Annotated in this window: 57 protein-coding genes (1 of these 57 running past the window's edge); 20 read left to right on the top strand and 37 right to left on the bottom strand. The window is 73.1% G+C overall.

What is annotated here, in order from left to right; translation table 11 throughout:
* The 5 genes from ACQKQD_RS08625 to ACQKQD_RS08645 all read right to left on the bottom strand — a co-directional run.
* On the bottom strand, positions 1–1358 hold a 1358-nt coding region (locus ACQKQD_RS08625), incomplete at its 3' end, for a HAMP domain-containing protein (protein ID WP_427508103.1).
* Between the two features lie 304 nt (positions 1359–1662).
* Positions 1663–2886 (bottom strand): bifunctional phosphopantothenoylcysteine decarboxylase/phosphopantothenate--cysteine ligase CoaBC, encoded by a 1224-nt coding sequence (gene coaBC, locus ACQKQD_RS08630; protein WP_427508104.1) that lies wholly within the window; start codon positions 2884–2886, stop codon positions 1663–1665.
* Positions 2887–2929: 43 nt separating this feature from the next.
* Positions 2930–3652: a di-trans,poly-cis-decaprenylcistransferase gene (locus tag ACQKQD_RS08635; RefSeq protein WP_020093610.1), complete on the bottom strand. Its 723-nt coding sequence runs from the start codon at positions 3650–3652 to the stop codon at positions 2930–2932.
* 76 nt (positions 3653–3728) lie between these two features.
* Entirely contained in the window at positions 3729–4118 is a 390-nt protein-coding gene (locus ACQKQD_RS08640; protein ID WP_427508105.1) for a transcriptional regulator, read from the bottom strand.
* Positions 4105–4722 (bottom strand): hypothetical protein, encoded by a 618-nt coding sequence (locus ACQKQD_RS08645; protein WP_020093612.1) that lies wholly within the window; start codon positions 4720–4722, stop codon positions 4105–4107. The genes ACQKQD_RS08640 and ACQKQD_RS08645 overlap by 14 nt, the downstream gene beginning before the upstream one ends.
* Before the next feature lie 301 nt (positions 4723–5023).
* Here ACQKQD_RS08645 and uvrB point away from each other — a divergent pair, with 301 nt between their 5' ends.
* Positions 5024–7783 (top strand): excinuclease ABC subunit UvrB, encoded by a 2760-nt coding sequence (uvrB, locus tag ACQKQD_RS08650; RefSeq protein WP_427508106.1) that lies wholly within the window; start codon positions 5024–5026, stop codon positions 7781–7783.
* Positions 7784–7799: 16 nt separating this feature from the next.
* Here the strand turns inward: uvrB and ACQKQD_RS08655 are convergent, their stop codons facing one another.
* On the bottom strand, positions 7800–8018 hold the full coding sequence (locus tag ACQKQD_RS08655; RefSeq protein ID WP_427508107.1) for a hypothetical protein: 219 nt from the start codon (positions 8016–8018) through the stop codon (positions 7800–7802).
* Positions 8019–8152: 134 nt separating this feature from the next.
* On the opposite strand from ACQKQD_RS08655, the gene ACQKQD_RS08660 reads away from it, so the two are divergent.
* On the top strand, positions 8153–8686 hold the full coding sequence (locus tag ACQKQD_RS08660) for an ankyrin repeat domain-containing protein (RefSeq protein WP_020093615.1): 534 nt from the start codon (positions 8153–8155) through the stop codon (positions 8684–8686).
* 59 nt (positions 8687–8745) lie between these two features.
* Positions 8746–10503 carry a pyrroloquinoline quinone-dependent dehydrogenase gene (locus tag ACQKQD_RS08665; RefSeq protein ID WP_427508108.1) on the top strand — a complete coding sequence of 586 codons (1758 nt, stop codon included), beginning with the start codon at positions 8746–8748 and terminating at the stop codon, positions 10501–10503.
* Positions 10504–10865: 362 nt separating this feature from the next.
* On the opposite strand, the gene ACQKQD_RS08670 is transcribed toward ACQKQD_RS08665, so the two are convergent.
* The 3 genes from ACQKQD_RS08670 to ACQKQD_RS08680 form a co-directional block, all read right to left on the bottom strand.
* Positions 10866–12191: an O-antigen ligase family protein gene (locus tag ACQKQD_RS08670; RefSeq protein WP_427508109.1), complete on the bottom strand. Its 1326-nt coding sequence runs from the start codon at positions 12189–12191 to the stop codon at positions 10866–10868.
* Positions 12192–12317: 126 nt separating this feature from the next.
* Positions 12318–13220, bottom strand: a complete 903-nt coding sequence (locus ACQKQD_RS08675) for an alpha/beta hydrolase (protein WP_042674716.1) — start codon at positions 13218–13220, stop codon at positions 12318–12320.
* Between the two features lie 83 nt (positions 13221–13303).
* Positions 13304–14317 carry a lytic transglycosylase domain-containing protein gene (locus ACQKQD_RS08680; protein WP_427508110.1) on the bottom strand — a complete coding sequence of 338 codons (1014 nt, stop codon included), beginning with the start codon at positions 14315–14317 and terminating at the stop codon, positions 13304–13306.
* A 171-nt stretch (positions 14318–14488) separates the two neighbouring features.
* Between ACQKQD_RS08680 and ACQKQD_RS08685 the strand changes: the two genes are divergently transcribed.
* Complete coding sequence (locus tag ACQKQD_RS08685) at positions 14489–15088, top strand: cysteine hydrolase family protein (RefSeq protein WP_427508111.1); 600 nt, start codon at positions 14489–14491, stop codon at positions 15086–15088.
* A gap of 39 nt (positions 15089–15127) precedes the next feature.
* On the opposite strand, the gene ACQKQD_RS08690 is transcribed toward ACQKQD_RS08685, so the two are convergent.
* From ACQKQD_RS08690 to fliL, 8 genes are all read right to left on the bottom strand, one after another.
* Positions 15128–16426, bottom strand: a complete 1299-nt coding sequence (locus tag ACQKQD_RS08690) for a leucine-rich repeat-containing protein kinase family protein (protein ID WP_427508112.1) — start codon at positions 16424–16426, stop codon at positions 15128–15130.
* Positions 16427–16429: 3 nt separating this feature from the next.
* Positions 16430–16621: a DUF1192 domain-containing protein gene (locus tag ACQKQD_RS08695; protein ID WP_012317818.1), complete on the bottom strand. Its 192-nt coding sequence runs from the start codon at positions 16619–16621 to the stop codon at positions 16430–16432.
* 12 nt (positions 16622–16633) lie between these two features.
* Positions 16634–17854 carry a phosphopentomutase gene (locus tag ACQKQD_RS08700; protein WP_427508113.1) on the bottom strand — a complete coding sequence of 407 codons (1221 nt, stop codon included), beginning with the start codon at positions 17852–17854 and terminating at the stop codon, positions 16634–16636.
* Positions 17855–17856: 2 nt separating this feature from the next.
* Positions 17857–19494: an ABC transporter ATP-binding protein gene (locus ACQKQD_RS08705; RefSeq protein ID WP_427508114.1), complete on the bottom strand. Its 1638-nt coding sequence runs from the start codon at positions 19492–19494 to the stop codon at positions 17857–17859.
* A gap of 134 nt (positions 19495–19628) precedes the next feature.
* On the bottom strand, positions 19629–20495 hold the full coding sequence (locus ACQKQD_RS08710; RefSeq protein WP_427508115.1) for a MotE family protein: 867 nt from the start codon (positions 20493–20495) through the stop codon (positions 19629–19631).
* A complete protein-coding gene (locus ACQKQD_RS08715) occupies positions 20492–21022 on the bottom strand; it encodes a DUF6468 domain-containing protein (protein ID WP_427508116.1) in 531 nt (176 codons plus the stop codon). Before ACQKQD_RS08715 ends, ACQKQD_RS08710 begins: the two co-directional genes overlap by 4 nt.
* Before the next feature lie 19 nt (positions 21023–21041).
* Positions 21042–22259 carry a flagellar motor switch protein FliM gene (fliM, locus tag ACQKQD_RS08720; RefSeq protein WP_091681367.1) on the bottom strand — a complete coding sequence of 406 codons (1218 nt, stop codon included), beginning with the start codon at positions 22257–22259 and terminating at the stop codon, positions 21042–21044.
* A 64-nt stretch (positions 22260–22323) separates the two neighbouring features.
* Complete coding sequence (fliL, locus tag ACQKQD_RS08725) at positions 22324–22878, bottom strand: flagellar basal body-associated protein FliL (protein WP_020093627.1); 555 nt, start codon at positions 22876–22878, stop codon at positions 22324–22326.
* Positions 22879–23133: 255 nt separating this feature from the next.
* Between fliL and flgF the strand changes: the two genes are divergently transcribed.
* Genes flgF through flgH form a run of 4 tightly spaced genes read left to right on the top strand, consistent with a single transcriptional unit; the run spans position 23134 to position 26643 of the window.
* The gene (gene flgF / locus ACQKQD_RS08730; RefSeq protein WP_427508117.1) at positions 23134–23874 is read left to right on the top strand and encodes a flagellar basal-body rod protein FlgF; all 741 of its coding nucleotides are present in this window, start codon (positions 23134–23136) and stop codon (positions 23872–23874) included.
* 13 nt (positions 23875–23887) lie between these two features.
* On the top strand, positions 23888–24679 hold the full coding sequence (gene flgG, locus ACQKQD_RS08735) for a flagellar basal-body rod protein FlgG (protein WP_020093629.1): 792 nt from the start codon (positions 23888–23890) through the stop codon (positions 24677–24679).
* Positions 24680–24714: 35 nt separating this feature from the next.
* Positions 24715–25857, top strand: coding sequence for a flagellar basal body P-ring formation chaperone FlgA (gene flgA, locus ACQKQD_RS08740; RefSeq protein WP_427508118.1), 1143 nt, complete (start codon positions 24715–24717; stop codon positions 25855–25857).
* A 36-nt stretch (positions 25858–25893) separates the two neighbouring features.
* Positions 25894–26643 carry a flagellar basal body L-ring protein FlgH gene (gene flgH, locus ACQKQD_RS08745; RefSeq protein ID WP_020093631.1) on the top strand — a complete coding sequence of 250 codons (750 nt, stop codon included), beginning with the start codon at positions 25894–25896 and terminating at the stop codon, positions 26641–26643.
* A 6-nt stretch (positions 26644–26649) separates the two neighbouring features.
* On the opposite strand, the gene ACQKQD_RS08750 is transcribed toward flgH, so the two are convergent.
* The 5 genes from ACQKQD_RS08750 to ACQKQD_RS08770 form a co-directional block, all read right to left on the bottom strand.
* Positions 26650–27960 carry a Gfo/Idh/MocA family protein gene (locus ACQKQD_RS08750; protein ID WP_427508119.1) on the bottom strand — a complete coding sequence of 437 codons (1311 nt, stop codon included), beginning with the start codon at positions 27958–27960 and terminating at the stop codon, positions 26650–26652.
* Between the two features lie 84 nt (positions 27961–28044).
* Positions 28045–28413 (bottom strand): PilZ domain-containing protein, encoded by a 369-nt coding sequence (locus tag ACQKQD_RS08755; RefSeq protein ID WP_205833389.1) that lies wholly within the window; start codon positions 28411–28413, stop codon positions 28045–28047.
* Between the two features lie 102 nt (positions 28414–28515).
* Positions 28516–29274 carry a phosphatase PAP2 family protein gene (locus ACQKQD_RS08760; RefSeq protein WP_020093634.1) on the bottom strand — a complete coding sequence of 253 codons (759 nt, stop codon included), beginning with the start codon at positions 29272–29274 and terminating at the stop codon, positions 28516–28518.
* A 31-nt stretch (positions 29275–29305) separates the two neighbouring features.
* Entirely contained in the window at positions 29306–29824 is a 519-nt protein-coding gene (locus tag ACQKQD_RS08765) for a 2'-5' RNA ligase family protein (protein ID WP_091681352.1), read from the bottom strand.
* A 26-nt stretch (positions 29825–29850) separates the two neighbouring features.
* Positions 29851–30873 carry a radical SAM protein gene (locus ACQKQD_RS08770; protein ID WP_427508291.1) on the bottom strand — a complete coding sequence of 341 codons (1023 nt, stop codon included), beginning with the start codon at positions 30871–30873 and terminating at the stop codon, positions 29851–29853.
* Positions 30874–31071: 198 nt separating this feature from the next.
* Here ACQKQD_RS08770 and ACQKQD_RS08775 point away from each other — a divergent pair, with 198 nt between their 5' ends.
* Positions 31072–32040, top strand: a complete 969-nt coding sequence (locus ACQKQD_RS08775; protein WP_100252661.1) for an alginate O-acetyltransferase AlgX-related protein — start codon at positions 31072–31074, stop codon at positions 32038–32040.
* On the opposite strand, the gene ACQKQD_RS08780 is transcribed toward ACQKQD_RS08775, so the two are convergent.
* On the bottom strand, positions 32034–32258 hold the full coding sequence (locus tag ACQKQD_RS08780) for a hypothetical protein (protein WP_042671783.1): 225 nt from the start codon (positions 32256–32258) through the stop codon (positions 32034–32036). The two genes, ACQKQD_RS08775 and ACQKQD_RS08780, sit on opposite strands and share 7 nt — an antisense overlap.
* Positions 32259–32471: 213 nt before the next feature.
* Here ACQKQD_RS08780 and ACQKQD_RS08785 point away from each other — a divergent pair, with 213 nt between their 5' ends.
* The 6 genes from ACQKQD_RS08785 to ACQKQD_RS08810 all read left to right on the top strand — a co-directional run bounded on the left by ACQKQD_RS08785 (position 32472) and on the right by ACQKQD_RS08810 (position 36903).
* A complete protein-coding gene (locus ACQKQD_RS08785) occupies positions 32472–33449 on the top strand; it encodes a glutathione S-transferase family protein (protein ID WP_427508120.1) in 978 nt (325 codons plus the stop codon).
* A 164-nt stretch (positions 33450–33613) separates the two neighbouring features.
* The gene (locus ACQKQD_RS08790) at positions 33614–34081 is read left to right on the top strand and encodes a hypothetical protein (protein WP_020093640.1); all 468 of its coding nucleotides are present in this window, start codon (positions 33614–33616) and stop codon (positions 34079–34081) included.
* Between the two features lie 82 nt (positions 34082–34163).
* A complete protein-coding gene (gene trxA / locus ACQKQD_RS08795) occupies positions 34164–35078 on the top strand; it encodes a thioredoxin (RefSeq protein ID WP_056525487.1) in 915 nt (304 codons plus the stop codon).
* Between the two features lie 49 nt (positions 35079–35127).
* Complete coding sequence (locus ACQKQD_RS08800; protein WP_020093642.1) at positions 35128–35793, top strand: LON peptidase substrate-binding domain-containing protein; 666 nt, start codon at positions 35128–35130, stop codon at positions 35791–35793.
* 12 nt (positions 35794–35805) lie between these two features.
* Positions 35806–36012: a Trm112 family protein gene (locus tag ACQKQD_RS08805; protein ID WP_042671780.1), complete on the top strand. Its 207-nt coding sequence runs from the start codon at positions 35806–35808 to the stop codon at positions 36010–36012.
* Positions 36013–36513: 501 nt separating this feature from the next.
* Positions 36514–36903 (top strand): hypothetical protein, encoded by a 390-nt coding sequence (locus ACQKQD_RS08810; protein ID WP_020093644.1) that lies wholly within the window; start codon positions 36514–36516, stop codon positions 36901–36903.
* Between the two features lie 6 nt (positions 36904–36909).
* Here ACQKQD_RS08810 and ACQKQD_RS08815 read toward each other — a convergent pair whose 3' ends face one another.
* The 7 genes from ACQKQD_RS08815 to ACQKQD_RS08845 all read right to left on the bottom strand — a co-directional run bounded on the left by ACQKQD_RS08815 (position 36910) and on the right by ACQKQD_RS08845 (position 44286).
* Positions 36910–37272 (bottom strand): STAS/SEC14 domain-containing protein, encoded by a 363-nt coding sequence (locus ACQKQD_RS08815; protein WP_020093645.1) that lies wholly within the window; start codon positions 37270–37272, stop codon positions 36910–36912.
* A gap of 177 nt (positions 37273–37449) precedes the next feature.
* The gene (locus ACQKQD_RS08820) at positions 37450–39639 is read right to left on the bottom strand and encodes a primosomal protein N' (RefSeq protein WP_427508121.1); all 2190 of its coding nucleotides are present in this window, start codon (positions 39637–39639) and stop codon (positions 37450–37452) included.
* A 65-nt stretch (positions 39640–39704) separates the two neighbouring features.
* On the bottom strand, positions 39705–40874 hold the full coding sequence (locus tag ACQKQD_RS08825) for an MFS transporter (RefSeq protein WP_427508122.1): 1170 nt from the start codon (positions 40872–40874) through the stop codon (positions 39705–39707).
* 55 nt (positions 40875–40929) lie between these two features.
* Positions 40930–41187: a hypothetical protein gene (locus ACQKQD_RS08830; protein WP_020093648.1), complete on the bottom strand. Its 258-nt coding sequence runs from the start codon at positions 41185–41187 to the stop codon at positions 40930–40932.
* A gap of 149 nt (positions 41188–41336) precedes the next feature.
* Positions 41337–42449, bottom strand: coding sequence for an alpha/beta hydrolase fold domain-containing protein (locus tag ACQKQD_RS08835; protein WP_427508123.1), 1113 nt, complete (start codon positions 42447–42449; stop codon positions 41337–41339).
* A 124-nt stretch (positions 42450–42573) separates the two neighbouring features.
* A complete protein-coding gene (locus tag ACQKQD_RS08840; protein ID WP_427508124.1) occupies positions 42574–43863 on the bottom strand; it encodes an App1 family protein in 1290 nt (429 codons plus the stop codon).
* Between the two features lie 24 nt (positions 43864–43887).
* Positions 43888–44286: a DUF3775 domain-containing protein gene (locus ACQKQD_RS08845; RefSeq protein WP_056525497.1), complete on the bottom strand. Its 399-nt coding sequence runs from the start codon at positions 44284–44286 to the stop codon at positions 43888–43890.
* Between the two features lie 192 nt (positions 44287–44478).
* Between ACQKQD_RS08845 and ACQKQD_RS08850 the strand changes: the two genes are divergently transcribed.
* Positions 44479–46068 (top strand): hypothetical protein, encoded by a 1590-nt coding sequence (locus tag ACQKQD_RS08850; RefSeq protein WP_427508125.1) that lies wholly within the window; start codon positions 44479–44481, stop codon positions 46066–46068.
* A gap of 60 nt (positions 46069–46128) precedes the next feature.
* A complete protein-coding gene (locus ACQKQD_RS08855; RefSeq protein ID WP_427508126.1) occupies positions 46129–47451 on the top strand; it encodes an HlyC/CorC family transporter in 1323 nt (440 codons plus the stop codon).
* A 63-nt stretch (positions 47452–47514) separates the two neighbouring features.
* Here ACQKQD_RS08855 and ACQKQD_RS08860 read toward each other — a convergent pair whose 3' ends face one another.
* Positions 47515–48903, bottom strand: coding sequence for an aminotransferase (locus ACQKQD_RS08860; RefSeq protein ID WP_091979452.1), 1389 nt, complete (start codon positions 48901–48903; stop codon positions 47515–47517).
* A 146-nt stretch (positions 48904–49049) separates the two neighbouring features.
* Between ACQKQD_RS08860 and ACQKQD_RS08865 the strand changes: the two genes are divergently transcribed.
* Positions 49050–49583 carry a hypothetical protein gene (locus tag ACQKQD_RS08865; protein ID WP_042671766.1) on the top strand — a complete coding sequence of 178 codons (534 nt, stop codon included), beginning with the start codon at positions 49050–49052 and terminating at the stop codon, positions 49581–49583.
* 30 nt (positions 49584–49613) lie between these two features.
* On the opposite strand, the gene ACQKQD_RS08870 is transcribed toward ACQKQD_RS08865, so the two are convergent.
* Entirely contained in the window at positions 49614–49874 is a 261-nt protein-coding gene (locus ACQKQD_RS08870) for a DUF6894 family protein (RefSeq protein ID WP_042671770.1), read from the bottom strand.
* 224 nt (positions 49875–50098) lie between these two features.
* Here ACQKQD_RS08870 and ACQKQD_RS08875 point away from each other — a divergent pair, with 224 nt between their 5' ends.
* On the top strand, positions 50099–50590 hold the full coding sequence (locus ACQKQD_RS08875; protein ID WP_091681331.1) for a glutathione peroxidase: 492 nt from the start codon (positions 50099–50101) through the stop codon (positions 50588–50590).
* Between the two features lie 12 nt (positions 50591–50602).
* On the opposite strand, the gene ACQKQD_RS08880 is transcribed toward ACQKQD_RS08875, so the two are convergent.
* The 4 genes from ACQKQD_RS08880 to ACQKQD_RS08895 all read right to left on the bottom strand — a co-directional run bounded on the left by ACQKQD_RS08880 (position 50603) and on the right by ACQKQD_RS08895 (position 53040).
* The gene (locus tag ACQKQD_RS08880) at positions 50603–50923 is read right to left on the bottom strand and encodes a hypothetical protein (RefSeq protein WP_331298521.1); all 321 of its coding nucleotides are present in this window, start codon (positions 50921–50923) and stop codon (positions 50603–50605) included.
* Between the two features lie 138 nt (positions 50924–51061).
* Positions 51062–51853, bottom strand: coding sequence for an ATP12 family chaperone protein (locus tag ACQKQD_RS08885; protein WP_427508127.1), 792 nt, complete (start codon positions 51851–51853; stop codon positions 51062–51064).
* Positions 51854–51899: 46 nt separating this feature from the next.
* The gene (locus tag ACQKQD_RS08890; protein WP_020093660.1) at positions 51900–52565 is read right to left on the bottom strand and encodes an HAD-IA family hydrolase; all 666 of its coding nucleotides are present in this window, start codon (positions 52563–52565) and stop codon (positions 51900–51902) included.
* Between the two features lie 94 nt (positions 52566–52659).
* Positions 52660–53040: a hypothetical protein gene (locus ACQKQD_RS08895; protein ID WP_427508128.1), complete on the bottom strand. Its 381-nt coding sequence runs from the start codon at positions 53038–53040 to the stop codon at positions 52660–52662.
* A gap of 202 nt (positions 53041–53242) precedes the next feature.
* On the opposite strand from ACQKQD_RS08895, the gene ACQKQD_RS08900 reads away from it, so the two are divergent.
* Entirely contained in the window at positions 53243–53956 is a 714-nt protein-coding gene (locus ACQKQD_RS08900) for an alpha/beta fold hydrolase (protein ID WP_427508129.1), read from the top strand.
* Here the strand turns inward: ACQKQD_RS08900 and ACQKQD_RS08905 are convergent.
* Positions 53923–54509 carry the 3' end of an RluA family pseudouridine synthase gene (locus tag ACQKQD_RS08905; protein ID WP_427508130.1) on the bottom strand. Its footprint extends 814 nt past the window's final position, so the window shows 587 of its 1401 coding nt (coding positions 815–1401); the start codon falls outside the window, past its right edge; its stop codon occupies positions 53923–53925. The genes ACQKQD_RS08900 and ACQKQD_RS08905 overlap by 34 nt on opposite strands.

The raw sequence follows: 54509 nt of genomic DNA on the forward strand, positions 1-54509 counted from the left end.
ATGCCGCGGGCCGTGGCCTGCAGGCCGGCCGCCGCGGTCGAGACCTGCGCGACGATCCCGCCGACGGCGTCGGCGAAGCGGTCGGCGACCTGCCGCATCGCGAGGCCGCGCTGGCGCTCCGCGTCCTGCCGGGCCGCCTCGGCCTCGGCCTCGAGCTGCCGGGTGCGGATCAGGTTGTCCTTGAACACCTGCACGGCGCGGGCCATGGCGCCGATCTCGTTGCGCCGCCGGAGGCCCGGGACGGCAACGGCGGAATCCCCGGCCGCGAGGGCCTCCATGGCCGCGGTGATCCGCCGGATCGGCCGGAGCACGCCGCGGAACAGGGCGAGCAGCCCGAGGGCGACGAGCAGCAGGGTCGCGACCAGGGCCGCCCCGTCGCGCCACAGGGTGCTCCGCGCCGCCCCCGACAGGGCCTCGGCCCGCGCGACCATCTCGTCGAGGCAGACGAAGGCGAGGTCGACGAGGGTCACCTGCTCGGGCGTGTCGAGCTTGCGCGCCTGGGCGAGCGTCAGGCCCGGCGGCGCGCCGCGAGCCAGGGCCTGCGCCACGGCGCGCCGGCGGGCGAGGGGGGCGCCCTCGAAATTGTTCTCCCGGGCTCGCTGGAACGCGGCCTGGACCGTCCCGGACGCCTCGGCCGCGGCCTCGATCGCCGCGTTCCAGGCCGCGTCGAGCCGTCCCCGCTCCTCGGCGGCCGCGACGGTCTCGTCGAGCGACCAGGACGCCCCGGCGGCCAGGGACGTCTGCACGCGCAGCGCGACGGCGCCGTTGGCCATGCGCGTCGCCCACGCCGCCCGTTTCAGGGCGAGGTCGCGCCGGAGGAGCCCGTCGGACAGCGGGATTGCGGCGTCCACGGCGTCGCTCGTGGCGATCAGGGCATCGAGCATGGCCTGGAGGGCGGCCCGGGCCTCCGCCGTCACCGCGCCGTCGCGACGCGCACCCGGCACGTCCAGGGCGGCGTCGACCCGCGGCCGGAGGCGGTCGAGGCGGCCGCTCGCCTCGTGCAGCCGGCCGAGGGTCGCCGCCACGGCGGGGAGTTCGAGGCCGTCGAAGAGCGGCTGGGCCGCGGCGAGCCCCGCGATGGCCCGCTGCCGGTCGGCGTAGAGCGACGCGCGGGTCTCGGCCTCGACGGGCTCGGCGGCGGCGAGGAACTGCAGCGTCGCGCCCCGCTCGAACCGGGTCACGTTCAGCGTCTGGAGGAGGGCGCGGCTCGCCCGCACCAGCGCGATGACCCGCTCGGCCTCGGCGGCGTGCTGCCGCGCCTCCCGCACGGTGCCCGTCGCGAAGCCGAGCATGATCGTGGCCATGACGACGAGGACGAGGCTCATGGTCGTCCGGATGGACAGGTCCCCTACGCGCATCGTGCCTCGGCTCCGGTCGCCCAATCGGTCGGGCATACCAGATCATAGCAAGATTTTCTCCGCACATCCGTGACAATTCGGGCAGACTCAGGCACAAAATTGTCTTAAAATTTCCCCTTCCGAATTATTTATCTGCAAAACGACCGGATAATGGTCGGGCACAAGCGCATATATTCTCAGTCACCAATCGATCGGACGCGGATTTTTTGCAGAAACACTTTTATCTTCCCTGTGCGCAACGACACTCACGCTCGGAACGGCGCGCCGTCCGAGGGGTCTCGCGTCCCTCTCAGGGGGCGCCGCGTCAGCCGGCCAGAAGCGCGGCGAAATGGGCGACGAGCCGCCGGGCGACCTCGTCCTTGCCGAGGCGCGGCCAGGTCTCCACGGCGCCGTCCCGCCGGATCAGGTGCACCGTGTTGTCGACGCCGCCCATGACGCCGCCCTCGGCCGACACGTCGTTGGCCACGATGAGGTCGCAGCCCTTCCGGGCGATCTTCGCCCGGGCGTGCTCGACCACCGTGTCGGTCTCGGCCGCGAACCCGACCACGAGGGGCGGGCGCCCGGCCGGCCGGCGCGCGATCGTGGCGAGGATGTCGGGGTTCTCGACCAGCGGCATCGGCGCCGGCCCGGTGCCGTCCTTCTTGATCTTCTTGCTGCCCGCCTCCTGCTCCGGGCGCCAGTCGGCGACCGCGGCGGCGAAGACCGCGATGTCGGCCGGCAGCGCTTCCTCGACGGCGGCCAGCATCTGCCGGGCGGTCTCGACCCGCACGACGGCGACGCCCGGCGGGTCGGGGAGCGCCACCGGCCCGGAGACCAGGGTCACGGCGGCGCCGGCCGCGGCGGCGGCGGCCGCGATGGCGTGGCCCTGGCGGCCCGAGGAGCGGTTGGCGATGTAGCGGACGGGGTCGATCGGCTCGTGGGTGGGGCCCGAGGTCACGAGCACGCGCCGGCCGGTCAGGGGCCTGTCCCCGCTCGGGGTGCCGAGCATCCGCTCCAGCGCGTCGGCGATCTCGTTGGGCTCGGCCATCCGGCCGGGTCCGGATTCGGGCTCGGCCATCCGGCCGGCATTCGGCCCGACGATCAGGACGCCGTCGCCCTCCAGGACCGCGCGGTTCCGGCGGGTGGCGGGATGCGCCCACATCTGGACGTTCATGGCCGGCGCGATCAGGATCGGCAGGGTTGTGGCCAGCAGGACCGTGGTCGCGAGGTCGGCCGCGTGGCCGCCGGCCATGCGGGCCATCAGGTTGGCGGTCGCGGGCGCCACCACCACGGCATCCGCCTGACGGGCGAGCTTGATGTGACCGATCTCGGCCTCGGAGGCGCGGTCGAACAGGTCGGTATGCGCCCGCTCACCGGCGAGCGCGGCCGCCGCCAGCGGCGTCACGAATTCCTGCGCCCCCGCGGTCAGCACCGGGCAGACGCTGGCGCCCCGCTCGCGCAGCCGCCGGATCAGGTCGAGGGCCTTGTAGGCCGCGATGCCGCCGCCGATGACGAGGAGGACGCGGCGATGGGCGAGGGTCTCGGTCATACCGCCGACCCTCTGCGCGCCGGCGCGCGCGCGTCAAGCCGCCTCAGGCGGCGGCCGGGACGGCGGGCGCCTTCAGGCCGCCGAACCGGCGCTCCCGGCGGCCGAACTCGGCCACGGCCTCGGCGAGGTCGTCGGGTCCGAAATCGGGCCACATCCGCTCGGTGAACAGCAACTCGGCGTAGGCCGCCTCCCACAGCATGAAGTCGGAGAGGCGGCGCTCGCCGCCGGTGCGGATCAGCAGGTCGACATCCACCGGGGAGCCGTGCATCGGGCCGGCCACCAGCTTGCCGAAGCTCTCGCGCGTCGGCTCCTCGCCGGCGAGGCGCTGCGCCGCCGCGATGATCGCGTCGCGGGCCGAGTAGTCGACGCAGATCCGCAGATGCAGCCGGGTCCCCGCCGCCGTGGCGGCCTCGGCGGCCGCGATCGCCTGTGGGATGCCGTCGGGCAGACGGTCGCGCCGACCGACGACGCTGAGACGGGTGCCGGTGCGGGCGAGGCGCTGGGTCTCGTTGCGCAGGTACGAGCGCAGGAGCCGCATCAGGCCGCCGACTTCCTCGGCCGGCCGCTGCCAGTTATCCGCCGAGAAGGCGTACAGCGTGAGCGTGCCGATGCCGTGATCCGGGCACGCCTCGGCGGTGCGGCGGATCGCCTCGACGCCCCGGTGGTGGCCGGCCAGCCGCGGCAGGCCGCGCTGCGTCGCCCAGCGCCCGTTGCCGTCCATGATGATCGCGGCGTGCAGGGCTCCCGGCACCGCTTCGCTTTGCATCGTAAAGTCTCCCGGCATGGGCGTGGCGTAGAGGTCTATCGAAACGGGATTAACATTCCCGGCGGGACGGGCGGTCTCACGCCGTTTTCGTGGCCGGATCGAGGCCGCGGACACCGGATTCGGGGCCGCGCTCGGCCGCCTCCGCGGCGTCGCGCACCACCTGCTCCAGCACGCCGAGATAGCCGATGAAGCGCCGACGCCCGACCGCCGTGAGGCGGCAGATCGTCTGCGACCGGTTCTGCGCGAAGCGCTTCTCGAGGCTCACCAGATCCGCCTCGCTCAGAACGGCCAGATGGCGGCTGAGATTGCCGTCGGTCAGCCTGCACAGCCGCTTGAGATCCGGGAAGGGCAGCCCCTTCGGGTGCGCCACCAGGGATGTCAGCACGCTCAGGCGCGCCCGCTCGTGGATGATCCTGTCGAGCCCCTCGTAGGAGAAGCGCCCCTCGGAACGGTCAGCGGTCGTCATCGAAGGCCCGGGCCCCGTGATGGATGATCCCGGCCAGCCACGCCTGGCCGAACAGGAAGGGCAGGCCCATCGTCCAGGGCGACAGGGCCCGCGTCTCGGCCGAGACCGCCAGCACGGCGAGCCCGGCGAGCAGGTACCAGGCCCCGACGCCCTGGACCGCCCGGGGCAGGATCCGCGCCGAGGCGAAGAGGCCGAGGCCGACCAGAACCTGCCAGAGACCCGGCAGCATCCAGACCTCGCCGGGCGCGAAGCGGGCGATGACCAGGGCGAGGCAGGCCCCCGCGCCCGCGGCCGGCAGGAACACCTCGATGGCGTTCCACACCATCGCGTCGGCGAGGCCGGAATGCAGGCGCCGGCTGCGCCGGACCGCCTCGACGCCGATCATCGCGAAGGCCGCGAGGGCCGCCGCGATCCAGAGGCCGAAGAACAGGCCCGGCCGCGCCGCGGGATCGCCGAGCCACAGGGCCTGCCCCGCCGCGCAGGCGAGCGCGAGGCCGCCGGTGCCGGCGACCGTCGCCGCGCCCAAGCCGCGGAACGCCGTATCGCGGGCGATCTGCGAGCGGATGGCCACGATGTCGGCCAGCGCCTTGTCCAGGTCCTGCATGTGCCTCAAGCCCCCGGCCGCAGCATGCCGCACACCCCACTTTGCACCGCAAAGTATCGACGGGGTCGGCCCACCGCAAGCCGATTTCCGCGCGCGCATGCCGATCTTCTCAGCATCCGGGACCGCGGTCGAGTTCGCCCCCGGGTGAATTCTACCTATCGGTTGTATTCGCCACACCGTCTTTAGTGGAACGCCACGGCGCTCCGTGGCCGGTCATCGGCATGGCCGGCGGCGGACGAAAGCCGTCAAACCGCACCCGCGCAGGGTTTCTCGGAGCGCGATCCGGGCCCATATTGTTCTCATGCCCGCACCGAAGAAACCGCGCGCCGCCTCCGTGACGGCCACGTCCGCCAAGGCGTCGAAGCCCGAGCTGAAGCCCCTGGACACCTATCTGGCGGAGCTTCTGAACCCGGCGCTCAACCGGAACCGTCCGGCCACCGTCGAGCCGCCCCCCGAGGCGCCGGCACGGCCGGGCCGCAAGGCGGGGGGCAGGAAGGGCAACCCGAAGGACGGGGTGCCCGCGGCCGCGACCCGGAGGGCCGAGATCGCCCGCGACGGCTTCGCGGAGGCACCCCAGGCGGGCTACGCGCTCGGCGACGCGGCCGATGTCGACCCCCGTCTGGCGCAGGCGCTCGGCCTGACGCCGCCCGAGGACGGCCCCGCGCCGGAGGGCGCCGAGCTGCCGGATCCCGGCGGCGACGGCGGCGCCTCGGCGACGGTGAGCGCGCTGGAGCGGCTGCTCACCGAGGGCAACCCGCTGTTCAAGGACGGCAAGACCTGGACGCCCCACCGGCCGGAGCGGCCGCAGAAATCCGAGGGCGGCGTCCGGTTCACGCTCAAGTCGGAATTCACGCCGGCCGGCGACCAGCCCCGGGCGATCGCCGAGCTCGTCGGCGGCGTGCAGGCGCTGGAGCGCGACCAGGTGCTGCTCGGCGTCACCGGCTCGGGCAAGACCTTCACGATGGCCAAGATCATCGAGGAGACGCAGCGCCCGGCGCTGATCCTCGCGCCCAACAAGACGCTGGCGGCGCAGCTCTACGGGGAGTTCAAGGCTTTCTTCCCCGACAACGCGGTCGAGTACTTCGTCTCCTACTACGACTACTACCAGCCCGAGGCCTACGTCCCACGCTCCGACACGTTCATCGAGAAGGAATCCTCGATCAACGAGCAGATCGACCGGATGCGCCACGCCGCCACCCGCGCCCTGCTGGAGCGGGACGACGTGATCATCGTCGCCTCGGTCTCGTGCATCTACGGCATCGGCTCGGTCGAGACCTACACGGCGATGTCGTTCACGGTCTCCCTCGGCGAGCGGATCGAGCAGCGCCAGTTGATCGCCGACCTCGTGGCCCTGCAGTACAAGCGGATCCAGTCCGACTTCGCCCGCGGCACCTTCCGGGTGCGGGGCGACTCGATCGAGCTATGGCCGGCCCACCTGGAGGATCGCGGCTGGCGGATCGGCCTGTTCGGCGACGAGGTCGAGAGCATCGTCGAGTTCGACCCGCTCACCGGCAAGACCATCTCCGAACTGAAGTTCGTGAAGGTCTACGCCAACTCGCACTACGTGACGCCGCGCCCGACGCTGCAGCAGGCGATCAAGGGCATCAAGCACGAGCTGAAGGGCCGGATCGAGGAGCTGACCCGGATGGGCCGGCTGATCGAGGCGCAGCGGATCGACCAGCGCTGCACCTTCGACATCGAGATGATCGAGGCGACCGGCGCCTGCAACGGCATCGAGAACTACTCGCGCTACCTCACCGGCCGGAAGCCCGGCGAGCCGCCGCCGACCCTGTTCGAGTACCTGCCCGACAACGCCCTGGTCTTCACCGACGAGAGCCACGTCACCGTGCCGCAGATCGGCGGCATGTACCGGGGCGACTTCCGCCGCAAGGCGACGCTCGCGGAGTACGGCTTCCGGCTGCCCTCCTGCCTCGACAACCGACCGCTGCGCTTCGAGGAGTGGGACGCGATGCGGCCGATGACGGTCCACGTCTCGGCGACGCCCGGCAAGTGGGAGATGGAGCAGACCGGCGGCGTCTTCGCCGAGCAGGTCATCCGCCCGACCGGCCTCGTCGACCCGGTGATCGAGGTGCGCCCCGCCCGCAGCCAGGTGGACGACCTGCTGGGCGAGGTCCGGGAGGTGGCGCAGGCCGGCTACCGGACCCTCGTCACCACGCTCACCAAGCGCATGGCCGAGGACCTCACCGAGTACCTGCACGAGAACAGCGTGCGGGTGCGCTACATGCACTCCGACATCGACACGCTGGAGCGGATCGAGATCATCCGCGACCTGCGGCTCGGCGCCTTCGACGTGCTGATCGGCATCAACCTGCTGCGCGAGGGCCTCGACATCCCGGAATGCGCCCTGGTGGCGATCCTCGACGCCGACAAGGAGGGCTTCCTCCGCTCGGAGACCTCGCTGATCCAGACGATCGGCCGCGCCGCCCGCAACGCCGACGCGCGCTGCATCCTCTACGCGGACAATATCACCGGCTCGATGGAGCGGGCGATGGCCGAGACCGAGCGCCGACGCGCCAAGCAGCTCGCCTACAACGCCGAGCACGGGATCACGCCGCAGAGCGTGAAGCGCGGCATCGCCGACATCCTGAGCAGCGTGTTCGAGCGCGACCATGTGCAGGTCGATACCGGTCTGGCCAAGGACGCGATCACGGTCGGCCACAACCTCAAGGCCGTCATGGCGGACTTGGAGAAGCGCATGCGTGCGGCGGCCGCAGACCTCGACTTCGAGGAGGCGGCGCGGCTGCGCGACGAGCTGAAGCGGCTCCAGGCGACCGAGCTGCTGGTCTCCGACGACCCGATGGCCCGGCAGGGCGACGTGGAGCGCGAGGCCGGCAAGTTCGGCCGGAAGCCGCCGCGCGGGGCAGGGGGCAGCCGCATCGCCAAGCCCGACCTCGACAATATGGGCCCGGGCACGGACCGAGAGCTGCCGGTGGGCGGCGCGGCGCCGGTCTGGCAGGAGCGGCCGAAGCCGCGCTCGACGCAGGGGCTCGGCGGTCAGAAGCCCAAGTACAAGGGCGGCGGTGGGCGACGGCGGGGCTGACCCGGCCGCCGGGACCTCAGGCGGCCTCGCTGCCGCGGCCGAGGCCGTGTCCCGACCCGGCCTCGCCGGCATCGACGATGGCCTGCGCGATCCGGACCACGAGGACGTGGCAGGCCTCGTCGTAGGCGTTGGAATCCGCGCGGACCGCCGCCTCGACGACGGTCCCCGCCTGCTCGCGCACGATCTCGCGGGCGGTGCGCAGCGCGTCGGCGTAGGGCTCAAACGGTCGGGGCATCGTCGCGCTCCGGAGACGCCGGGCCTGGCCCGGATAGGCGGCTGGAACGAGCCGGGCGACGAAACTGTTCCCCCGGCCGCTGGACGTCGATGCCGCAGCGGCCCAGATCAGCCGTGATGAGTGACGAGCACGCGATGGCCTCAGAGACGAACCCGCCCCCGACCCTCGACGACGAGACCCTGGCCTTCGCGGGCCGGGTCTTCCAGTACGCGCGGATGGGTCACGCCGAGGAGCTCGCCGACCTGTTCGGGCAGGGGCTGCCGGCGAACCTGCGCAACGACAAGGGCGACAGCCTGCTGATGCTCGCCGCCTATAACGGTCAGGCGGAGGCCGCCCGGGTGATCCTGGAGGCCGGCGGCGACCCGGAACTCGCCAACGACCGCGGCCAGACGCCGCTCGCCGGCGCGGCCTTCAAAAACGACCTCGCCGTCGCGCAGCTCCTGCTCCGGCACGGGGCCGCGGTGGACGGGACCGGCGACGGCACCCGCACGGCGCTGATGACCGCCGCCATGTTCGACCGCACCGAGATGGTCGACCTGCTCCTGCAACACGGCGCCGACCCGGATCGCCGCGACGCCTCCGGCCAGAGCGCCGCCGACATGGCCCGGGCGATGGGCGCCCAGGCGACGCCGGCGCAGCTCGACGGGGCGCCCCGGCGGCAGGCGTGAGGCCGCGTCGCGAGAAGACCTGTTCGGGCGCGACAGGCGCCGCACACGGGAGCACAACCTTGTCGCGATGGATCGGGGCCGCCCTGCTGGCCTGCCTTGCCGGAACTGCCTCCCTCGGTACGGCCTCCGCCGCCGAGACGCCCTGGCCGGCCTTCGGACACGACCCGAGCAACCGCAACTTCTCCGAGCTAACCCAGATCAACCGCGACACGGTCGGCCGGCTGCGTCCCGCCTGGATCTTCCAGACCGGGGTCACCGGCTACTTCCAGGCCCAGCCGGTGATGGTGGACGGCACCCTCTACGTCTCCACGACGCAGAACAACGTCGCCGCCCTCGACGCGAAGACCGGCAAGCCGCTCTGGACCTACACCCACAAGCCGCGCACCGAGAAGATCTTCGGCCCGCCCTCCAACCGCGGGGTCGCGGTTTCGGGGGGCCTCGTCTTCGAGGCGACCATGGACGGGCAGCTGATCGCCCTGGACGCCAGGACCGGCCGGATCGTCTGGGAGAAGGAGGCGGTGCGCCCGGAGGAGGGCGAGACCGAGACCGCCTCGGGCCTCGCCGCGACCCTCGGCGGCAAGCCCGTCCAGGGTTCGAGCCGCCTCGGCTTCAAGATGCCGCCGCTCGTCGCCGACGGGCTCGTCATCGTCGGCGTCACCGGCGCCGGCTACGGCCTCCACATCGAGGACGAGGCGGGCGGCCTCGACGGCGGCTCGGTGGTCGGCATCGAGGGCGGATACGGGCGGCGCGGCTGGCTCGCGGCCTACGACGCGAGGACCGGCGAGGAACGATGGCGCTGGTACGTGACGCCCTCGGAGGGCTGGGAGGGCGGCTTCGTGGAGAAGACCGCCGACGGCACGCCGCTCCACCGCGACATCGCCGCCGAGAAGGCGGCGGCCCCCGCCAACCGCGACGCCTGGCGGGTGGGCGGCGGCTCCCTCTGGATGACGCCCGCCTACGACCCCGATCTCGGCCTGATCTTCCTCGGCACCGGCAACCCGGCGCCGCAGAATTTCGGCCTGTCGCGCCCGGGGGACAATCTCTACACGATGTGCCTCGTCGCCCTCGACGTGAAGACCGGGAAGCTGCGCTGGTACTACCAGCAGGTGCCGCACGACGAGTGGGGCTACGACGTCGCCGCGCCACCCTTCCTGCTGGACATGCCGGGCGGCACCAGGGCGGTGGCCTCGGCGAGCAAGACCGGCTGGATCTACGTCCACGACCGCGCCACGGGGAAGCTGCTCGCGCGCTCGGCCCCGCTGATCGAGCAGAAGAACCTGTTCGCGCCGCCGACCCCGCAGGGCACCGTGGTGGCGCCCGGCCCGCTCGGCGCGGTCTCGTGGCCGCCCACCGCCTATGACGGGACGCGCGCCTACGTGCAGGTCCGCCACGGGGCGACGACCTACACGGTGAAGACCGTGCCGGCCGCCGCGGGGCGTCCGGAGATCCGCTACACGGAGACCGGGGAGGCCAGGGGCGAGCCGTCCTTCAGCACGCTCACGGCCGTCGATCTCGCGGACGGCGGCCGGATCGCGTGGTCGGTGCGCGGCGCGAGCCGCCTCTCCGGGGGCACCCTGGCGACCGCCGGCGGGCTCGTCTTCTCGGGCGAGGAGGACGGCCATCTCGACGCCCACGACGCGCGGGACGGCCGGATTCTCTGGCGCTTCCAGTGCGGGGCCGGCATCAGCGGGCCGGCGATGACCTACGCGCTGGACGGCAAGCAGTACGTCGCGGTGGCGGCGGGCGGCGCCTCGTTCACCAGGGCGTCGGGCTTCGGCACCGGCGACGCGCTGCTGGTCTTCGCACTGCCCGATTGACCGCGGCCGGCCAACAGCGCGGACGGATGTCGCGGCGCGCCGGACTCTCGACGCTGCGGCGGGACGGGACGCCCCCGCGCGGCCCCTTGGCTAGTGGGCCACGAAGAGGGACAGCGCGCACAGGGCACTCGCGCCCAGTGCGAACGTCACGTCGGTCCAAGCGAAACGAGCCCTGCCAGGCATGCAGAATCTCCGCGCGAATACCGACCAACAAATTCCCGGACAAGTTGTTGCCGTCCGCTACCGGACAGAAGCCTCGCGGACGGTGGCCGGAGACGTTCGAGGAGGCAGGCCGGGACGGGTACGCTCACGACGCGCGGCCTTCCGCGGCCGGCGCGTGATGTCCGGGCGCCCGGGGCGCTTCAGCCCGCCGCGACGGCGTAGCGGGTGCGCAGGCGCAGGCCGAACACCGCCATCATGAACATGCAGCAGGTGGCGTTGTTGCCGTTGTAGAGCACCGTCTCGAAGGAGGCCGAGACCAGCCCGAGGAACCACAGCCTCAGGAACAGCAGGGTCTCCGCGTCGAGGCGCGTCCCGCCGGCCACGCGCTGCAGGTCGCGCACCGGGGCGAGCACGAAGGCCACCACGGTCAGGGCGAGGAACGGCAGGCCGCCGATCAGCGCGGTGTCGAGATAGGCGTTGTGGGCGTGGTCGACGGTGTTGACCCAGGTCAGCGCCTCGGAGCCGGCATACATGGTCCGCTCGGTCATCCAGAAGGCGCCGATCCCCCAGCCGCGCCAGGGCCGGATCATGATGTTGTCGATGGCGAACTGCCAGATCTCGCTGCGGCCCGTGAAGGTCGCGTCGGTGAGCAGCGACCCCACCGCCTCCTGGATCGGCGGCGCGAGCACCGAGCCGATCGAGATCAGCGAGAACCCGATCACCGGGCCGAGGAGCAGCAGGCGGCGCAGGAACCCGCCGGTCAGGACCTGGCACAGGCCGGTCACGGTGAGGATCACCGGCAGGAGCAGGATCGCGGTCTTGGAGCCGCTCGCCACTAGGAACCCGGCTGCCAGGAGCACGATCGCCCAGCCGAGGACGCGGCTCGCCACCCTGGCGACGTAGAGGCCCACGATCACCAGGATCACCATGGCGGCACCGGCCTCGTTCTTCTGCGGGAAGATCCCGCGCCAGAGGCCCGGGTGGCTCGGATCGGAATTGACGTCGAAGGCCGAGTGGATCGCGAGGTTCGGCACGAAGGCGACCGCGAGGTAGGAGGCGAGCACGATGACCAGGGCGGACCCGGCCATGGTCAGCGCCAGCTGGCGGGGCGAGCGGGCCACGATCAGCACGCCCGCCGAGAGCATCGCCGCGATGGCGAAGAGCGCGAGCCGCCGCAGCGACAGGCTGGGCTCGACGGAGAGCAGCGCCGTCGCCCCGAGCCAGAGGGCGCAGAGCACGAGGGGGCGGGTCACCAGGGGGCGGAGGTGGCGCACGCCGATCCGGTGGATCGCCGCCGCCATGGCGGCGCCGGCGCTGAGGAACAGGATCTGCGTCAGCAGGCTGCCGTCCTCGGAGGCCGCGAGCATCGACCGGTCGGACAGGTCCTTCAGCCAGACGTGGTTCCAGAGCAGGACGAAGACGGCCCCGTTCAGGAGCACGCGCAGAACGTCCGGCACGTCGCGGCCCGCGACGCCGCGCTGCCGCCCGTCGGCCGGGATCCCGATCGCCGCGTCCGCAGAAGCCATGCCGTCCCACCGCGAGGCCGCGCCGCGCGGCCAGGACCATTCTAGCGGCCCGCAGGTGCGGGGCGATGGAAAATCAGATGTTGCACCCCGCGATCGCGCGATAACCTTGACGCGATCCAGGCGGGGTCAGCGCCGCATCGTGTACTGAGAGCGGCCGGCGGATTGCCGCATCAGGAAGGACGCCATCTCGGCCAGTTCCGGCGCCTTCGAGCGGAAGGTGACGGACAGCGCCAGCAGCGTGTCCTTGTGGTCGAGGCCCGGGTAGAGCCGCTCCTGGACCGGGACGTGCTCGGCCCGCAGCTTGGCAGCGAGGCTGACCGTGTGCCGCGGCTTCACCACGGTGTCGGCGTCGCCGGTCGCCAGGAAGGCGGGGGGCGAGAGCGGGCCCACGAAGGCGACGGGCTGCGTGGCCTCCGGATCGGGCGCCTTGCCGAACACCTTGACGGTGGTGTCCTGGTCGAACGGCAGGAAGTCGTAGGGGCCGGACAGGCCGGCGACGGCCTTGATCACCTTGGGATCGACCCCGGCGGCGATCACGTAGCGCGGGTCGAGGCCGAGCATCACGGCGTTGTAGGCGCCCGCCGAGTGGCCGGCGAGCACGATGCGGCGCGGGTCGCCGCCGTATCCGGCGATGTTGTCGCGCACCCACGCGATGGCCTCGGCGCCGTCCTCGAGGAAGCCGGGGAACGGCGCCTCCGGGTAGAGCCGGTAATCGGGCAGCACCGTGACGAAGCCCTGCGCCGCGAGGGCGTGCCCGACGAAGGCGTAGTCGTCCTTGGCGCCGCTCTGCCAGGAGCCGCCGTAGAAGAACACCAGGACCGGCGCGTTCTCGGCGCCCGCGGTGGGAACGTAGACGTCGAGCCGCCGCCGCGGACCCTCGCCGAAGGGCTGGTCCTTCGCGGCGAGCCGCCCCCCCGGATCGCGCGGGCCGATCGCGTCGAACAGCGCGAGCGGCGAGGCAGCGGTGAAGCCGAACGCGGCGAGCCCGAGGCAGAGGAGGCTAGCGAGCGCGGTGAGGAGACGTGTCATATCCCATCCGGTTGTCCCGACCGGGCCATACCGCACCGCCCTCGGGGCGGATTGATGACGCTCTCGGGGCGGATCACGAAAAATCAGGTCCGCAGCACGAAGCAGGCGCCGCCGACCTTGCGGATGCGGCCGCACAGGTCGTCGGCCGCCTGCCGGCTCTGCGCCGGGATGCGGATCCGGTAGAAGGCGCGGGTCCCGCGGTTGCGCAGGCGCGTGCCGATGATCATCGGCCGCACCTCGCCGATCACCCCCGCGTAGGCGCTCCGCGCGCGGTTGAAGCTCTGCAGCGCCAGAGCCTTGGAGAAGTTGCCGGCGAGCTGGATGCCCCAGGGGGCGGCCGGCCCCTCGTTGAGGCCGAGGGCGAAGCGGTCGCCGCGCGACGGGACGCGCAGGCTGGCGGTGACCTGCAGGCAGGTCTGCGGCGCTTCCGGCTTGGTCTCCCTCTTGGCCTCCCCCTTGGCCTCCTTCTGGTCCGTCGCGTCCTTCTGACCCTTTGCCTCGGACTTGCTCTCGGACTTGCTCTCGGACTTGCTCTCGGACTTGCCGTCGGACTTGGCGGGCGCGCCGCCCTCCGGGAACTCGATCGCCTTGCCGGGGCCGGTCCGCCAGTCGTCCACCGGCTGGCCGGTGATGTTGGCCACGTAGGCCCGCGTCTCGGCGGGCAGGCCGCCGTCGCCGGCGAGCCACTTGCTCACCCGCGCGGCGCCGCCGTTATAGGCCGCGGCGGCGAGGCCCAGATTGCCGAACTGGGTCCTCAGGTCGGCGAGCAGGTGGGCCGCGTGCGGGATCGCCTGCTCGGGATCGAACGGGTCGAGGAGGCCGCGCTCCCGGGCGGTCCCGGGCATGAACTGCGCGACGCCCTGCGCGCCGGCCGGACTCACCACCCCGACGCGAAAACTGCTCTCGCGCCAGATCAGGCGCGTCAGGAACGGTACCGGCAGGCCGCGGGCCTTGGCCGAGTCGTCGATGAGGCGGCACAGGGCCTGCTCGACGGTCTCGGTCGCCCCCTCGGACGGGGCGGCCGCGGCCGGCTGCGCGCAGGCGAGGGCGAGGAGAAGCGCGCCGAGGCGCAGGGGCGGGGCGGTCACGCCGCGCATGTAGCGACGCGCGGGGGCGGATCAATCCGCGCGGCCAACCTTCCTGGGGGAACATCCGGCCCCGGCGCGCGAGCGTTGCACCTTTGCACACTGGCGCGACCGGGCCGCGCCGTCGTAGCGTCCCGGGCTCAGAGAGCCGCCTCCGACGCGGCCCGATGGGAGGAACCGCCGATGTCCGATCCGGCAACCCTGCGCGGCCTGTCCGGCCTGAGCCCCGCGCCGGCCCCGCTCAGGGGCTCGGCGCTCGTGATGATCGACCTGCAGCAGACCTACCGGGAGGGCGTGATGCGGCTCGACGGCGTCGAGCCCGCGCTCCGGGAGGCGGCGGCGCTCCTGCGACGGGTGCGCGAGGCCAGGATCCCGGTAATCCATGTCCGCCACGATGCCGGGCCGGGCACGCCCTACGACGTGACCGCCCCGATCGGCCAGATCAGCCCGGAGGTGGCGCCGCAGGGCGACGAGCCGGTGATCACCAAGGCCTATCCGAGCTCCTTCGTGGGCACCGACCTCCAGGCGCGGCTCGAGCAGGCCGGCGTGAAGGACGTCGTCCTGGCGGGCTTCATGACGCATATGTGCGTCAACTCCACCGCCCGGAGCGCCTTCAACCTCGGATTCCGCCCCACCGTCGTGGCGGCCGCCACGGCGACGCGGGACCTGCCCGGGCCGGACGGCGCCGTGGTGCCGGCCGCCCAGCTCCAGGCCGCGAGCCTCGCCGCCCTCGGCGACCTGTTCGCCGTGGTCGCGCGCGGGCAGGGCGATATCCCCGACTGAGACGGCGGACCGCTCCCGGCACCGGTCGAGGCCGCGCGATCAGGCCTGGAGCCGCCCGATCTCTGCGATCACCGCCCCGAGGCCCGGCCGCCCGTCGGGATCCGGCCCGGTGCAGGCCCGCGCCAGGGCGCGCAGGGAGTCCGGCGGCGCCGCGCATCGGTCGAGCAGCTCGCCGATCAGGATGCCGACGGCGCGGACCTCGACCCGCGCCAGCGCCGCGCCTTGCGGCCCGTCCGGCAGGGCCGAGGCCGCCCCGAAATCGCTGAGCACGGCTGCGCCGGTCCCGGCATCCCAGAGCGTGTTGTGGGCGTAGACGTCGCCGTGCAGCAGGCCCCGCCTGTGCAGGTGCGCCACCGCCTCGGCCACGGCGCGGGCGATCCGCAGGACCGTGTCGGCGCCGAGACGCAGGTCCGGGTCGTAGACGTCGCGGCTGCAGCTCGCGAGGCTCGGCGGCCCGGCGAGCGCGCGCCAGTGCGCCGGCAGGAGCCGGAGCAGCAGGCCGCGGGCACCGTCGGGATGGCCCTCGAGCCGGCCGAGCGCGCCCGTGAGGGCCGGGTGCGTCCCGGCGGCGAGGCAGGCCTCCATCTCCCGCTCGGGCAGGCCGTCGCTGGTCATCGCGCCCTTGAACAGCTTCAGGGCCACGTCCTCCCCGCCGGCCGGCCCCCGCCACTGCGCCCGGTGGACGCGCCCCGAGGCGCCCTCGCCGAGCAGGTCGCCGACGGCGAGGTCGGCCCACGGCACCGCGGGGGCCGCGACCGGCGCCGTCGCCGGCTCGGCGGGGTTGCCGGCGTAGGCGATCCAGGCGAGGCGGGGCAGGCGCGCGAGCCAGGGCGGGATCGCCGCGAGACGGTTGCAGGCGAGCCGGATCAGCTCGAGATCGTCCGCTCCCGACAGGCTGTCGGGCAGCGCCGTGAGCCGGTTGCCCGCCAGCATCAGCTTCTGCAGGCGCGGCCGCTCGCCGAGGGCGGCGGGCAGCTCCGCGATCGCGTTGTCGGTCAGGGTCAGCCAGCGCAGGTCGCGCGGCAGCGACTCCGCCGGGACCTCGCGGATGCCGCAGCCGCGGAAGCCCAGCTGGCTCAGCGCCGGGCAGGCGCCGAGCACCGGCGGCAGGCGCGCGAACGGGTTGCCGGAGCAGAACAGCACGCGCAGGCGGTGGAGGCGGCCGAGATCGTCCGGCAGGTCGGTGAGGCTGCCCCGGCCGAGATCGAGCACCTCGAGGGTGTCGGCGAGGGCGAAGACCTCGCGCGGCACCTCCGTCAGGCCGTCGGGCAGCCGCAGCTCGCGCGCGCCGCCGAGATCGCCGCGCCGCAGGGCGGCGAGGGTTTCGCGCCGGTCCAAGCCTCAGCCCCGCTTGAAGAAGGCGTCGGCCGCGCCCTGCGCCGCCTGCTTGGCGGCCCGCGCCGCCTCGAGCCGGGCGATCTCGGCGCGCAGGAGCGCGACGCGCTCGTCGAGATCCCCCAGCGAGAGCGTGTCGAGGGGCTGCCCGATCTCGTGGGCAACGGCCTTGCGCGGCCGGTCGTCGTCGTCCCGCACGTCGTGTCCTCCCTACAGGAACGGTGTTCCGGCCCCGTCCCAGGCGAGGCCGAGATGGGCCGCCACGGTGGCGCCGATATCCGCGAAGGTCTCCCGGCGCCCGATCGGCCGGCCGGCCACGCCGGGGCCGAAGGCCAGGACCGGGACCTGCTCGCGGGTGTGGTCGGTCCCGGTCCAGGTCGGATCGTTGCCGTGGTCGGCCGTGATCACCGCGAGGTCGCCCGGCGCCAGCGCCGCCAGGATCTCGGGGATCCGAGCGTCGAACGCCTCCAGCTCCGCGGCGTAGCCCGGCACGTCGCGGCGGTGGCCGTGCTCCGTGTCGAAATCGACGAGGTTGATGAAGATCAGGCCGCCCTCCGGCAGCGTCGCCAGCGCGTCGAGGCCCGCGGTCACGCAGGCCGCGTTCGGGCCCGGCCTGATCTCGCGGCCGGTGGCGCGGTGGGCGAAGATGTCGCCGATCTTGCCGACGCTCACGACCGCGCGGCCGGCCGCCTCGGCGCGGTCGAGCAGCGTGCGCCCGGGCGGGGCGACGGCGAGATCCTTGCGGTTGCCGGTCCGGCGGAAGCCCGCCTCCGGCGAGCCCACGAACGGCCGGGCGATCACCCGGCAGACGCGGTAGGGGTCGCACAGGCGGCGCGCCACCCGGCACAGGTCGTAGAGCCGCTCCAGCCCGAACGCCTCCTCGTGGGCGGCGATCTGGAACACGCTGTCGGCCGAGGTGTAGCAGATCGGCCGGCCGGTCCGGAGATGCTCGGCGCCCAGCGCGTCGATGATCGCGACCCCGGGCGCGTGGCAGTCGCCCAGGATGCCCGGGAGGCCGCCCTCGGCGACGAGCGCGCGGATCAGCTCCGGCGGGAAGGCCGGCCGGGTGTCGGGGAAATGCCCCCAGGGCTCGGTCAGGGGCAGGCCGGCGATCTCCCAGTGGCCGGAGGGCGTGTCCTTGCCGGCGGCCGTCTCCACCGCGTGGCCGTAGGCGCCGCGCGGCGGGCCGGCCGGGGCGAGGTGCGGCGGGATCCGGCCCGAGGCCCCGGCGGCCGCCAGGCCGAGCCCGAGTTCGGCGAGGTGGGGCAGGCGCAGGGGGCCCGCGCGCAGCCCCGCCCGGTCGCCGCGGCCCTCCGCGCAGCGCTCGGCGATGTGCCCCAGCGTGTCCGACCCGGCATCGCCGTAGCGGTCCGCGTCCGGGGCCCCGCCGACGCCCACGGAATCGAGGACGATGATGAGGGCGCGCGCCACGGTCAGGCGGGCTCCAGCTCGGCGGGGGCGTCGCTCTCGAGGGCGAAGGCGGCCTTGAACAGGGCGCGGGTGTAGGGCGTCTGGGGGTTCGCGAAGATCGTCTCCGCGTCGCCCTCCTCGACCACGCGGCCGTTCTGCATGACGATCACGTAGTTGGCGAGCGCCCGCACCACCTTCAGGTCGTGGCTGATGAACAGGTAGGCGAGGCCGCGCTCGCGCTGGAGGTCGCGCAGCAGGGTCACGATCTGCGCCTGGACCGAGCGGTCGAGGGCCGAGGTCGGCTCGTCGAGGACGACGAAGCGGGGATTGAGCACCATCGCCCGCGCGATGGCGATGCGCTGGCGCTGGCCGCCGGAGAACTCGTGCGGGTAGCGGTCCATGGCGGCCGGATCGAGCCCGACATCGGTGAGCGCCTTCGCGACCACGGCCCGGCGCTCCGCCCGGGAGCGCGCCGTGCCCTGGACCACCAGTCCCTCGGCGACGATGTCGGCCACCGACATGCGCGGCGACAGGGAGCCGTAGGGATCCTGGAAGACCACCTGCATGTCCTTCCGCAGCGGGCGCATCTGCGCCGCGCCGTAGCCGTCGATCGCCTTGCCGAGGAAGACGATCGGGCCCTCCGAGCCCGTGAGCCGCAGCAGGGCGAGGCCGAGGGTGGTCTTGCCCGACCCGGACTCGCCCACGACGCCGATGGTCTCGCCGGTCCGGACCCGCAGGGAGACGCCGTCCACGGCCCTGACGTGGCCGGTGACGCGCCGGAGCAGGCCCGACTTCAGCGGGAACCAGACCTTCAGGGGGCCGGCCTCCAGGAGCGGGGCGGCGTCGGCCGGGACGGGGTTGGCCCGGCCCTTCGGCTCGGAGGCGATCAGGCGGCGCGTGTACGCGTGCTGCGGATCCGCGAAGACCGCCTTGGTGGCGCCGGCCTCCACGATCTTGCCCTTCAGCATCACGCAGACGCGATCGGCGATCCGCTCGACGATGCCGAGATCGTGGGTGATGAACAGCATCGCCATGCCGAGGCGCTTCTGCAGGTCGGCGAGCAGCGCCAGGATCTGCGCCTGGACGGTCACGTCGAGGGCCGTGGTCGGCTCGTCGGCGACCAGGAGGTCCGGCTCGCAGGCGAGCGCCATGGCGATCATCACGCGCTGGCGCTGGCCGCCGGAGAGCTCGTGCGGGTAGGCGCCCATGCGCCGCTCGGCGTCGCGCAGGCCCACGAGTTCCAGAAGCTCCAGGATCCGGCGGCGGGCCGCCTTGCCGGCGAGGCCGCGGTGCAGGCCGAGCACCTCGCCGATCTGCCGCTCGATCGTGTGGAGCGGGTTCAACGAGGTCATCGGCTCCTGGAACACCATGGTGATGTCGGCGCCGCGCACGTCCCGCATCGCCCGCTCGGGCAGCCGCGCGAGGTCGCGGCCCGCGAACAGGATCCGCCCGTCCTGGCGGGCCGCGGGGTCGAGGAGGCGCAGGATCGCCAGCGCGGTCACCGACTTGCCGGACCCCGATTCGCCCACGAGCGCGACGGTCTCGCCGCGGCGGATGGTGAAGGAGACGCCGTCGACCGCCACGGTCTCGCCCTCCCGCGCGCGGAACGCCACGGAGAGGTCCTCGACGGCGAGGAGCGGCTGGGGATCGGCCTCTGACATGGACCCCTTATAGCGCGCCCGGCCCCGGACCCTAGCCCGCGCGGACGCCGCACGGGGCGGGCCGGCACGACGCGGCCGGACGGGCGGGCCGGCGGTCCCGGAAGGTCGGCCCGGCGCCCCAGCGCGCCACGGACCTACCGGATCGGCGCCCCGGGATCGATCGCCGGCAGCTCGTTCGCCGGGAGCCCCGTTCCCGCCTGGGCCTGCGGTCCGGCGGCGCCGCGGGCGCGGTTGGCGAGGGCGACGGTCAGGCGCTCGGCGGTCTCGGGCTGCATCACCGCCAGGACCTCGGACATCTTGCGGGGGTTCATGGCCAGCACGATCGGGACCAGCACGTCGAGCCCGAGCCGGTCGAAGACCCGGGCGGCGTCCTTGGGCTTCATCGCCTCGTACATCGTGACGATGTTCTTCAGGGCCTGCTTCTCGGCGTCCTCCTTCGCCTTCGCGGCGGCGTCGACCTTGTCCTCGACCTTCTTGAGGTCGCCGAGCCCGGTCTCGAGCTTGCGCTCGGCCTCGCCCAGCATCTTCTCGCGCAGCTCGAGCTCGTCGCTCTTCTGACGCAGGGCGTCGCGCCGGGCACCGAGCTTCTCCAGGAGCAGGCGCTCGGTGGGCGAGGCCGAGCTCCCGGCCGCGGGCGGTGCGGACTGGGCCGGGGCCGGGGGAGGGGCCGACGGCTGCTCGGGCGCGGCTGCCGGCGCCTCCTTGGCGCCCACCGAACCGGTCGTCACCGGATCGAAGGGCTCGAAGCCGGTGCGCGCCCGGGCGACCGCGCGCCCGTATTCCGGCAGCGCCGCGCTCTCCGGCAGGCCGGCCTGCAGCAGGCTGAGCAGCTTGAGCACGAGCAGCCCACCGGCCGCGAGCGCCACGGCGTCGATGAGGCGCAGCCGAAACTGCCGGACGGGCTTCCGGCGCGCGCGCCGCTCGGGCGTCGCGGCGCGGCGTATCCGCTCCTCGGGATCCGGCTTCGGCGGCGGGATCTTCGGGGCCTTGACCCCGGTCACGCGGCGCGCGCCCGGACGCGGGCGAGGGCGCGCTCGCTCATGGCGAGGGCCGCCGCGGCCGCCACGCCGAGGCGCTCCCCGTTCGGGCTGGCGTGCTCCGGCCGGCGCTCGGCCGGGATCTCCGGCGCGCGCGCCGGCTCGGGGACGGCCTGCGGCGCGGGCCTCGGCTCCGGCGCGGGCTCGGGACGGACCGGCACGGCGCGCATCTGCGCCACGATGGCGCCGATGCGGGTGATCACGCCCTCGCCGGCCTCGACCTGCAGCCGCAGCTCGCCGGCGCGGATCGTGGCGGTCTCCAGGCTCGCGTTCAGGGTGCGGTCGCCCTCGTCGATCGCCGCCCGCAGGCCCGCGATGGCCCGCTCGGCCTTGCCGGTCGCCACCATCAGGTCGCCGATGGTCTGGCGGAGGGCGGCCTCGTCGCCCTTCATCTGGCCGATGCGGCGCGAGAGCCGGAGGGACGTGACGATGGTCGCCGCCAGGAGGACGGCGACCAGGATGTCGGCCGCGAGGGTGACGAAGAGACTCATGACCGGACCCTCATCGGCACTAGTTGTCCGAGCGGTTGTTCATCGAGGCCTCGTAGGCCTGGATCGTCGTGCGCGAGCGGCGCAGCGGCCGGGTGACCTGGACGGCGATGTGGCCGTCGACCCGGCCGATCCGCCCCTGCGTCAGCGCCCAGTCGCCGCAGCGCACGGTGATGAGGTCCGAGGGCTTGGCCTCGAACATCAGCGTCTCGCCGACCTTCAGGCTCATGACCTGCTTCAGCGGCAGCATCATCTCGTGCAGCACCGCGTCCATGGTCACGTCGGCCTGCCAGATCTCGGTGGCGAGATGGCCCTCCCAGACGTGGTCGCGGCCGAGCTTCTCGCCCATGAAGCTCTGGGTCAGCAGCTCCCGGATCGGCTCGATCGTCGCGTAGGGGAACAGGATCTGCAGCATGCCGCCGCGCCCGTCGACGTCGAGGCGCAGGCTGATCAGGATCGCGGCGTTGCCGGGCCGCGTGATGGTGGCGAAGCGGGGGTTGGTCTCGATCCGGTCGATGCCGAAGCTCACGGGCGAGAGCGGCTGGAACGACATCTCGAGATCGCCCAGCACGATCTCGACGAGGCGGCGCACCAGCGTCATCTCGATGGCGGTGAAGGGCCGGCCGTCGAGGCGGCTCGACGAGCCGCCGCGCTTGCCGCCGAGCAGCAGGTCGAAGGTCGCGTAGGCGAGGTTCGAGTCGACCGTGACGAGGCCGGAATTCTCCCACTGCTCGGCCCGGAACACGCCCAGCAGCGTCGGCAGCGGGATCGCGTTCAGGTAGTCGCCGAAGCGCACCGAGGTGATGTTGTCGAGGGTCACCTCGACGTTGTCCTGGAACAGGTTGCGCAGGGAGGTCGACAGCAACCGGATCATCCGGTCGAAGACGATCTCCAGCATCGGCAGGCGTTCGTACTGGACGACGCCCGAATCGACGATGGCCTGCACGCCCCCGGCCCCGGAGGCCGAGAGCTCGCGCATCGAGAAGCCGAGGACGCCGTCGATCTCGTCCTGGTTGAGCACCCGGTCGTTGCCGGCGAGCTCGGGGAGGTTGTCGCTCTCCCCGTCCTCGATCATCGTCGCCCATTCGGCGGCGACGTCGCCCGCGTTGCGCGTGGTGCCCTGCTCGGCGAGCGCCGCGCCCCACTCCTCGGCCAGCGACGTGTCGCCGCCCTCGGCCCCCTGCTCCAGGAGGGCTGCCGACCAGTCGTCCTCGGGGAGTTCGTCCTCGGGTTCCATCAGGCGTGCTCGATCGGGGCCCGGCGCGGCGCGGCGCGCGAAGGACGGGGCAGGGTCGCGGGCGCGCTCACTGGACGATCACGTCCTTGAACAGCACCGCGTCGACCTTGGCGGGGTACAGGGCGATGTTGATCCGGCGCAGAAGCTCCTCGCGCAGCCGGAACAGGCCCATCGAGTTGGTGATGTCGCTGGCGCGCAGCTCGCGCATGTAGACCTGCAGCGCGTCCTCGACCCGCGGCATCAGGGGCTTCACCTCCTCCTCGACCTTGGCGTCCTTCAGCTCCAGCGAGATCCGGACCTTCGCGTACTTGGCCTTGTCCTGGGGCAGCTCGGGAGAGAGGTTGAGGAGCATCTCACGCACGTCGACGAAGACCACGGCCTTCTTGGCGTCCGGGCCGGCGCCCTTGGCGTCGCCGTGCCCGCCGCCATGGCCGCCGCCCTGCGCGGCTTCCTTGCCGTCGCCCTGACCGCCGCCGCGCATCATCAGGAAGGCGCCCGCGCCGCCGCCCGCGATCAGGACCGCGAGGGCCACCATGATCATGAGCTTCTTCTTGCCCTTCGGGGCGCCCTCGGCTTTGGCCTCGCCGTCCTCGGCGGAGGCCTTTTTCGGCGTCTTGGCCATGGAATAATGCTCTCTCGCGGGAGACCGCGCGCCAGGTACACCTGGATATCGGAGCATCACGGTTAACGCGCCGTTAAGGAGGCAATTCCTGCCGGGTCAGGTTTGCCGCGGCGCAGCCCCCGCGCCGCCGCGACACGCGAGCGTCGCTAACCAAGTCCCTGTCACACCGCTAAAATTTGCCGCAGACGGGTTTGGCACAGCGGATGCTGAATGGATCGTTGCCGCCTCCGCGGCCCGCGAGTCCCAGAGTCCACGATGCAGAATGCCCTCTTCGTCGGCGTGTCGAGCCAGATGGCGCTCCAGCGGGAGCTGGACGTGATCGCCAACAACATGGCGAACGTCTCGACCACGGGCTTCAAGGCGCGGAACACCCGCTTCGAGGAATACCTGATGCCGGTGGCGAGCGCGGATTCGTTCGCCCGGCCCGACCGGCGCCTGTCCTACGTCATCGACCAGGGCACCAGCCTCGACCTCGGGCAGGGCCCGATCGAGCAGACCGGCAACCCGCTCAACGTGGCGGTCAAGGGCTCGGCCTTCATCGCCGTGCAGTCGACCCAGGGCGAGCGCTACACCCGGAACGGCGCCTTCGAGCTCGACGCGCAGGGCACGCTCGTCACCAGCGACGGCTACAAGGTCGTGGGCGAGGGCGGCCCGATCAGCATCAACCCGCAGGAGACCGGCCTCGCCATCGGCCCCGACGGCACCGTGTCGACCAACCTCGGCATCCGCGGGCGGATCAAGCTCGTCACCTTCGCCAACCCGCAGCGGCTGACCAACGAGGGGACCAACCTCTACGCCTCGCCGGAGCCCGCCCGCCCCGCCGGGATCGACGGGCGCCTGGAACCCGAGTCGCTGGAGCGCTCCAACGTCCGCCCGGTGATCGAGATGACCCGGCTCATGGACGTGAACCGGACCTACGCCATGGTGTCGAGCATGATCTCGCGCCTCGACGACCTGCGGGGCACGGCGATCCGCCGCCTCGCCGACGTCGCCTGAGGAGGCCTGACCGATGCGCGCCCTCTACTCCGCCGCCACCGGCATGGCGGCCCAGGAACTCAACGTCCAGGTCATCTCCAACAACATCGCGAACCTGCGCACCACCGGCTACAAGCGCCAGCAGGTGCACTTCCAGGATCTGCTCTACCAGAACATGCGCCGGGCCGGCGCCTCGACCTCGCAGCAGAACACCCAGCTCCCGGCGGGCCTCAGCCTCGGCTCGGGCGTGAAGACCACCTCGACGGCCCGCGTGATGTCGCAGGGGACGCTGTCCTCGACCGAGAAGGATTACGACGTCGCGATCCGCGGCGACGGATTCTTCCGGGTGACGCTGCCGGACGGCCGGACCGCCTATTCCCGCGACGGCTCCTTCGACCTCTCGGCCCAGGGCCAGCTCGTCACCCGCGACGGCTACCTGCTCGATCCGGCGATCACCGTGCCGCAGAACGCGACGTCCGTGACGATCAGCGCCACGGGCGTCGTGCAGGCGAACATCCCGGGCCAGACGGCGCCGCAGGCGCTGGGCCAGTTCCAGCTCTCGCGCTTCGTCAACAAGGTCGGCCTCGAGTCGATCGGCGACAACCTGTTCGTCGAGACCGCCGCCTCCGGGCAGGCGATCAGCGGCCTGCCGGGCGCCGACGGCTTCGGCAACCTCCAGCAGAGCTACCTGGAGGAGGCGAACGTGAACGCCGTCACGGAGATCTCGTCCCTGATCGCCGCGCAGCGCGCCTACGAGATGAACTCGAAGGTCGTCACCGCCGCCGACCAGATGCTCTCCACCACTACGCAGATGTTCCGCAGCTAACCGCGCGACCCGCACCCCGCTTCAGGTCCCTGAACATGTATGCCGGCATGCATCCCGACCCGCTCGATCCCGACTTCGAGACCCTCGACCTGCCCCGCATCGCCGCGGGGGCCGGGGACGACATCAGCCCGATCGTGCGGCGCGTCCCGCGGCGGGTGATGCCCCTCGGCGCCGCCGTCATCCTGCGCGCGCTGCTGGCCTTCCTGACCTTCGCGGCCCTCGGCGCCCTGGCGATCCCCGCCATGGCGCGGGCGGAGGGCCTGCGGCTGCGCGGCGACGTCACCGCCCGCGGCGACGTCCTGACGCTGGCCGATCTCGTCGAGGGCGCGCCCGAGCGCCTGGCCACGCGCCCGCTGTTCCGCGCGCCCAGCCTCGGCGCCACCGGGACGATCCAGACCCGCCGCATCCTCGACGCGGCCTCCGCCCTTGGCCTCAGCGGCCTGGAGACCGGCGGCCGGCTGCAGATCGCCGTGCAGCGCGCCGCCCGCCGCCTCGGGCCGCCGGAGATCGAGGCGGCGCTCAAGCGCGGCCTCGAGACCGGCTACGGGCTCAACGCCCAGAACATCGCGGTCCGCCTCGACGGCGACGGACCGACCCTGCTGGCGCCGCTGGACCTCGAAGGGCAGGCCGCGGCCCTGGACCTGACCTACGATTCGCGGACGCGCCGCGTCGCGGGCCTCGTCACCCTCGGCGAGCGGCAGGTCTCGCTGCGCGTCTCCGGCGTGGTCGTGGAGCTGCGCGAGGTGGCGGTGCTCACCCGGAACCTCAACCGCGGCGAGCCGGTGAGAGAGGGCGACGTCGCCCTGGAGCGGCGCCCGCGCGAATCCGTCGCCCCCGACGCGCAGGGCAGCGCCACGACCATCCTCGGCGAGGTCGCGCAGAACACCCTCACGGCCGGCACCGTGCTGCGGGTCACCGACACGGCCCCGCCCGACCTGGTCGCCCGCGGCGAGAACGTGACCATCGTGTACGAGACGCCGAGCATCAGCCTGTCGATGCGCGGCCTGTCGAACGATTCCGGCCGCATGGGCGCCGTCGTCAACGTCGTCAACGTTGCCTCCAAGAAGGTCCTGCAGGCCACCGTGATCGGCCCCGGCCGGGTCTCGGTGAGCCCCAGCCCCGCGGCCCGGCAGGCCGCCGGCGCCGCCCCCGTCCAGGCGACCGCCTCCCTGCGCTGACCGCCCGCCCTGCACGCGTCGAAGAGTGATAGCCCGATGGCCCGTCGCACCGTCCTGAACCCGCTCGCCGCCGCCCTGATCGCCGGCGCGCTCGGCGCCTGCAACACCGCCGACCGCCTCTCGCAGGTCGGCTTGACCCCGGCGCTGTCGGCGATCGAGGACCCGACCGCGCAGCCGGGCTACAAGCCGGTGCGGATGCCGATGCCGGACGTGCAGCCGGTCTCGTACGCGCCGAACTCGCTGTGGCGCACTGGCTCCCGCGCCTTCTTCAAGGACCAGCGCGCCGCCAAGCTCGGCGACATCCTGACCGTGAAGGTCAAGGTCACCGACCAGGCGAACATCAGCAACGAGACCAAGCGTTCCCGGGCCAACACCGAGAGCTTCGGCCTGCCCAACGCCCTGGGCCTGGAGAACAACGCGGTCGGCAAGTCCTTCGGCGTCGGAAGCACCGCGCTGCTCTCCGCCACCTCGGCCATGGCCAATGACGGGGCCGGCTCGGTCCAGCGCACCGAGTCCGTCCTGACGAACGTCGCCGCGGTGGTGACCCAGGTCCTGCCCAACGGCAACCTCGTGGTCGAGGGCAAGCAGGAGATCCGGGTCAATTTCGAGGTGCGCGAGATGATCGTCGCCGGCGTGGTGCGGCCGGAGGACATCGAGTCCGACAACACCATCGACTCGGCCAAGATCGCCCAGGCGCGCATCGCCTACGGCGGCCGGGGCCAGATCACCGACGTGCAGCAGCCGCGCTACGGCCAGCAGCTCGTCGACATCCTGCTGCCGTTCTGAGGCACCTCAGGACGGCTCCTCCGGCTCCGGCCCGCGCGTCACGTCGAGGCCGGAGCCCGCGCCGGGGGGCGGGCCGACCTTGACCGGCGCGCCGGTGCGGGCGGCCTCGTAGATCGCCTCCATCAGGACCTGGTCCTGCAGCCCCTCCTCGCCGGGCGTGCGGGGCCGCAGGTTCTCCTGGATGCACCGCGCGAAGTGGTCCAGCTCCAGGGCGAACTGGTTCTTCGGGCTCAGGACCTTCTCGTCCCGGGCGGCGTTCCTGCCGTCGCGGTGGCCGATGTAGAGACGCTGGCCCTGGTAGGCGAAGGCGTTCTGGAGATCGACGGAGGCGGTCCCGGTGTGCAGGGTCAGGCTCCGCGCCTCGTAGACCCCGTAGCTCGTCAGGCACTGGGCGATCACGCCGGACGGGAAGTGGAGGGTGAAGCTCGCCGTCTCCTCGACCTCGCGGTACTTGGGATCGTCCGGCGGCGAGTGGATCTGGGCCTGGATCAGGTTCGGCTCCTCGCCGAGAACCGCGCGGGCGGTGTTCAGGCAGTAGAGCCCGATATCCGGCAGCGAGCCGCCGCCCGCCAGCGCCTTCCGCAGGCGCCACTGCTCCGGCAGACCCGTGGTCTGGCCGTTGAAGGCCTGGATCAGCCGCGGCCGGCCGAACTCGCCCGAACGCGCGAGCTTGATCACGGCCCGGTTGTGGGGCTCGTACTGGCACCGGTAGGCGATCATCAGCTTGACGCCGGCCTTCGCGCAGGCCGCGATCATCTCCCGGCACTCGTCCGAGGTCACGGCCATCGGCTTCTCGCAGAGCACCTGCTTGCCGGCCGCGGCGGCCGCCACGACGTTGTCCCGGTGCACGCCGTTCGGCGTGACGATGTAGACCGCCTGGACGTCGGGGTTGGCCTTCAGGCGATCCCACGCGTCGTAGCCGTAGACGGCGTCGTCCGGCAGCCCGTACTGCCGCGCCACGAGCTTCGCCTTGTCGGGCGAGCCCGACATCACCGCCGCGAGACGGGCGCGCTTGGACTCACCGAAGGCCGGCAGGATCTCGTCGAGGCTCAGGCGCCCGAGACCCACCACGCAGTAGCCGACGCGCTGGCCCGGCGGCTGCGGCGCCGGGCTCGGGGCGGGCGGCCGGTCGCCCGGCCCGCGCCAGTTCGGGAACATCACCTTTCCGCCCTGCACGGCGCCGGTATCGGCCGGGACCGAAGGAGCCGGCGGGGCGGCCGGCGGGGCGGCCTGCGCGCCGCCGCCGGCCGCGGCGCCGGCCAGGGCGCCCCCGGCCGCGAGGAGAGTGCGTCGTGAGAGCCGGGTGTCGTCCGCCATGTGCCTCGCCGTGTCGCCGGATCGGGAGGGCCGCGCCTGGGACGCCGCCCGCGCCGGGAGCCGCCGGATGGCGGGACCGCGCCCTCAGTGAACGCGACCCGGCTCGTGGCTGTTTCCGTCGAGGAGCGCGGCGCGCAGACGCGCCACCTCCGCCTCGCTGGCGGCGAGCCGGCGCGCGACCGCCTCGGGCTCCGTCGCCGCGCGGGTCTCGGCGAAGCCGAGGCCGACCGACTCGCCCGCGCGCCAGGCCACGAAGGCGCGCCTGGCCTCACCGCGACAGGGGATGAACAGCTCGACGCAGTCGGGGAGCACGGCCTCCGCCGGCAGCCGGACCCGCGCCCCGTCGAGGGACACGTCGCGGACCGTGCAGTCGATCTCCGGGAGGAAGGCCGCGACGCGCAGCCGCCCGCCCAGGCAGACGCGGCGTCGGGCAGTGCGGCGGCGCTCGACCACGATCGTCTGACCCTGACGGTTTCGGTTGCGGGGACAACCGCCATCCAGCCCAAACGGCCCCCGCCCGTCCACCTTAACCGTCTGTTTACCTTAACGGCGGCCTCAGGCGGGCGGCGGCGGGTCGGGCGCCTCGACCTCGCCGCGGCGCTGCAGTTGCAGGGCGACGAACCAGCACAGGGACGCCCAGGCGGCGCCGATGCACCAGCCGGCCAGGACGTCGCTCGGCCAGTGCACGCCGAGATAGATGCGGCTGATGCCGACGAGCAGCGTCACGCTCACCCCGAGCGCCAGGACCAGCGCCTTGGCGCGGCGGTTGCGCTCGATCCGGGCGATCAGGGTCGCCAGGGTCAGGTAGGCGATCGCCGACATGGTGGCGTGGCCGCTCGGGAAGCTCGCCGTGAACACCTCCATGCCGTGGGGCACGAGGTCAGGCCGGGGCCGATGGTAGAAGATCTTCAGCACCGTCGAGACCAGCTCGCCGCTCCCCACCGCGGCGAGGACGTAGAGACCGATGCGTCGGCGCCCGGACACGCCGAGATAGGCCGCCACCGCGCAGGTCAGGAACAGCACGGTGAAGACGCTGCCGAGCCCGGTGATGTCGCGCATCGCCTCCTCGAGCCAGGGCGGCCCGATCGGGTCGGCGAGATCGGCGGGGTTGCGCAGGGCGAGCAGGATCCGCCGGTCGAGGGCCGCGGTGGAGCCCTCGCCGACCTCGTGGGCGAGGTAGAAGAACCCGTAGCCAAGGATGCTCAGGCAGAGCAGGGCGACGAGGGGACCGACCTCGTTCAGGCGCAACCGCAGCCAGACCGCCATCGCGGGCTCGATCAGCCGGTTCTGCCGCAGGTTGCCCGGCGCCCTCATGGCGCGGTCTCCCGGTGCGCGTCGACATCCATCAGGCATTCTCTCCGAAGGGCAGGCGGGCGACGGCGTCCCAGGGGCCGCCGCGGTAGCGCCAGAGCAGGGTGCCGGGGGCGGTGAACCGGAACGGCACGAACCCCGCCGACAGGTCGGCGTGCAGCGCCCGGGCCGTGTCCGGCGACACCTTGTTCTGCACCGTGACGTGCGGGCGCCAGCCTTGCCGGTCCTGGGCGGTGAGGTGGGCCGCGAATTCCTGCGCGAGGCGGCCCCGGAAGCGCGCCAGCGCGTCGGAGTCGAGCGCGTAGGCGACGCCGCGGCCGGTGAAGCGCAGGCCGGTCACCGCGACCTCCGGCGGCGGCACCGTGCGGGCGAGGGCGGTGATCGCCTCGATCACGCCCCGCTCCCGGTCGCCCGGCAGGTGGTGGAACAGGGTCGCGTGCGCCGGGATGCGGTTCAGGGCTTCCGGGAAGTGGCGGCGCCGCTCGCCGTCGAACCGCGCGAAAGTCGGCTCGTCGAAGGCGAGCGTCAGGATCAGGGGGTCCGTGTCGGTCATCGGGGCCAGATGGCGCCCGCGGGCGCTCAGGTCCAGTACAGGATCCGCGCGGCCGGCAGGTCGCGGGCGAGGCAGGCGGTGAGATGGGCGCGCATCGCCTGCATCAGGGGCTTCGGGAAGACGTGCTTCACCGAGCCGAACTTGGTGCGCTTCTCGACGCGCTCCGCCTCGTCCAGCGGCAGGTCCGAGCCGGGATACCAGCCGCGCAGCACCGCCTTCGAGCCCGGCGTGAACCGGTGGGTGATGAGTTCGGCGGTGAGGTCGAGATCGGGCACGCCGGCCAGCGCGTCGGCGGCGGCGCGGACCAGCCCGGCATAGGCGTCCTCCCAGTCCGGGACCGGCAGGATCGGCGCGACGGTCAGGCCGACCGGGTAGCCGGCCCGCGCCGCCGCCGCCAGGGCGGCGAGCCGCGCGTCGAGGGGATCGGTGCCGCCCTCGTAATGCGCGGCCGCCCGCGGATTGACCGAGAAGCGGATGCGCGTGCGCCGGTTGTGCGGCAGGTCAAGGAGGGGTTCGACCGCGGCGAACTTGGTGGTGAAGCGCAGCTGCACCGGCGCGTCCCAGGCGCCGAAATGCCGGATCGCCGCCGAGAGCGAGCCGGTCAGGTGCTCGATGCCGAGGGGATCGGTGTAGCAGGACGCCTCGAAGGTGGTCCCCTCCCGCGCCCGCTCGGCGGAGGCCGACGTCACCGCGCCACGCCCCGCATAGTCCGCGAGGTTGTCGAGGATCGCCGCCAGATTGGCGTAGGCGCGGGTCACCGGCGGCCCGGACAGAGAGCCCGCGAGGTAGCAGTACTGGCAATGGGCCGGGCAGCCCTCGGCGAGGTCGAAGCGCCAGTCGGCCGAGGGCGGGATCGGCTGCAGTCGCAGCTTGGTCGGCGGGGCGACCGTCAGCGCGAGGGTCGCCTTGGCGGCCGCGTAGGCGCGCCGAGGATCCGGCTCGCGCGGGCTCGGCAGGCGGTTGGACACCAGCCGCTCCACCGGCAGGCCCAGCGCCTCGGCGCGGGCCAGCATGGCCCGCCCGTGGGCGTGCTCCAGGGCGGCGGGCATGACCAGCACGCGGCGCGGGCGCCACAGCCGCGCCGGGCGGATGGGCTCCGGGCCGGCGGGCTCCAGGCCGCCGGGTTGCTCCGGGCGATCGCGGGTCTGGACGGCCGGTGCGGGCGAGGGCGTCATGCCTGACGAACGCGCGGTCCCGGTGCCGGGTCCGGCCTAGTCGCCCGCTCGCGGTGCGGCTAAAGCACCGTCATGTCTGCAGGCAGGGAGAGCGTACATGTCGGCCGCGACGGCTGGTTATTCCTCATCGGGGGGACCAACCGGGTCATGGACCGGTATCGCGGCGGCCTGCGGCACTGGCTGCTGCTGCGCGGCTGGACACGGCTGATCAAGGCCCGCGCGCGGCGGGCCGAGAGCCTCGGCATCCGCTGCCTGCACGTGATCGTGCCGGAGAAGCTGTCGGTCTACGACGACAAGACCGACGGCCTGCGCTACGCCCCCGGCAAGGCCTCGACCCGGCGGCTGGCCCGGAGCCTCGCCCGGCATCCGGCCTATCTCGACCTTCTCGCCCCGCTCCGCGCCGCCCGGAACGGGCCGGTGCCGCTCTACCTGCGCACCGACACGCACTGGACCGCGCAGGGCTGCCTGCTGGCCTACCGCGCGATCATGCGGGCGCTCGGGGCGATCCCGCCGGCCGACATCGGCGCGCGTCCGGGCATCGTCTCGGACCAGCTCATGGATCTCGGCGAGAAGTTGCCGGAGCGGCCACGCGAGCGCCTGGAACGGTTCATGCTGCAGCGCGACGCGTCGCGGGTCGAGACCGGGCCGCTGCTCGCCGCCTACGAGGCGGAAGGGCGCGACCGGGAGGTGCATGTCGGCGCGCATGTCGTCTATCGGAACGCGTCACCGGCGGCCGATCCGCGCCGGCTCGTCCTGTTCGGCGATTCCTGCGCCCACTTCGACCCGTTCCTGCTGACCGGGCTGCTCGCCGAGAGCTTCAGCGAGGTGCACTTCGTCTGGTCGTCGAGCCTCGACTGGGCCTATATCGAGCGGATCCGCGCCGACATCCTTCTGTTCGAAATCGCCGAGCGCTTCCTCGCCAAGCTCCCGAAGGACGATTTCGACGTGGCCGTCGCCGGTCAGCGCGGGACCGGCGGCCGCCTTGCGAAGCTCCGGACCGGCGGCCTCGACGCCGTCGGCCGCGGGGCGAAGCCTCAGTAGATGGCCTGATCCAGGCGGGCGAAGTCGGCGACGCTCGCCGCCTGATACTTCGCGAAGGATTCCGGCGCGCAGGCGATGCCGATCATCAGGACGAGGAGCGTCGCGAGGCACGCGAGCGTCGCGGTGACCACGTCGGCGTGGCGCCGCAGGGCGTGGATCACCAGGCACCCGAACGTGAACAGGGCCGCCTCGGCGACGGGCACCAGCGCGAACGACATCACATCACCTCCATCGATCCCCCACCGGATCGGGCAGCTGCGGCACGCGCACGGCGACGGGTGGGTGACGCGAGACATGGCGGACTTTGCTGCACCGCAACAGACAGGCGGGCGCAGGCCTGCCTTGCGTGGCGTTCGCGGGCGGACGCGTCCCTTCACACCGACCGCGCGAGGCCCATCTCGGTCGGACCTTTCGGACAGGCGGAGACGACGATGGGCCTCCTCGTAGACGGCATCTGGCGCGACCAGTGGTACGACACCGCCGCGACGGGCGGCCGCTTCGAGCGCAAGGCCTCGGCCTTCCGCAACTGGGTCACCGCCGACGGGTCGGCGGGCCCCTCCGGCGCGGGCGGCTTCCGCGGCGAGCCGGGGCGCTACCATCTCTACGTGTCCCTGGCCTGTCCGTGGGCGCACCGCACGCTGATCGGCCGGACGCTCAAGGGGCTGGAGGACGCGATCTCCGTCTCGGTGGTCGACCCGCACATGGGCGCGGAGGGCTGGGTCTTCGGCGACACGCCGGGCGCGACGCCCGACCCGATCCACGGCGCCCGGCGCCTCTACGAGGTCTACCTGGCGGCGGACCCGTCCTACAGCGGCCGGGTCACCGTCCCGACCCTCTGGGACCGGGAGCGGGACACCATCGTGTCGAACGAATCCGCCGAGATCCTGCGGATGCTGAACGACGCCTTCGGGGGCACCGGCCCCGACCTCTATCCCCCGGACCTGCGCGCCGAGATCGACGCCGTGAACGGCCGCGTCTACGACCGCGTGAACAACGGCGTCTACATGGCCGGCTTCGCGACGACGCAGGAGGCCTACGCCCAGGCCTTCGAAGCCCTGTTCGCGGAACTCGACGCGCTCGAGGCGCGCCTCGACCGGAGCCGCTACCTCTGCGGGGACCGGCTGACCGAGGCCGACATCCGGCTGTTCACGACGCTGGTGCGGTTCGACGCGGTCTATGTCGGGCACTTCAAGTGCAACAGGCGCCGGATCGCCGACTACCCGAACCTGTCGAACTACCTCCGCGACCTCTACGCGCTGCCGGGCGTCGCGCCGACCGTGAACCTCACCCACATCAAGCGGCACTATTACGAGAGCCATCCGACCATCAATCCGACGGGGATCGTGCCCCTCGGGCCGGACCTCGACCTCGCCGCGCCGAACGACCGGGCCCTGCGGTTCGCGGGCTAGCGGGCCGCCCCGCCCGGCGTCCCTTCCGCGCCCGTGCGGGTGGGTTGAGGGCGTCCGGCGCGTCCGCGACACACCTCCCGTCGCGCCGGTCCGGGCGCCGTGCCCCTCGACGGCGTGCGCCGCGCGCCTAGTTCGGCTCTCAACCGGAGGATGCCCGACACGCCATGACCAACAGCCTGCGCCTCGCGCTGCTCTGCGCCCTCGTCAGCCTGCCCTCCGCGGCCCGCGCCCAGGCGGCGCTGCGGCTGGAAGGGACCTGCGAGAAGCTCGTCATCGGCACGCAGGACCTGAGTGCGGCCTGCAGCAACGTCCTGACGAACGCGGTGAGCCGCAACCGCACGAGCTTCGACTTCACGACCTCCGACGGTCAGACCCTCAGCTTCAGCGGCAACGGCGCCCAGCAGGAGGCCACCGAGGAGACCGATCCGCTGCAGCCGATCAACGTCGTCACCACGGGCAAGGACGGCGCCCCGATCCTCGCGATCGGCGCCTGCCGCTTCTCGACCCCGGAAGCCGGGCGCACCGCGATCACCTGCGAGGCCAGCACCGCCGACGGGCGTCCCTTCGCCGGCACCTTCGTGACCGCCGCCAAGGCGGCGGCGGGCGCGCCGGCCGCCGCGCCGCCGCGCTGAGGATCCGGCCCTCCGGGCTGGTCAGACCGGGGCGGAAGCCCCATTTAAGGCGCTCCACGAAAAAGGTTCCGAAGCCAGACCGATGCTCAACGAAACCCTCGCTGCGGGCGGTACCCCGGCCGGCGACACCGGCTCCCTCATCAAGGACACGACCACCGCGAGCTTCCGTCAGGATGTCATCGCCGAGTCGATGAACCGGCCGGTCCTGGTCGATTTCTGGGCGCCCTGGTGCGGGCCCTGCAAGCAGCTCACGCCGGTCCTGGAGAAGGTCGTCCGGGAAGCCGCGGGCGCGGTCGTCCTCGCGAAGATGAACATCGACGAGCATCCCTCGATCGCCGGTCAGCTCGGCATCCAGTCGATCCCGGCGGTCATCGTCTTCCAGAAGGGCCAGCCGGTCGACGGCTTCATGGGCGCGGTCCCGGAGAGCCAGATCAAGGAGCTGATCGCGCGCGTGGCCGGTCCGCAGCAGGACCCGCTGGAGGCGGCCCTCGCCGACGCGGCGGCCCTGATCCAGGAAGGCGACCTCGCCGGCGCCGCCGAGATCTACGCGGCGGTGCTGGAGCAGCAGCCCGACAACGTCACCGCGCTGGCCGGCCTCGCCAAGATGCAGCTCGACGCGGGCGAGATCGAGAACGCCAAGCGCGTCCTGGCGATGGTTCCGGAGGCGAAGGCCGGCGACCCGGCGCTCGTCGGCATCCGCGCCGCCCTGGAACTCGCCGAGCAGGCGGCGTCGCTGGGCGACCTCGCGGGCCTGCAGCGCGAGGTCGAGGCCAACCCGGACGCCCACCAGGCGCGGTTCGACCTCGCGCTCGGGCTCGCCGCCCGGGGCGAGCGCGGCCAGGCGGTCGATCACCTGATCGAGCTGCGCAAGCGCGACAAGGACTGGAACGAGGACGGTGCGCGCAAGCAGCTGCTGCAATTTTTCGAGGCCTGGGGCGTGATGGACCCCGACACGATCCGCGGCCGGCGCAAGCTCTCGGCACTTCTGTTCTCGTGAGGCACCGGCTCGCGCGCCGGCCCACCGTTCGGCCCCTCTGGGAGGCGCCATGAGCACCCATGCGAGCTACAAGGGCCCCGCGGATTGCCCGGCCGTGATCCCGGTCTTCCCGCTGTCCGGCGCGCTGCTGCTGCCGCGGGGACAGATGCCGCTCAACATCTTCGAGCCGCGCTATCTCGCGATGGTCGACGATGCCATGCGGACGGACCGGATCATCGGGATGATCCAGCCCGACCCGGAAGGGTCGGGCGGATCGAATCCGAAACTCTACCGCGTCGGCTGCGCGGGCCGCGTCACCCAGTACGCCGAGACCGGCGACGGCCGGTACCTGATCTCGCTCACCGGCGTCACCCGGTTCCGGGTCGAGAGCGAGCTGGCCTCGATCGGCCCCTATCGCCGCTGCCACGTCTCCTACGACGAGTTCGCGGTGGACTTCGAGCCGCGGGCGGGCGAGGAGCAGGTCGACCGCGAGGGCGTCCTCAAGGCGCTGCGCGATTTCGTGGAGTCGAACGACCTCAAGGTGGACTGGGCCGGGATCGACGAGGCGCCCGACGAGGCGCTGGTCAACGCCCTGTGCATGATGAGCCCGTTCGGCGTGCGCGAGAAGCAGGCGATGCTGGAGGCTCCCGACCTGAAGACCCGGGCCGAGATCCTGATCGCGGTCACGCAGATGGAACTGGTTCGCGGCTCGGGTCCCGAGTCGCCGATGCAATAGGTTGCCCCACCGATGTCCAACGATCTCACCGCCCCCGTCGAGGCGACCCGCGTCGACCCCAAGCTCCTGGAGATCCTGGTCTGCCCGCTGACCAAGGGCACCCTGGAATACGATGCGGCCCGGCAGGAGCTGATCAGCCGCTCGGCGAAGCTCGCCTACCCGATCCGCGACGGGATCCCGATCATGCTTCCCGAGGAAGCCCGGCCGCTTACCGACTGAGCGCCGCGAGTCGCTCCGGCCGTCCCGCGCGGCCCGTCACAACCCGCGAGGGCGGCGCGGCGCGCTGGTCGGCTGCCCGCGCCCGCCGACGGATCCGATCATGGATCCCGCCCGGCCCGATCGAGGCCGGTTGCTCAATCGCCGGCCCGCCCCGAGGCGCCCGAGGCTCTCCCGCGCGGGCAGGGTCGGCCGCGGTCTCGCGGGCGCTTTCCCGCGGGCCCGGCGATCCTCGACAGGCGCGAGCAGGACCTTGGCCGCCTCCGTCTCCTCCGTGATGAGCGGAGACTTGGACGCTCCGGTCGGCAGATCAGCCCACAGCATCGTCCGCAACGAGCTTGACTATTGGCCGAGGGACTGTCGGCCGTAATCTATCTTGAACCAGGCGGGAGGCAGCCATACTCTTGCCGCTTCCATCGTTCAGCGTCGAGTCATCCTCGATCGATGATTCTGACCGTGCACGCCGCTTCCGGCGGTGTCCGCTTCGCTGAAAGATTGCATCGCATGACCAAGCTGACCGCGGTCGCGGCCCTCGCCGCCGGCCTTCTCCTCCCGACGTGCCTGCCCGCCAGCGCGGGGCCGAGCGCGCATAACGGGCGGTGGTCGGTGGAGCTGGTGACGGAGAGCGGCCTGTGCAGCGCCCGCTACACCTACGCGCTCGCGATCCGCGAGGGGCAGGTGCAGCTCATTTCCGGCAGCGCCGGGGCGCAGGTCAACGGCCACGTGCGGCCCGACGGCAGCGTCGGCATCACGGTCAGCAACGGGACGGCGAGCGGCACCGGCACCGGCCGACTCCAGGCCGGCAGCGGCGCCGGCACCTGGAAGGTCTCGTCCCTGTGCTCGGGCCACTGGACCGCGCGGCGCAGCGACACCCGCACCGCGCAGGCCGACTGAGGTCGCTCAGGCGGCCGCGGCGAGCCAGCTCCGCGCCTCGTCGATGCGGGCGCGCTCGAACACCTTGATCTGGGTCGGCGACACGAAGTTGAAGGTCTCGGCCAGCGCCTTCAGCCAGGGCGCGTCCGTCACCAGGGCGACGTGGCTGATGCTCTTCATCATCGAGATGCCGAAGCGCGGGTCCTTGAAGAAGGCCGCGGGCTCCATGCCCTCGAAGGCGCGGATATCCTCGAGCAGCTTGATCTTGCCGCCCTTGTCGAGGTCGGCCTTCATCGCGGTCATCGCCGCGTTCATCTCCTCGTCGGTGATCTTCCCGTCGACCACGATCTCGGCGACATTCGAATCCGGCGTCTTGGTGTAGGTCAGCACTGATCGCTCCTCCGGGAACCGCATGCGTCCCGTAGCCGGTCTCCGACCAGGGTCCGCCGCCCGTGACCTGAGCCATACCCGATCGCGGGACGAACCGGTATGGCTCCGGACCCTCGCTCTGACGTGCCTCCCGACGGCGAACCGGCGTTCACGAAACCGGGAGGCCCGCGAAGTCTCCTACAAAAAGCTCTGCGGGTCGACATCGATGGCGACCCGGACGTTGCCCCGCACCTTCGGTCCCCGGGCGATCCAGGCGCGCAGGTAGGCCTGGAGATCGACGTTGCGCTCGGTCTTCACGAGCAGCCGGAACCGGTAGCGGCCGCGCACCAGGGCGAGGGGCGCCTCGGCGGGGCCCAGGACCATCACGCCCTCTGGCGGCTCGGCGGCGCGGGCGAGCGCCTGCCCGTGCGCCTCCGCGACCTCGCGCTCGCTCGCCGAGACGATCAGGGCCGCGAGCCGCCCGAACGGCGGCAGGCCGGCCGCCTCGCGGGCCTGGATCTCCTCCGCGTAGAAGCGCTCGGCGTCGCCCGAGAGGAGCGCCGCGATCACCGGGTGGTCCGGCTGGTAGGTCTGGACCAGGGCGCGCCCGGGCTTCTCGCCGCGTCCGGCGCGCCCGGTGACCTGCTGGAGCAACTGGAAGGTGCGCTCCGCCGCCCGCGGGTCGCCCGAGGTCAAGCCGATATCGGCGTCGAGGACGCCGACCAGCGTCAGGAACGGGAAGTTGTGGCCCTTGGCCACGAGTTGCGTGCCGATCACGACGTCGCACGCGCCGGCCGCCACCGCCTCGAGTTCCTGGCGCAGACGCTCGGCGCCGCCGGGAAAGTCGCTCGACAGGACGACGATGCGCCGGTCCGGGAACATCTCGGCGGCCTCCTCGGCGATCCGCTCGACGCCGGGCCCGCAGGCGGTGAGATTGTCGAAGGTCCCGCACTCGGTGCAGGCCTCCGGCCGGCGCTCGGCGTAGCCGCACTGGTGGCAGACCAGCGCCCGGCGGAACCGGTGCTCCACGAGCCAGGTCGAGCAGTTCTTGCACTGGTAGCGGTGGCCGCAGGCGCGGCAGAGGGTCAGCGGCGCGTAGCCCCGGCGGTTGAGGAACAGCAGCGCCTGCTCGCCGCGCTCCAGGGTGGCCTTCACGGCATTGACCAGCGGCGGGCTCAGGAAGCGGCCGCGCTCGGGCTGGTCGAGGCGCATGTCGATGGCGGCGATGTCGGGCAGGCGCCGGCCGCCGAAGCGCTCGGGGAGCAGGACGTGCCGGTAGCGCCCCCGCGCGGCGTTGACGCGGGTCTCGATCGCGGGCGTCGCCGAGGTCAGGACGACCGGGCAGCCCTCGAGGCGCCCGCGCACCACCGCCATGTCGCGGGCGTGGTAATGGACGCCGTCCTCCTGCTTGTAGGCCGTCTCGTGCTCCTCATCGACCACGATCAGGCCGAGCCGCGCGAAGGGCAGGAACAGGGCGGAGCGCGCGCCGACCACCACGAGCGCCTCGCCCTCGGCCACGGCGGCGCGCAGGCGCTCGCGCCGCTTGCCGCCGATCCCGGAATGCCACGCCGCCGGCCGGACCCCGAACCGGGCGGCGAACCGGTCGAGGAACTGCGCCGTCAGGGCGATCTCGGGCATCAGGATCAGCGCCTGCCGCCCGGCCCGGACGCAGGCGGCCACCGCCTCGAAATAGACCTCGGTCTTGCCCGAGCCGGTGACGCCCTCCAGCAGGACCGGGCGGAGATCGTCGGATTCCCGCGGCTGCGGCCGGTCCCACGGGAAGGGGGCGACGAGGGCCGCCACCGCCTCGGCCTGCGCGGGCGAGAGCGGCGCCCGCGGGAAGTCCGGGTCGGGCCGCGGCGCGACCGGCTCCGGCTCGACCGCGACGGTCTCGAGGACGCCGTCGTCGATCAGCCCGTCGACCACCGAGAGCGAGACGCCGGCCTCCTTGGCGAGCGCGCTCTTGCCGCGCAGGGCGCCGTCGGCCGCCGCGGCGAGCACCTTGGTGCGGGCCGGGGTCGGCCGGGACGGGGGCTTGTCGGTGAGGCGCACGGCGACGCGGGCGGTCTCGCCGGCGGCCGCCTCGTCGGGCAGCCGCAGGACCATGGCGAGCGCCGAGCCCTTCGGCGCCAGCGTGTAGCGGGCGATCCAGTCGACGAGGCTGCGCAGCGGCTCCGACAGGGGCGGGTAGGGGAGGCGGCCGGTCACGGGCCGCAGGTTCGAGCCGCCGGGCGTCTCGGCGACGCCCCAGACCACCCCGACGATCTCGCGCGGGCCGAGGGGCACCTGCACCACGTCGCCCGGGGCGAGGTCGAGCCCGGCCGGCGCCACGTAGCTGTAGGGCGTATCGAGGGCGAGCGGGATCAGGATCTCGGCGACGGCGGGCATGCGGGGCTTTTCGGGCGGGTCCGTTCCGGGTCCGTACCATAGGCGCGGGAAAAGAACCCGCCGCTTCAGCGATCCCGCAGCGCCGGCACGAGCGGCAGGGCCGCGAGGCTCAGCGCCGCCATGGCCCAGAAGGCCGAAGCGCCGAACGCCCCGTAGAGCGCCCCGGAGGCCAGGGTCGTGGCCACCCCCGACAGGCCGAGGCCCAGCGTCCCGTAGAGCGCCAGCGCGGTCGTCCGGAGATCTGCCGGCGTCGACGCCTCGATGAGCCCCAGGCAGGCGAGGTGCAGGAGGGCGAAGCTCAGCCCGTGCAGGGACTCGGCGGCGGCGAGCCAGGGAAGCGCGGTCGTGGATGCCAGCACCGCCCAGCGCAGCCCCCCCGCGCAGGCCGCCACCGCGACGCCGGCCGCGGGGCCGATCCGCGCCAGCAGGGGCGGTCCGACCAGCAGGAAGACCAGGACCTCCGCGGCCACCGAGACCGACCAGAGCAGGCCGGCGGTGGTCGCCGCGATCCCGGCGGACCGCCACAGGATCATGGCGAAGCCGTCGTGCATCGCGTGCGCGCCGATCACCAGGGCGGCGACCAGCACCGTGCGGCGGAAGCGCGGCAGGGCCACCAGGGTGGCGAAGCCCCGCCACCGCGCCCCGGCCTCGGCCGCGCCGCCCGGAGGAGCGGCGGGCATGGCCAGGGCGGCCGCGCCGGCGGCCAGGAACAGGCCGCCGCTCGCCACAAGGGCGGCGGCGAAGCCGTGGAGGCCGATCAGCCAGCCGGCCGCGGCGGTGCCGACGATGAACGCGGCCGAGCCCGCGCCGCGGACCCAGCCGTACTGGAACGCCGCGCCGCCGCGCGCGGCGGCCAGGGCCAGCGCGTCGGCGAGGGGCGCCGGGGCCGCGGTGCCCGCCGCGTAGAGGAGCGCCGGCCCGATCAGCTGCGCCAGCCCGGTGCCCGGCAGGTGCGCCAGGGCGCTGAGCCCGGCCAGCGCGAGGCTCGCCGCCAGGACGGATCGGCCGGCCCGGTGGCGGTCGGCGAAGGCGCCGGCCAGGGGCCCGACCGCGAGGCGCAGGGCGCCCGCGGCGGCGAGGAGGAGGCCGATCTCGCCGGGCGTCAGGCCGCGCGCGGCGAGGAAGCCCGGCAGGACCGGCGACAGCACCCCGTAGGCGCCGTAGAGCGCCGCGTAGAGGACGAGGAATCGGGCGAGCCCGCCCCACCGTCCCGCCCCTGTCGCCTGCCGCTCCATCGGCGGAGCGTAGCACCGGCGGGCGTCCCGGAGTCAGGTCCGCGCCGGGCTTTCGTCAGCAGGGTCGGCGGACGGCGTAGCGGTAGCGCCGCCCCTGCGCGTCGAGCAGCTCGCTGTCCGGCCCTTCCTGCCACACGACCTCGTCCTCGGGACGGGCCGCGTCGGTCAGGGTCGCCCCGCGGACGATGTCGAGGCTGAGGCCGAACCCGTAATTGGTCGCGGTCGCGTCGGTGATCGCGGCCGAGATGTCGGCCTCGTCGGGCAGGCAGGCGAACAGGACGCCGTCGGCGATGGCGAGGGTGTAGGTTTGCACGGATGGCCTCCAGGAGGCTCGAGGAGCGTGGACCGGCTGCGAGGGGCCGAACCTAGGCATCGCGGCCGGGATGTGAACCCTCTCCACCGAGATGCTGCATTGCACCATTTCGTGAGCACGAGCTCCGCGCGTGCCCGCGCCGCCGCGCCTCAGCGACCCAGATGATCGTCGAAGAAGTGCGCCATTTCTCCGAAGACCTCCCTGGTTTCGGGCGCGTCCGGCGTGAACAGGTACTGCGCGTGGGACATGCCCTCGAACACCTGCAGCGACGCCTCGATCCCGGCGGCGCGCAGCTTCCGGTGGGTGCGCACCGTGTTCGACAGGAAGAGGTCGCGGGTGCCGGTGATCAGGATCGCGGGCGGGAGGCCGGCGAAGTCGCCGTAGATCGGCGAGAGCTGCGGGTCCTTCAGGTCGCGGCCGGCGGCGTAGAGCTTGGCGGCCGGCGTCAGGTAGCCGGAATAGCTGACGAGCACGTTGTCGAGCCACTCGTTGGTCCGATAGCTGTCACCGGTCTCGGTCATGTCCGACCAGGGCGTCCCGAGGCCGATCGCCGCGGGCAGCGCCAGCCCCTCGGCCTTGGCGCGGAGCATCAGCGCCAGCGTCATGCCGCCGCCCGTTGAGGTGCCGAACACCGCCATGTTCCCGGGCTTCTGCATGGACAGCATGGCCCGCCACACGGCGGTCGCGTCGTCCATGGCGGCCGGGTAGGGCGCGTCCGGCGGCATGCGGTAATCCACCGAGATGACCTTGTAGCCGCCGAGGCCGGCCATCAGGATCGCCTCCAGCGTTCCGGCCTCGCCGGGATTGTAGACGTAGCCGCCCCCGTGAATGTGCAGGAGGAGCCGGTCGCGGTTGGCCTCGGGGATCTGCCGGGGCTGGATCACGAAGGCCTTCACGCCGCCGATCACCGCGGCCTCGCTGGTGACGCCCAGCTTCTCGCGGAGCGCCGGCAGGGTGGCGGCTCCGGCGGCAGCGAGCTTGTCGACCAGCGCCTTCCAGGCCGCGGCGTCCGGCGGGTTCGCGTTCCAGGCCGGCACCCGGTAGGGCGCCGCCACCGCGGTGCGGAATTGCGGGCTCGTCGTGTCGGGGACCGGCACGACCTTGGCCGGCACCGTCCGCGGCCCCGGGGCGGCGTTGGCCGCGCCCATCTCGGCCTCCAGCTGGGCGAAGCGCGGCACGGCCCGCTCCGCGGGCGCGGCCTGCCCGAAGGCGGCCTGGGTGCCGCAGGCGATCATCAGCAGCGCGGACAGGCTCAGGCGCATCTCGATTCCTCCCGCGGCAGCCCATTCCGCGACCCGTCTCGGCGGGTGCCGGCCGCGCTCGGCCGATACCTATCGGAGCGGGCGGCCCGCGACAGCCGCCCGGGTGACGATCGCGGCCGCGCGTTCACGCACCGAGCCGCGGGAGCGCGGCCGGCGTCTCCGGCTCGACCACCAGGGTCGCCGGCACGGCGCCGTCGCCGGCGAGGGCCTCGGCGATCGCCTCCGGCCCGATCGGGTCCTCGGCCGCGTCGGCGACGCCCGACGGCTCCGGCGTGATCCGGGCGGTCTCCCGACGCGGCCCGGTCTCGGCCGCCGCCGCGTGCTCGTCGGCGACACCGGCCACCGCCCCGGGGGCGATCAGCCCGATGGCGGCCGCGTGCTCGGCCATGGCGACGCTGTCGGCCGCGAGCACGAGGCTCGATCCGGCCCGGGCGACGGCGCCGGCGAGCCGGACGATCTCCTCCACCCGCGCGGAGCCTCGGGACACGTTGCGGATGTAGACCGCCAGCACCCGCCCGGGATTCTCCTCGACGATCTGCGCGTAGACCTCCGGGTCGTGCTGGCCGCTGTCGCCGATCAGCACGAAGGGCAGGTCGCGGTAGAGGGCGAGCATGTGGCGGATCAGCGCGTGCTTGTGGTCGGTGGCCCGGCGCGGCAGCGGGTGGGTCCAGGAGAGGCCCCATTCCCGCAGGAACAGCACCGGGCCCGCCGGGATGCCGTGGCGCTGGAAGAACTCCGAGAGCATCTCGTAGAGACCCCAGGGCGCGCGGGACACGTAGAGCATCGGGTTGCCCTCGCCGCCGCCGGCGCCCGCGTGGAGGGCGCGGTAGAGGGCGGCGACGCCCGGGAAGGCGACCCGGCTCTCGGCATCCTCCACGAACAGGCGCCAGAGCATCTTCAGCTTGTTGGCGACGCCGGTGCGCATGACCGTGTCGTCGATGTCGCTGACCACGACGCAGCGGCAGCGGTCGGGCGGGATGAACACCGCGCCCTCGGCGGGAATCGGCGGATCGGCATCGAGGAGAAGATCGACCGCGTGCCAGGCACCCGTCTCGGCCGGGGGCGTGCGCGGGTGCAGGTGCACGCGGAAATAGCCGTCCCGGTCGGTCTCGACCCGCACGGCATCGTCGCCGAACCGGGCGGTGATGCCCGCGCCGGCGATCGTCCGCCGGGCGATGCGGCGGCGCAGGTCGCGCCACTGCGCTCGAAGGGATTCCGGATCCTCGCCGGGAATCCCCGGCGACTGCCGGAAGACGCGGCCGATGAGGAACACCTCGTCCCGTGACCCGTAGCCGCGGTAGGGCTCGACCACGAGCCCGCCCCGGCCCTTGCCGCCACGCCCCTGCGCGCGGCGGACCGGCCGGGTGAGGACCCGCAGCGCCTTCGTGGCGCCCCTGCGCGCGCGCGAGGCCATGGCGAACGGCCGCCGTCCGGGCGCTCAGGCCTGCGGCAGTTCGGGGCTGAGCCCCATCGCGTCGAGGCCTTCCTCCAGGAGGTCGCCGGCGTCGGGAGAGCCCAGGAGTTCCCGCGCGGCGCCCTCGCCGGCGGCCTCGCGCTCGCGGGCGAAGCGGACAGCCTCGCTCCACTCCTCCGGCTCCATGTCGCCGCGCCCGACGTAGAGGAGAGCGAGCAGCTCGGCACGGGAATCGTCGTCGAGCCCGGCGATCAGGCCGCGGACCTCGGACTCGGTGGCGTCGTCGGTGCCGGAGACCAGGACGTCGGTGGCGCCGTCATCGATCGGGTTCGAACCCGAATCCGGGTCGGTATTGCCCTCCTTCACCTCGATGGCGCGCAGCCGCATGACGATGTCGGTGACGGTTTCGACGGCGATGTCCATGCGCTGATCTCCGGGCGCTGAAAGGGTCGGGCAAGCGGGGCCCTCAAGCCGCGACAACGGGCGAGCGGGCGCCGGGTTCGCCCCATCCCCATCGAAGGCGGGTTGCGTGGTCCGCGCCACTTTCCGGCTCCGCGACCGTGAGATAGAGGCTGCGAGACTGTTCCGACATCTGGATCGACATTGGCGATAGACGTGGTTTCTACAAAGACTGCCCGGACATCGCCTGCCGATACCGTCATTCCCTGTGCACGCGACGGCGCCTCCCGCGGCCCGGGCGGGCGCCGCTGGCGCCTCGTCGCCCTGGCGGGCCTGTCGGCCCTGGCCGGATCCGCGCTGATCGGGACGCGCCCCGCCGAGGCCCGGCCCGCGGGCTACGAGGGCAGCGCCCCGAGCTGCTTCCTGACCGGGGGCGGCGCGCTGGAGATCTGCCGCGAGGGCTCGGAGGCCGAGGGCGTCCTCATCGCGCCGGCGCCCTGCGCCTTCGTGCGCGGCGTGCAGATCCTGCGGCTCGCCCGCTCCGAGGCGCCCGGCCCGCTCCAGGCCGTGTTCCAGGGCCAGACACCGGTGGCGTCCCGCCGGGACGAGCCGTGCCCGGAGCGGCGCGCCACCGACAGCCGCGACGGCGGCGCCCTTCGCACCGGCCGCACCTTCGAGGCCCTGGTCACGACGCTGCCGCCCTCGGCCGACCGGTTCTGGGTCGACCTGCCGGAGGAGCGCGCGCGGACGCGCGGCTGGTCCGAGCCGACGCCGTCCGCGGAGGGCATCGGCCCGCGCGACCCCATCGCCGTGACGGGCCGGACCTGGGCCGGCGAGGCCTACAGCTACGTCTTCCTGCTCGGGCAGGAGCGCGTGGGCGTCACCGGCGGCGACGCGGCCGAGCCCGAGCGCCGCGGCCGGCGTCGGCGCCGGCGGGCGGAACCGGACGCGCCGGCGACGGGCCCGGCCGACGTCCGGCGCCGCGTCCAGATCGAGGCGCGCACCCTCGACTTCCAGACCTTCGAGATCCGGACCCGCACCGCCGACGGCTACGGGCTGGCATGGACGCCGTTCGAGGCGGGCGCCGGCCGCGGCCGGCGCGCCGACCCGCCCGTCCCCGCCGCGGTGGTCGACGAGGCGGGCAAGCCGGTCACGTCGGCCTGCACGGCGCCGGCCTTCGAGACCCACGGGCTCGCCGGCTCGATCAGCGTCGTCGACCGCACCTATCACTACGTCTACACCGACGTGCTGCCCGAGGATTGCGGCCTCGCCCCCGAGAAGCGCCGCACCGGGCTGTTCCTGCGCACCGCGCAGGACCTGTCGGGGCCGAAGGTCTGGTCGACGGCGCGCAAGCTCGCCGGGCCGCTGCCGCCCGGGACCCTCGTGCGGGTGGCCCGCGCCAAGGGCATGCCGCGCTGGGCGGTCTCCTACACGTGCCAGCGGCCCGCCAACGCCCCGGGCGGTCCGGTAGCGGATATCTGCCTGCAATACACGGCTGACATGAACCTCGACGGGATCGGCGCCCTCAAGCTCTACGCCGATCCGGTGGAGGCGGGCCGCTCCGCCGCCTATCTCGGGCTGCGCTCGGGGGGCGACGGCAGCGGCCGGTACGACCGGAGCGCGCATTTCTGGATGACCGACGCGGAGGGCAACCTCGACACGCCGGCGATCTACCCGAACAAGGCGGGCTTCCTGACCTGGCTCGACCGGCTCGCCCCGACCGCCTCCGGGCGCGACGCGTCGAGCCTCTACGGGCGGCCCGTCTACTGGGGGACGTGGACGGTGCGCCCGATCGGCGCGCAATAAGTCGCAGGAGGCGCTATATGGGCGGCCGACAAGCCGCGCGAGGCGTGCCTGACGGACCCGATGGAAACCCATATCGACCTGTGGTTCGCCGCGAGCATCGTGGCGATCTCGCTGCTGCTCTCGGCCTTCTTCGCGGGCGCGGAGACGGCCTTCACGGCCGCCTCGCGAGCCCGGATGCACGCCCTGGAGCAGGCGGGCGACCCGCGCGCCGCGATCGTCAACCGCATCCTGGCGATCCGCGAGCGCTTCATCGGCGCGATGCTGATCGGCTACAACATCGTGGCGATCGGCGCCTCGGCCTTCACCACCAGCGTGCTCACGGCGCTGTTCGGCAAGAGCGGCGTCATCTACGCGACCGTCGGCATGTCGGTGCTGGTCATCGTCTTCGCCGAGGTGCTGCCGAAGACGCTGGCGATCTCCAAACCCGACAGGGCCGCCCTGCTCACCGCCCGCCCGGTGGCCTTCGCGGTGGCGCTGATGGGCCCGCTGGCCATCGCCATCGAGCACGTCGTGCGGGTGATGCTGAAACCGTTCGGTGTCACCATCGGCGAGCACCAGTCGATCCTCACCGCTGCCGAGGAGTTGCGCGGGCAGGTGGCGCTGATGCACCGGGAGGGCGGCGTCGCCAAGGCCGAGCGCGACATGCTGGGCGGCCTCCTCGACCTGTCGGACCTGTCGGTCTCCGACGTGATGGTCCACCGCACGAAGATGCGGGCGATCGACGCCGACCAGCCCTCCGAGGACATCGTCCGGGCGGTGCTGGCCTCGCCCTACACCCGCATGCCGCTGTGGCGCGGCACGCCCGAGAACATCGTGGGCGTCCTCCACGCCAAGGACCTGCTGCGGGCGCTCGACGCCGCGGGCGGCGACGCCTCCGGCCTGAAGGTCGAGGCGCTGGCCCTGGAGACGTGGTTCGTGCCGGGCACGACGTCGCTGCGCGCCCAGCTCAAGGCCTTCCTGACCAAGAAGACCCATTTCGCCCTCGTGGTCGACGAGTACGGCGAGGTGATGGGGCTCGTGACCCTGGAGGACATCCTGGAGGAGATCGTCGGCGACATCGCCGACGAGCACGACGTCACCGTCTCGGGCGTGCGCCCGCAGGGGGACGGGTCGGTGAACGTGGACGGCGGCGTGCCGATCCGCGACCTGAACCGGGCCATGGACTGGGACCTGCCCGACGAGGAGGCGACCACCATAGCCGGCCTCGTCATCCACGAGGCGCGGACCATCCCGGACCAGGGCACCGCCTTCAACTTCCACGGCTTCCGCTTCCAGGTGCTGCGGAAGGCCAAGAACCGGATCACCACGCTCCGCATCACGCCGCTGACCGCGGCGGGGCTCCAGGCGGCCGCGCTGCCGGACGCGCCGCGCGACGCGGTGTGACGGCGGCAGGCGACCGCCGCGGCCGGGGTCCGCGCCCGCGCCGCGACGCGCGCGGGGCGGTCCTCAGCCCGGCATCGCCTCCAGCCCCTCGGCGCGGATCCAGTCGCGGGTCCGGTCCAGGGCCCGTCCGAGCCGGTCGAACAGGGCGTCGATCTCGTCCGGCGCGATGATCAGCGGCGGGCAGACGGCGACGCGGTCCCCGGCGAGCGCCCGCACGATCAGCCCCTCGCCCTGCGCGAAGGCGACGCAGCGGGCGGCCACGCCCTTCTTCGGGTCGTACTGCCGCTTGCTGGCCTTGTCGGCGACGATCTCCAGGCCGCCGATCAGCCCGAGGCCGCCGGCCTCGCCCACGATGTCGTGCCCGGCGAGCGCCGACAGACGGCGCTGGAACTGCGGCGCCTTCTCGGCCGCGCCCTCGATCACCCGGTCGCGGCGGTAGATCTCGATCGCCTTCAGGGCCACCGCGGCGGCCACCGGGTGCCCGGAATAGGTGGTGCCGTGGCCGAAGGTGCCGATCTTCTCGCTCTGGCCGATCAGCGCCTCGTAGAGCGGTTCGTCGATGCTCACGCCGCCGAGCGGCATGTAGGCCGAGGTCAGGGCCTTGGCGAAGGAGATCGAATCGGGCCGGGCCCCCAGCGCCTCGCTGCCGAACCACGTGCCGAGCCGGCCGAAGCCGCAGATCACCTCGTCGGCGATGAAGCGGACGTCGTACTTGGCCAGCACCGCCTGGATCGCCGCGAAGTACCCCCGCGGCGGCACGATCGCGCCGCCCGCGCCCATCACCGGCTCGGCGATGAAGGCCGCGACCGTCTCCGGCCCCTCGCGCAGGATCGTCTCCTCCAGCTCGGCGGCGAGGCGCGCCGAGTAGGCCTCCTCGGTCTCGCCCGGCTCGGCGCCCCGGTAGTGGTGCGCGGGCGAGACGTGCAGGAAGCCCGGCAGCGGCAGGTCCCAGTCGGCGTGGTTCGCGGCGAGCCCGGTCATCGAGGCGCTCGCGACCGTGACACCGTGGTAGCCCTTCTGGCGGGCGATGATCTTCTTCTTCTGTGGCCGCCCCAGGGCGTTGTTGTAGTACCAAGTCAGCTTGACCTGCGTGTCGTTGGCCTCCGACCCCGAGGAGGTGAAGAAGATCTTCGAGGTCGGGACCGGCATCAGCTCCTTCAGCGTCTCGGCGAGCTCGATGCCCGGATCGTGGCTGCGGCCGGAGAACAGGTGCGTGAAGGGCATGCGCGCCATCTGCGCCCGGGCCGCCTCCACGAGCTCCGCGTTGGAGTAGCCCAGCGCCGTGCACCACAGGCCGGACATGCCCTCGATGTAGGAGCGTCCCTCGGTGTCGTAGACATGCACGCCCTCGCCCCGTTCCAGCACCAGCGGGCCGGTCTGTCGGTGCGTCGACAGGTTGGTGTAGGGATGGAGGAGGGTTTCGACGTCGCGGGTCGCGAGGTTCGAGAGCATGGTTCGCAAGGTCCTCGTGCGCGGGTGACCGCCGCCACACTACCGACCCGATGCCCCGTCAGGTAGCCCGGAGGATCCGCGTCCGGCCGTTGCCGGACGCATGCCGCCAGCGCTACTCCAGCACCGCCCCTCGCCGCGCCCGACCGATGCTCAACCCGGAAGCCTACGTCGCCCAACCCGCCCCCGGCCGCGCCTGCGGCGCCTGCACGCTGTGCTGCAAGGTCTACGACGTGCCCGCGGTCGAGAGCGTCGCGGGCCAGTGGTGCCGCCATACGAAGGCCGGCCAGGGCTGCGCCATCCACGCCACCCGCCCGGACCATTGCCGGGCCTTCCACTGCCTCTGGATGACGGAGGGATGGCTCGGCCCGGAATGGAAGCCGGACCGCGCCAAGATGGTGCTGAGCCTCGATCCGCTCACCCGCAACATGAACGTGCAGGTCGATCCCGGACAGGCGAACGCGTGGCGGCGCGAACCCTATTACGGGCAGCTCAGGCGCTGGGCCGTGGCCTCGGTGCCCCTGCGCCGGCACGTGCTGGTCCACGTCAACAAGAGCACCACCGTCATCCTGCCGGACCGCGACGTCAGCCTCGGGATCGTCGGCGCCGACGAGCGCATCGTCACCACCGACCGGATGACGCCCCAGGGCCCGAGCTTCGACGTCCGGAAAGTGCCGGCCTGAACCGGGCGACCGGCCGGACCCGGGGCCGGGTCAGCGCTCGGTGCCGGAATGCCGCCGCATGACCGGGGATTCGACCACCAGGAACGTCATCTGGAACAGGATCAGCCCCGTCTGGTCCGTCACCTCGATCCGCCAATCCTCGCCGAGGGCGATGCGCTGGGCGTCCTGCTTCAGGATGTCGCCGGCGCGCCGGACGGCTTCGAGCCGGGCGGATTGCCAGTCCGGCAGCTCCGTTCCCGCGCCGTCCAGGATCGTGGATCCGTCGTGGATGTTGAAGTGATAGCGCGGCATCCACACGTCCCGGTCGGGTCCAGGCGGGGGATGCGGGTACCCCTCACTCGCGGCCGTGCCGAGTCCCGTCGCCGCGATTGACGGACCCGTTACGCCACGCCCGCCGGCTCGGCCATATACGGGGTTAGAGTCGCGGCCGGGATCGCCGGGCCGCGTCGCGGGCCGACGCCATGTCGCGACGCGCGAGCCTTGCGGATCCGGCCGGTTTGCCCGAGTGATCGGGCATGACGACCGTTCACGATTTCAGCGTCTCCGCGGCCGACGGAACGCCGTACCCGCTCGCGCAGCATCGCGGTCAGGTGCTGCTCATCGTGAACACGGCCTCCCGCTGCGGCTTCACCCCGCAATACGAGGGGCTCGAGGCGCTCTGGCGCCGGCACCGGGATGCGGGCCTGACGATCCTGGGATTCCCCTGCAACCAGTTCGGCGCGCAGGAGCCGGGCGACGCCGCCGAGATCGCGAGCTTCTGCGCGCTGCGCTACGACGTGAGCTTCCCGGTGCTCGCCAAGGTTGCGGTGAACGGGTCGGGCGCCGATCCACTCTACGCCCATCTCACCCGGGCCCGGACAGGGCTGTTCGGCACGCGGGCGGTCAAGTGGAACTTCACCAAGTTCCTGGTCGGACGCGACGGCCGGGTCATCGCCCGGTTCGCACCCGGGACGAAGCCCGCGGCCCTGGAGGCGAAGATCCAGGCTGCCCTGGCCGAGCCCGCCTGAGCCGCGCCCGCGTCAGACCGCGTCGAGATCCGCGGCCTCGGCGGAGACCGCGCGGCGCGCGTCGATCCGTTCGCGCACGCGCAGCACCGTCCGCAGGGGCGCGATCGGGAACGGGCGCACCGACTCGCGCAGGATCCCCGCCAGGAACCGGATCTCGGCAATCTTGCGCAAGGTGAGAGCGGGTGCGCCGGCGCCCTGTGCTCGGCGCTCGAGGTCCGAGAGGGCGTCGAACAGCGCGTAGCGCCCGTCGAGATCGCGGGAAAACTGTTTCGACGCGATCAGATTGGCCAGTTCGCCTTCAAAACTGCAACGGACAGGCTGATCGGAACGCATCGTCGACTCGAACACAATGTGCGTCGAACCCTAAAACAGTGTTCGCGCTTTGTCAGCCGCCGACGCGGGGCGGGCGCCGCGAATGCGGGATTGTTGCGCAATTGCATCTGCGCGACCGCGCCGGACCGCGGCCCGGGCTCAGCCGCCGGCCGCGACGAACGCGGCGGCCGCCTCGAACTCCGTCCGGCGCGCCTCGAGGCGGGCCTCCGCCTCGGCGTCGCGCCCCCAGACGGCGGCCTGATAGGTCTCGTCCACGTGGGCCGCGGACCAAGCCTCGGCCGGTGTCAGCCGGCCCTCGAGAACCGCCAGGGCGATCAGCAGGGAGCCGGTCAGCGTCGTCAGGGTGTGCAGGCCCGCCAGCCGGAACGGGTCGGTCACCGCGTTCACCGCCGCGGAGAGCGCCTGGATCGTGTCGGCCGGCTGCGCGACGTGCATGACGCCCTCGCTCAGGATCACCCGCGCACCGAACGCGTCCCGGGCCCAGGCGAGGATCGGATCCCAGGCCTCCGCCTGGGCCGCCACGAGGCGCTCCGGATCCCCGGCGCGGTAGGCCACGAGATCGGTGCCCGCGTAGGCGCAGAGATCCGCCGCGACCTCGGCGAGGCGGGGCGTGACGCCGTCGATCGCCGTGTTGGCCAGCCGGGTCAGGGGCATCCGCGCGGGGTCGATCGCCGTGTCCTGGGCCTGCCACTCCGCCGCGACGCGCTCGGCCAGGGTCCGGCTGGGGAGACGCAGCGGGTTGCGGGCCGGCGTGTTGGCCGGACGTCCGTCCAGGGTCAGCCGGAACCCGTCGTCATCCTCGGAGAAGCCGGCTTCCTTGTAGAAGCGGTGGGGCAGGGCCGGCTTGGCGTGGCCGCGGGCGGCCCGGACCGGGTCGGGCCTGTCACCGTCGCTCGGTTGCCCGAGCCAGTCTGTCGTCTGATCGCTCATGGAGGCGAGATAGGCGCTTCCGGCCCCGCGCGCGAGCCTCCCCCGATCAGGAGCCGGTCGCGAGCCCCTCGAGGAGCAGCGCCTCCAGCGCGGCGGCACTCGGGACCACCGTCACGGCCCCGGCCCCGTAGAGCGCGTCCGGCGGATGGTAGCCCCAGGCGACCCCGACGGCCGTCGCACCGGCCGCCACGCCCATGGCGATGTCGAAGGTGGTGTCGCCGACCATCACGGTGGCCTCGGGCTCGCAGCCGGCCTCGCGGATCGCCTGCTGCAGCATGGTCGGATCCGGCTTCGACGGCGCGTCGTCGGCGCTCTGGGTCGTGGCGAACCAGTCCGCCCAGCCGTAATGCGCGATCAGCCGGTCGACACCGCGCCGCGACTTCCCGGTGGCGAGGCCGATCAGCACGTCGGAGCGCCCGTGCAGCCGGGTCAGCAGGTCGGCCATGCCGGGGAACAGGGGCTCCTCGTGGGCGGGGTCGAGCCGCAGGCGGTTGTAGGCCTGCTTGTAGCTCTCCGAGAGTTCCGCGACCGGGCCGTCCTCGCCGACGAGGCGACGGAAGGCCTGCGGCAGCGACAGGCCGACCACCGACAGGGCCTCCCGCCGCCCGGGCGCCGGCAGGCCGTTCTCCGCGAACGCCACCTCCTGGGCCGCCACGATCAGGTGCTGGCTGTCGACGAGGGTGCCGTCGACGTCGAAGACGACGAGCCTCATCGCGACCGACGCGCCGGAAGTCGCGCCGGAAGTCGCGCCGGAAGTCGCGCCGCGAGCCGCCCCGACGGCGCGGGTGAAAGGAGGCGGGTCCCCGTCACGGCTTCCGGCCCGGCTGGGCCGGCGCGGCCGCGGCGGGCTGGCCGCCGGGGATCCGGGTCCGCTCGTAGCCGAGCCGGCACCGGATCAGGAAGCGCCGGCGCTTGCCGCCGCGCAACCCGCGCTGATGCGAGGCGCGGTTGCAGGCCGCGTAGGAGCGCCGCCGGCGCTCCGCGCGGGCACTGTTGGCGGTGCGCGGGGCGGCCTGCGCGGGCGCCGCGCCCGGGGCGGGCGCCGGGGCCGGATGCGGGGCCGCCGTCTCGGGGGGGTGGGTGCCGTTCGCCGTCGGCGCCGCCCTGGTCGTCTCGCCCGGCGCGGCATGCGCGATCGGCCCGGTGAGGCACAGGGCGGCGAGGCAGGCCAGCATCGCGAGCTTCATGTGTCAGGGTCTCGAACCGCCGGGAACAGGCCCCGCGGCGGATCGGCGGGGCGCGGGGCAGCATATGAGGCGGCGCGGCCGGTTGCCAAGGCATGCGCCGCGCGGGACGCCCGGACCGCACCCGACTTTCACCGGAGATGCCGCGGCGCTGACGGGCGCTCGCGTGACGGTTATCTGGGGGGACGGGAAGGGTGATCCGGCGATGAACCTCGTGCTGCTGCCCGGCTTCATGACCGATACCGACCTCTGGTCGGACTTGGTCGCGCGCCTCGCCGAGGTGGGTCCGATCACGCACGGCGACCTCGCGCGGGACGCCGCCATCGCCGACATGGCGCGCCGCGTCGCCGCGGAGGCGCCGCCGCGCTTCGGGCTCGTCGGCTTCTCCATGGGCGGCTACGTCGCCCGCGCGGTCGCCCGGCTCGTGCCGGACCGGGTGGAGGCGCTGGTCCTCGTCGCCACCTCGTCGCGGGCCGACACGCCGGCCCAGGCGCGCCGGAAGGCCGCCGCGGTCGCCCATGTCCGCCAGCAGGGCTACCGGGGCCTCAGCCGGTCGGCGATCCTCCAGTCGGTGCACCCGGACCGCGCCGGCGACGGCGCCCTCCTGAGCCGGATCCGGCAGATGGGCGACCGGCTCGGCGGAGAGGTCTTCCTGCGCCAGGCCGGGCAGGCGCGCGAATCCGATGGCGACCGCCTCGGCGCGATCGGCTGCCCGACCCTGGTCGTGGCGGCGGCCCAGGACGCCCTGCGCAGCCTCGACGAGGCGCGGGAGCTCCGCGACGGCATCCCGGGCGCGACGCTGAGGGTGATCGACGGGTCGGGCCACATGCTGCCGCTCGAGGTCCCGGACGCGCTGGCGGACGCGATCGTGCCCTGGCTGCGGGCTCAGGCCTCCGGAGCCTCGACGATCGGGTCGTAGCGTGCGGCGTCGAAGCCCAGGAGGTTCCAGCTCTGCGCCATGTGGGGCGGGAGCGGCGCGCTCACGTCGACCGGCTTGCCGGTCCGCGGGTGCGGGATGACGATCCGCCGGGCGAGCAGGTGGAGGCGGTTCTGGATGCCGCCCGGCAGCTCCCAGTTCTCGACGGAGAAGTATTTCGGGTCGCCCACGATCGGGTGGCCGATATGGGCCGCGTGGGCGCGCAGCTGGTGCGTGCGGCCGGTGACCGGCTTGAACGACAGCCAGGACAGCTTCTGGGCCGCCTGATCGACCATCGCGTAGTAGGTCAGCGCGTGGCTCGCGCCCTCGTCGCCGTGCTTGGCGACCCGCATCCGCGCGTCCGCGTCGGTGGGCTCCTCCTTGGCGAGGTAGGTCGAGACGCGCCCCTGCCGGACCCGCGGCACGCCCGCGGTGAGCGCCCAGTAGATCTTCCGCGCCGCCCGGGACCGGAAGCTCTTGGCCAGCGTCGCGGCGGCGAGCCGGGTCTTGGCGATGATCAGGCACCCGGCCGTGTCCTTGTCCAGCCGGTGGACGA

The organism is Methylobacterium sp. NPDC080182 (assembly GCF_050281105.1).
Lineage (GTDB): Bacteria > Pseudomonadota > Alphaproteobacteria > Rhizobiales > Beijerinckiaceae > Methylobacterium.

What these genes read in the sequence shown, in the direction of transcription:
- flgF (WP_427508117.1), top strand. Translation starts at nt 23,134, where the DNA reads ATGCAGAATGCCCTCTTCGTCGGCGTGTCGAGCCAGATGGCGCTCCAG.
- ACQKQD_RS08875 (WP_091681331.1), top strand. Translation starts at nt 50,099, where the DNA reads ATGACGACCGTTCACGATTTCAGCGTCTCCGCGGCCGACGGAACGCCG.
- ACQKQD_RS08870 (WP_042671770.1), bottom strand. Translation starts at nt 49,874, where the DNA reads ATGCCGCGCTATCACTTCAACATCCACGACGGATCCACGATCCTGGAC.
- ACQKQD_RS08685 (WP_427508111.1), top strand. Translation starts at nt 14,489, where the DNA reads ATGTCCGATCCGGCAACCCTGCGCGGCCTGTCCGGCCTGAGCCCCGCG.
- ACQKQD_RS08780 (WP_042671783.1), bottom strand. Translation starts at nt 32,258, where the DNA reads ATGTCGTTCGCGCTGGTGCCCGTCGCCGAGGCGGCCCTGTTCACGTTC.
- ACQKQD_RS08865 (WP_042671766.1), top strand. Translation starts at nt 49,050, where the DNA reads ATGCTCAACCCGGAAGCCTACGTCGCCCAACCCGCCCCCGGCCGCGCC.
- ACQKQD_RS08805 (WP_042671780.1), top strand. Translation starts at nt 35,806, where the DNA reads ATGTCCAACGATCTCACCGCCCCCGTCGAGGCGACCCGCGTCGACCCC.
- uvrB (WP_427508106.1), top strand. Translation starts at nt 5,024, where the DNA reads ATGCCCGCACCGAAGAAACCGCGCGCCGCCTCCGTGACGGCCACGTCC.
- ACQKQD_RS08840 (WP_427508124.1), bottom strand. Translation starts at nt 43,863, where the DNA reads ATGGCCTCGCGCGCGCGCAGGGGCGCCACGAAGGCGCTGCGGGTCCTC.
- ACQKQD_RS08655 (WP_427508107.1), bottom strand. Translation starts at nt 8,018, where the DNA reads ATGCCCCGACCGTTTGAGCCCTACGCCGACGCGCTGCGCACCGCCCGC.
- ACQKQD_RS08790 (WP_020093640.1), top strand. Translation starts at nt 33,614, where the DNA reads ATGACCAACAGCCTGCGCCTCGCGCTGCTCTGCGCCCTCGTCAGCCTG.
- ACQKQD_RS08760 (WP_020093634.1), bottom strand. Translation starts at nt 29,274, where the DNA reads ATGAGGGCGCCGGGCAACCTGCGGCAGAACCGGCTGATCGAGCCCGCG.
- ACQKQD_RS08765 (WP_091681352.1), bottom strand. Translation starts at nt 29,824, where the DNA reads ATGACCGACACGGACCCCCTGATCCTGACGCTCGCCTTCGACGAGCCG.
- ACQKQD_RS08900 (WP_427508129.1), top strand. Translation starts at nt 53,243, where the DNA reads ATGAACCTCGTGCTGCTGCCCGGCTTCATGACCGATACCGACCTCTGG.
- ACQKQD_RS08835 (WP_427508123.1), bottom strand. Translation starts at nt 42,449, where the DNA reads ATGCGCCTGAGCCTGTCCGCGCTGCTGATGATCGCCTGCGGCACCCAG.
- fliL (WP_020093627.1), bottom strand. Translation starts at nt 22,878, where the DNA reads ATGGCCAAGACGCCGAAAAAGGCCTCCGCCGAGGACGGCGAGGCCAAA.
- ACQKQD_RS08660 (WP_020093615.1), top strand. Translation starts at nt 8,153, where the DNA reads ATGGCCTCAGAGACGAACCCGCCCCCGACCCTCGACGACGAGACCCTG.
- ACQKQD_RS08705 (WP_427508114.1), bottom strand. Translation starts at nt 19,494, where the DNA reads ATGTCAGAGGCCGATCCCCAGCCGCTCCTCGCCGTCGAGGACCTCTCC.
- ACQKQD_RS08895 (WP_427508128.1), bottom strand. Translation starts at nt 53,040, where the DNA reads ATGAAGCTCGCGATGCTGGCCTGCCTCGCCGCCCTGTGCCTCACCGGG.
- ACQKQD_RS08820 (WP_427508121.1), bottom strand. Translation starts at nt 39,639, where the DNA reads ATGCCCGCCGTCGCCGAGATCCTGATCCCGCTCGCCCTCGATACGCCC.
- ACQKQD_RS08810 (WP_020093644.1), top strand. Translation starts at nt 36,514, where the DNA reads ATGACCAAGCTGACCGCGGTCGCGGCCCTCGCCGCCGGCCTTCTCCTC.
- ACQKQD_RS08860 (WP_091979452.1), bottom strand. Translation starts at nt 48,903, where the DNA reads ATGCTCTCGAACCTCGCGACCCGCGACGTCGAAACCCTCCTCCATCCC.
- ACQKQD_RS08845 (WP_056525497.1), bottom strand. Translation starts at nt 44,286, where the DNA reads ATGGACATCGCCGTCGAAACCGTCACCGACATCGTCATGCGGCTGCGC.
- trxA (WP_056525487.1), top strand. Translation starts at nt 34,164, where the DNA reads ATGCTCAACGAAACCCTCGCTGCGGGCGGTACCCCGGCCGGCGACACC.
- ACQKQD_RS08645 (WP_020093612.1), bottom strand. Translation starts at nt 4,722, where the DNA reads ATGCAGGACCTGGACAAGGCGCTGGCCGACATCGTGGCCATCCGCTCG.
- ACQKQD_RS08715 (WP_427508116.1), bottom strand. Translation starts at nt 21,022, where the DNA reads ATGAGTCTCTTCGTCACCCTCGCGGCCGACATCCTGGTCGCCGTCCTC.
- ACQKQD_RS08885 (WP_427508127.1), bottom strand. Translation starts at nt 51,853, where the DNA reads ATGAGCGATCAGACGACAGACTGGCTCGGGCAACCGAGCGACGGTGAC.
- ACQKQD_RS08750 (WP_427508119.1), bottom strand. Translation starts at nt 27,960, where the DNA reads ATGGCGGACGACACCCGGCTCTCACGACGCACTCTCCTCGCGGCCGGG.
- ACQKQD_RS08635 (WP_020093610.1), bottom strand. Translation starts at nt 3,652, where the DNA reads ATGCAAAGCGAAGCGGTGCCGGGAGCCCTGCACGCCGCGATCATCATG.
- ACQKQD_RS08775 (WP_100252661.1), top strand. Translation starts at nt 31,072, where the DNA reads ATGTCTGCAGGCAGGGAGAGCGTACATGTCGGCCGCGACGGCTGGTTA.
- ACQKQD_RS08675 (WP_042674716.1), bottom strand. Translation starts at nt 13,220, where the DNA reads ATGACACGTCTCCTCACCGCGCTCGCTAGCCTCCTCTGCCTCGGGCTC.
- flgH (WP_020093631.1), top strand. Translation starts at nt 25,894, where the DNA reads ATGGCCCGTCGCACCGTCCTGAACCCGCTCGCCGCCGCCCTGATCGCC.
- ACQKQD_RS08670 (WP_427508109.1), bottom strand. Translation starts at nt 12,191, where the DNA reads ATGGCTTCTGCGGACGCGGCGATCGGGATCCCGGCCGACGGGCGGCAG.
- ACQKQD_RS08890 (WP_020093660.1), bottom strand. Translation starts at nt 52,565, where the DNA reads ATGAGGCTCGTCGTCTTCGACGTCGACGGCACCCTCGTCGACAGCCAG.
- ACQKQD_RS08640 (WP_427508105.1), bottom strand. Translation starts at nt 4,118, where the DNA reads ATGACGACCGCTGACCGTTCCGAGGGGCGCTTCTCCTACGAGGGGCTC.
- ACQKQD_RS08800 (WP_020093642.1), top strand. Translation starts at nt 35,128, where the DNA reads ATGAGCACCCATGCGAGCTACAAGGGCCCCGCGGATTGCCCGGCCGTG.
- ACQKQD_RS08680 (WP_427508110.1), bottom strand. Translation starts at nt 14,317, where the DNA reads ATGCGCGGCGTGACCGCCCCGCCCCTGCGCCTCGGCGCGCTTCTCCTC.
- flgA (WP_427508118.1), top strand. Translation starts at nt 24,715, where the DNA reads ATGTATGCCGGCATGCATCCCGACCCGCTCGATCCCGACTTCGAGACC.
- coaBC (WP_427508104.1), bottom strand. Translation starts at nt 2,886, where the DNA reads ATGACCGAGACCCTCGCCCATCGCCGCGTCCTCCTCGTCATCGGCGGC.
- ACQKQD_RS08785 (WP_427508120.1), top strand. Translation starts at nt 32,472, where the DNA reads ATGGGCCTCCTCGTAGACGGCATCTGGCGCGACCAGTGGTACGACACC.
- flgG (WP_020093629.1), top strand. Translation starts at nt 23,888, where the DNA reads ATGCGCGCCCTCTACTCCGCCGCCACCGGCATGGCGGCCCAGGAACTC.
- ACQKQD_RS08825 (WP_427508122.1), bottom strand. Translation starts at nt 40,874, where the DNA reads ATGGAGCGGCAGGCGACAGGGGCGGGACGGTGGGGCGGGCTCGCCCGA.
- ACQKQD_RS08855 (WP_427508126.1), top strand. Translation starts at nt 46,129, where the DNA reads ATGGAAACCCATATCGACCTGTGGTTCGCCGCGAGCATCGTGGCGATC.
- ACQKQD_RS08770 (WP_427508291.1), bottom strand. Translation starts at nt 30,873, where the DNA reads ATGCCCGCCGCCCTGGAGCACGCCCACGGGCGGGCCATGCTGGCCCGC.
- ACQKQD_RS08880 (WP_331298521.1), bottom strand. Translation starts at nt 50,923, where the DNA reads ATGCGTTCCGATCAGCCTGTCCGTTGCAGTTTTGAAGGCGAACTGGCC.